The organism is Syntrophomonas sp. DTU019 (assembly GCA_913757435.1).
GTDB lineage: Bacteria > Bacillota > Syntrophomonadia > Syntrophomonadales > Syntrophomonadaceae > DTU019.
This window is the reverse complement of sequence record CAJYDM010000004.1, coordinates 115,343-173,013: the sequence shown is the minus strand read 5'-3', so window position 1 is coordinate 173,013 and position 57,671 is coordinate 115,343. Positions and strand designations below refer to the sequence as shown.

The window sequence follows — 57,671 nt, the reverse complement described above, 5'->3', positions numbered from 1 at the left end:
GCAGCGGGCTTGTCACCGATAAATTCCTGGTAGCGGTGTCTGACATCCGGAGCCGGGCAATGAATAGATCCTGCAATATGCATTTCATCATATTCGCTCTTGAGGCGGGTATCAATCAGTAAAACTTTTTTATTGTCCCAGAGTTCTTTTAATTCCATGATGGAAATGCTTTTCAAGTAGCTGGCCCGCATCCCCGACCAAAAGGGTGTCGCCACTGAACAGCAGCGCCGGAATTTTACCTCTTTCCAGATCGGAGACGATGAAGACCGAGCCTTCGGGCGTATGACCTGGAGTATCCAGCATCTTGAATAATAGCGTATCAATGCGAAATTCTTCTTCATCGCCTACCGGGTAATGCTCAAACTCCGCCCTGGCTTGCGCTGAAATATAGATTTTGGCTCCAGTCCTTCTGGCGAGTTCCACATGGCCGGAAATGAAATCGGCATGCAGATGGGTTTCGATGATAGCGGTAATAGGCAGCTTGAGGCTTTCGGCGATTTGGATATAACGGTCAACGGAACGGGAAGGGTCGACTACGACGCATTCATTCTTACCGCCAATAACGTAAGAACAATGTGCAAGTCCCGGCGTGTAAACCTGTCTGAATTCCATGGTTACCACTCCTTTCCATTCTGGTAAGGGAACTGCCCGGTAAACTCGCATAAGCGATTTTAGACCGTTGAGAGCAGGCTCCAGGCAACGGGGAATAGTCATTACATCACCCTACTTTTCAGCAGAGGGTGATGAATGTATTGAAATGCTATTCAACTCATTACGAACGATCTCCTGCAGGAAAGCAAAGGGACAGTATTTCTCTGTGCTTCATGCTCAGAAAATAAACGACCGCCTTTTGAGTAAGGCGGCCTAAGACGGTCTAAGGACCTACCGCCGTGTCAAAAGCGGCAACTCCTTTTATGAGTATATGATAGCAATAAGAAATATATTAGTCAAAGCCCCGCTTTGGCGGGGTTTTTGTATGATCATTTTAATAAAGGCGGGATATGATACTCAAAAACCAAAAAAGCTAGGCGATTATAGAATCAGCATATCAATCATTATCCTATTTTGTTCTGCTTCGGTCTTATAGGTTCTACGTACTGGGGAGCGGCAAGTTTCCTGACCCAAGAAATTGCCCATGAGACAGCCAGGAAATACACAGTCACAGAAAACAAAGAAAGGGCCGAAGAGTTCGGTGAAACAAGCAATAAAAGAAAAGGTATGTGTTCCTGACCCAAAGGGTACAACATCTGCATTCATGTATTATACTAAAATGTATAAGAGTGGAAAACCGTATACTTTAGAAGTTCTTTACGATGAAGCAAGCAACACGATATTGCACTTTATGTATTACTAAATGGAAAACAGTTCTGAGGAGGTATCTTCTATTACTCCAAAACAAAAAATATACTACCTACTTACAGAGTACCTAGCAGGACAATATAAAACTGACACTTTTTGTGATGAATTTAATCAAATGTATACATTTGAATTGCGTTGTGATAATTCTTTAAGTAGCAAGGAACATGAATTATTTTGGGAACTCTTAGTAATAACGTCCAGATTTTCCCCGTTCGCGGATGATTTAACAAAGTCAAGAGTGTATTACAGTGAAGAGGAAGTACAATCAAAGGCATATGAAGTATACAATAAATTAGGGTGAACGGGGGGACGGGTCTCTCGTTCACTTTTGCCCGGCGGCGGAAGCAGCGTGACCGAGCTGAGCTACAGCGATGCCTCGGGCACCAAAGCCTATCCTACCGCGATTACTCAGCACTATACTGAAAACGGCGAAGCAAAGACCGCGGTATCCCACAAAAGCTATGATTACCTGTGGGGAACGGTGGCCAGCGAAACCGACGCGGCTAATAACACGGTTACCTACAGCTATGACAGTATGGGAAGAGTGGAATCCATCGTCTATCCCCCTTCCACCGGTATAAACGGCAGCTATATGACAGAAGACCATTTCAGCTACAGTTATCCACTGCTTGATGGCATACGAGTCTTGCAGGTGCACCAGGAAAAATGGCGGGACGAAACCCCGATTGCCATAAAAGACAGCTACTACGACAGCCACGGTAATCTAATTAAAGATGCGGTTTGGGACAACGACAAGAGTCAATGGCTGGAAAGCAGCTATCAATACAACGCTTACGGCCAGCTCTTAAGCTACACAGATCCCGGCAGCAACCAGACCGATTATCAATACGACGAAATGAACCGCATCAAAGAGGTTCAAGACGCTTTAGGCAATCAGCAGCATTTTGAATACGATATAGTTGGCCGAAGCAAAACCACTTACCTGATACCGGATGGCGGCACTCGTCAAAACGACTATACCGAGACCAGCGACCAATGGGGCCAGATCATATCCAGGATGGCCTATCCGGAAGGATATGAAGATCCCGATGTGGTAGAAGAAACCTATGAGTATGATTTGGCCGGCAATATGATCAGCCGCATTGATCCGGAAGAGCATAGCACCCATTACGAATATGACCCGTTAAACCGCTTGATCAGCGTCACCAACGCATTAAATGAAACCACTGACTATGAATATGACCGCCTGGGCGGCTTAAACAGCCAGACTCAATATGAAGGCGGCACAGAATTCGTTACCAGCAAAGGCTATGACGAAAGAGGGATTCTAACCTCCAAAAGCGATCCTCTGGGATTTACCTATAGCTATCAATACAACCCTCGGGGATTAATGTCCCAGCAAGAAGACCCCGAAGAACAGCTCTTTGCCTACCAGTACTATGACGACAGCCAGCTCAGTCAAGCCAGCGTCAATAACAAGAGCATCAATTACTACTACCACCCCTTGGGCGGCATCGAAAGATACACCGTAACCGGCGGCGGAAACGGCATAGACTACAGCTACTCCAGCATTGGACTTACTGTGCAAAGAACCGTTAATGCTCTGCCGGTAAGCTTCGAGTATGATCTCAACGGCAACTGCATCAATATGACCGGCCCCTTTGGTTTGAGCCTGGATTATGAGATCGACAGCTTAAACCGGCCCGAGAGCATAACCGCCGGTACTAAAACCTTTGCCTACGAATACAACGGCGACGGCACCATCAAAAAGCTCACCTACGCCAACGGGATTACCACCGACTACAGCTATGACAATATGAAACGGCTCATAAGCCTGGTAAATATAAAAGGCAGCACTACGCTATCATCCTTCAGCTATGAGTATGATAAGAATGGGAATATAACCAGCGTTACCGATGAGGTAACTAGCACCACCACCAGCTACGAATATGATGACATCAACCGCCTGGTAAGAACCACCAGGCCGGACGCCAGCCAGATCAATTACAGCTACGACAGCCGGGGCAACCGCACCGAGATGACCGGCAGCACAATTACTCGTGAAGACTTCAGCCCCGGAACATTCACCTACAACGAGTGGGGAGAGGCAGAAAGTTATACTACCCCTGAAGGAGTAACAACCAGCTATGAATACGACGCCGAAGGTTTAAGGACCAAGAAGATAACCAACAATGGAACTACCCGATATTATTGTGACAACGCCGGACGAGTCATAGCCGAAGCCGACGGCAGTAACCAGGTCACCGCGGAGATCATCTGGGGCAACAAACCATTAGCCAGAAAGGTAGGCAGCAATTATTACTACTACCTCTACAACGGCCACGGAGATGTGATTGCCTTAACCGATGAATCCGGTAACATAGTAAACAGCTACGGTTACGACGAGTGGGGCAATGTCACCAGCGAAAGCGAGCAAATATCAAACCCCATCCGCTATTCGGGAGAATACTACGACAATGAGAGCGGACTGTATTATCTCAGAGCCAGATACTACGACCCACTTTTAGGCAGATTCATTTCCAAAGACAGTGTGGAAGGGGATATTACCAACCCGCTGAGTTTGAATTTGTATACGTATGTGGAGAATAATCCATTAATATATATTGACCCAAGCGGACTGTCTGCAGCTACTGCTGAATGGAGCGCTAATCAATATGACTATTTAACTAGATTGCTATCTAGTTCCGATCCTGGAGTTGTAGCCTGGGCAGATGCGCAACTCAAAGCTAATAACTGTTATGAAGATGAATATGGTGTTATTTTTACAAATGATCAAGTGCTCAGGGCAAGGCATCCGGAATGGTACTCAGGAACGTTACAAATTGGAATAGGAGGTTCTCTTGGCATGGGTATAGGAGGCCAAGCGGAAGTTGGATTGAATTTTAGTCATGAGGGCGTTTCAGCATATTCCTCCGTAAGTGGATTAGCAACAACCCCTGCTGGTGGATTAGGAGGGTCAATAATGTGGACTGATGCTGATAATTACCAGGATATTAATGGGCCAAGTACCATAGCCGGAGGAGGATATGGCCCATTTAGCGCTGGAAGGGTATTTGGAGACAATTATTCTGGCGGCAATATTCAAATACTAAAATATACTGATCTAAGCCCAGTTAGTCCATCTGTATACACTGGTAAGAGTTACACTATTCAAACACAAGCTTGGAACCCAATCAAAACGATAAAGAATATATTAAGTAAGTTTTAATATTTGATAGATTGGAGGAGGTAAATCTGAAAGACTTGGAAGTAATAGTGTCCATAAATCCAGATGAATGTCTTAAGGCCATAAAGTCAAATTTACCTGATTATTATGAAATATCTGAATCTTTTATGCCCCCGAAATACAGTTATAAAGCAACTAATGGTGGTGCATTAATTATTGGCAGAGGTTTTGGGTATCCAGAGATTTCGTTAAAGGTTGTATTTGATACATATGGGGTAAATAAAACTAAGATCGACGCCAAATTTTCAAAGAACATTGTTTTGAGAGCCTTTATTTGGATATTAAGTATGGTATTATTTTTTTTCTCTTTGCTTTATATTCTCGGAATAATCTTGGGCGACATACCCTTGGATCAATCACCGATACTAACCTGGATTTTACCAACTTTAGTATTATTGGTTTCAATATCTTATATCTCGTATACAGAAATAATTAGGAGACAAGAAATAAAGAAAATTAAGGATTTATTCCTAAATATCTTTTTGAAATGGACAGAATCTGAGGTTGATTCCACTGCAAAAACAGGTTGTTTAACCCCTATGGGGGTTTTCAATAGTAAAAATTGTCTTGAGCAGATAGCTCAAAAAGTTCTTTTTCAACTGAAGATCGCTAATTTAGACCTCCATTACTATGGTTTTGTGTTCGTTAACCTAAATTTGGGCATAATATCCCTGCTTTTGGCCTTTTCGGCTTCCTTAGCTTGCCCAGAGCCATCCGGGAAAACTGCTTAATATTTCGGGCTATAATTTTGTAAGCAGTGACCAAGTAAGTTTTTAGCACGCCACGTGTGTAAAGGTTATTCAGATCTTCCCCTCTTTTTAGAGCGGAGTTGGTTGCTTCGATTCCAGCACGATAACTGGTGTTTTCACGTCTGACCGCAATATTGTGTATTTGATCTCTAACCCGGTCAGCCTGGATGGTTTTTAAACTAACCCGTAATATCCGGTCTTTCTTCTGGGTCTTTACTGGACATATATCAAAATTCGGGCATCCTTGGCAATCCTCGTGTTTGAAGTGGCAACTGCTAGTCTTGGAACCGGGATTGAAATCGCTTCTAAATGGGATCTTGCCCTGGGGACAACTGATTATTTTCATATCATCATCAAACTTAAAACTGGTTGTGGAAAGTTTATCTGATGGAGCCTTACGTCCGGTCATATCTGTATAGTGTAGGTTAACCTCTAGCTCATCTGCCATTTCTATGACCTCTTGGCCGTAGTAACCTCCATCTAAGTAGATGTCCTTTACATCCGTCCTTTGTTTGATGATGGGTATGCGCTCCTTAGCCATCTCTACATCGCTGATGTTATTGGGTTGTACTGAAAAGTCGGTAATCACCTGAATCGGGTTTTCTTTGCTACTGGTTTCGCTCACGTTTAAAACGTAGCCGCTATGGTTCTTACCCGCTTTGTTACGGAAGGTAGCGTCACTATCATAAGCTGATTGCAGGGAACCGCTTTCAATTTCACTACTGGGCTTGGCGAGCCATATTCCCTTAGATTCATCGAAGGCAGCCTGTTCGCCTAGAAAACGCTTAAGCAGAACCATTTCTCGTTTTGAAGCAAGGTTACGATCCTTATTTGCCAAGTTATCTACCTCTTGCATGAGGTTAAGGACTTTCTGGAACCTGCTTTCCAGTTCCTGATTTCTAGTTCTGTATAGTAAATCAGTTCTGAAGCTATCTCTTAACACTTGTTTGAGATTATCGGAAAGCATGTTAGAAGCAATGCCTCTTACCGCTTGAACCAATACATCCAGGGCTAACGAGAGTCTACCGGCTTTCTTGATATTGGGAGAAATCAAGGTAGAATCCATACGCTGGTCATCGGTTTTTATCCCGGCTTGTTCGATAAAATTCTTGGTTAGGATTTCAAACTGTTGGAAAATCACTTCATCTTGCTCGGGATACTCTAATATGTGCCTATAAACTCTTTCTCTGAATTCGTAAAGGGTACGTTCAGCCAGGTAAACCTCACCCAGGTTTCTTATACCTAGGGCATAATTGACCTGGAAGTTAAAGTAGAACTGCTCGATTAATTCTTGATCAGTATAACCAAACATGTTTTTGATAATCTCTAATGACATCAGTATATTAACTGGAACATTGGGTCTGCCGGTATCAAGACAATACATGGGGGCAAACAGATCTTCGTTGATTTTACAAAAAACATGTTCATAGAAAACTGGTGCCCAGGTTTTGTTTAGTAGTTTGGCTACACTTGGTCTCATGGACTGGTAATGGCTAAAAAGTTCATCTTGATAGTGACTATCGTTTTTACGGAACATACTGCAAAACCACCCTAAAGTTAGTTTATCTTTTATTTGCTTTAAATTTCTAACTATTACTTCGATATTCACAGTGGTTTATCCTGCTGTTTTACAATATTTTTGGGGTTTTTGCAGTGGAATCGAGGTTTAATATTTCTAAGAATTGATAGGCATTACTTATGATGGGTCTAATAAGAATGTGATGGCTTTGATGCATTGTCCACTATCCGGGGTTCAGTTCACCTAAAGGGGGGTATGCTTTTGCGCAGGAGCCAACAGTCTGATGTTCTTTTCGTTGGCTCTTTTTATTACAACCCCCAGGGCCTCATGTCCCAGCAGGAAGACCCCGAAGAACAGCTCTTTGCCTACCAGTACTATGACGACAGCCAGCTCAGTCAAGCCAGCGTCAATAACAAGAGCATCAATTACTACTACCACCCCTTGGGTGGCATCGAAAGATGCACCGTAACCGGAGGCGGAAACGGCATAGACTACAGCTACTCCAGCATCGGACTTACTGTAGAAAGAACCGTTAATGCCCTCCCGGTAACTTTTGACTATGATCTCAACGGCAACTGCATCAATATGACCGGCCCCTTCGGCTTGAGCCTGGATTATGAGATCGACAGCTTAAACCGGCCCGAGAGCATAACCGCCGGTACTAAAACCTTTGCCTACGAATACAACGGCGACGGCACCATCAAAAAGCTTACCTACGCCAACGGCATCATCACCGACTACAGCTATGACAATGCAAGAAGGCTGATAAGACTGGTAAATAAAAAAGGCAGCACTACGCTATCATCCTTCAGCTATGAGTATGACAAGAATGGGAATATAACCAGGGTTACCGATCAAGTCAGCAGCACCACCACCAGCTACGAATATGATGACATCAACCGCCTGGTAAGAACCATCAGGCCGGACACCAGCCAGATCAATTACAGCTACGACAGCCGAGGTAACCGCACCAGTATGACCGGCAGCACCATGACCAGTGAAGACTTCAACCCTGGAAGCTTCACCTACAACGAGTGGGGAGAAGCAGAAAGCTATACTACCCCCAACGGTCCTACTTATACATATGAATACGACGCTGAAGGCTTAAGGACAAGAAGATAACCCTCGATGGCGCCACCCGTTATTATTGCGACAATGCCGGCAGGGTTATTGCTGAAGCTGACGGCAACAACCAGGTCACCGCAGAGATCATGTGGGGCAACAAACCATTAGCCAGGAAAATAGGCAGCAATTATTACTACTACCTCTACAACGGCCACGGAGATGTGATTGCCTTAAGCGATGAATCCGGTAACATAGTAAACAGCTACGATTATGACGAGTGGGGCAACCTCACCAGCGAAAGCGAACAGATAGCCAACCCCATCCGCTATGCCGGAGAATACTACGACAATGAGAGCGGGCTGTATTATCTCAGAGCCAGATACTACGACCCGGTCTTGGGCAGGTTTACTTCCAAAGACAGTGTGGAAGGGGATATTACCAACCCGCTGAGTTTGAATTTGTATACGTATGTGGAGAATAACCCGATAATTTATCTTGATCCGAGCGGACTGTCAGCAGCTACTGCTGAATGGAGCGTTAATCAATATATTTATCTTAATAATCTATTAAACAGTTCCGACCCTGGAGTTGTAGCTTGGGCAGATGCCCAGCTTAAGGCTAATAACTGTTATCAAGATGAATATGGTGTTGTTTTTACAAATGATCAAGTGCTGAGGGCCAGGCATCCGGAATGGTATCAGGGAACTAAAGGTTATGGGATTAATGCACAAATTGCTGCAGGCCCAGCCGTGGGAGTGCAAGTTCAATATGTTAACGATAAAAACGGGGATAATGGTGTTGCATTCAGTGTTATTACCCCGTTTACAGGCGGCGGGACTCCAAGTGCTGGGGTAAGTGTGGTACGTTCAACAACAAATACTAATTCTATTGAAAGCCTAGAAGGATGGACCACAAATTTTGGCGGTTCGGGAACTATAAGTGTCTTTAGTGTTGGAGAAGAGGTGAATATCGGTGATGATTACATCGGTCAAACCACTTCTATTGGGGGGAAAATATCGCCACCTCTTGAAGTTCATGGTAATAGAAGTCACACTTGGATGCCAATCAAATGGAGATGGCCGAGATGGCCATGGCAAAGATGATATGGGAAATAATATTAATATGCAACAACATTATGGCGACATAGAAAAGCACCTGGTCAGGAATGAAACTATCCAATGGGAAGGATTCCCGAATCCTAGTATTCTTTTTAATGTTTGGGACTGTATTTATATCCCTATAGGTTTATTATGCTTATTTCCTCTATTGTTGGAGTTATGGTTAGGAGACATTGATTTAGGTGGATTTATTTTTCTACTGCCTATCATTTACTTTGCATTCGGCAGGTTTATTGTCAAATATTTTAACAAGAAGAACACTAGATATTATATTACCAATAAGCGAATAATCATATTCAACGAAAACGCTGGGGCAATTAAAAATGAATTAGATATTAATAATATATCTAAATTGAAAAAGAGAGTTAGTAGAAATGGCATAGGTAGCATAGAATTCGGCAATATACCATTTTCTCAAGCAACTGGTGGTAATAGTGGAATGGATTTTGTTGCTCACATGAAGATACAAAAGATTTTTGGACGGGATCCATTGCTACATGGCCAAGCGTATGAATGGATACCTGTTTTCTATGATATTGACGATGTGGACTCCGTTTTTGAACTAGTTAATCAAATAAGGAATAAAGCTGCAAATATTGAGAACAGACAAGGCAGGCAGGGGGACGATTATTCAAATAAATAGGCGAATACAGGGCCAACAGAGGGATGTTCTTTTTGTTGGCCCTTTTTATTGGTCTTGATAAAAGTAAGCGTCAAACAGTGAACACCTATAAATCAAGAATCACTTGTAGTATCCTTATGATCTGGCATTCTGCAATCAACTGGCAGTGAATCTGACCAGGGTAGCAAGCCATCTATGGTTGCAGAATCTTGCGTATTTACATTGGGTAAGTGTTCAAACAGATAAACAAGGTAATTGTAGGGCTTCAGATTATTCTCCTTAGCCGTTTCGATTATGCTGTATATGATTGCACTCCCCTTGGCACCTCGGGGGGTGTTAGAGAACAAGAAGTTCTTCCGGTTATGTTCTCACGCACATAACCGGAATTATGTTTTGAGTATATTTATGTGCTCAGCGTAAACGCAGCGGAGGCACAGTCCTGGATATTGTAGAATAACAGTGCAAAATTTTTGAAAGGAGCACTGTTATTATGCCAACATTCAAAATTGGCGAAGACACACGCCGCGAGCTTGAAAGATTCAAAGGGTATATGCGAAAGCAGGAGTACACTGATGCAACGGTCACCGGTTACTGCACCTATCTTTCGCGGTTCTTGCGGCAAAGCAAATTACTGCAGACAGACACATTAAAAGAAGCTATCAAAGCCTTTCTTGAAAGCGAAAGAATGAATAACCCACGAACCTTCAAGTATTGCCGTGCCGCATTGAGCTTGTATTACATGATGATTAGCGGCGGAAGACTAAAAACCAAATCCGAAACAACTTCAACACCTGAGCTAGCAGGCTTGCTTCAATGCTTCCGCGAGTATTCCCTGGAGGTCAAACACATTAAAGAAGACACTGTCAATTCGGAAGTCAACCATGTGCGCTGGTTCCTGGAACACGCTTTCTTACACAACCCGCAGGGCTTCCCCGAGGGGTTGACGGCAGGGGATATCCGCAAATATGTGGTGGAACGGCTTGCTGCGCTCTCAGATTCTTCAAAGGGCCGCATGGTCACATCGATACGCAACTTTTTTCGATGCCAGGCATTTTACGGACAACCGGTACATCCATCCATCTTTCGTCTGCCTCTTTCTCCTGCTGTATGGAAGAAATCCGCTTTCCCGACGACCATTGACATAAATATTTTCAACACTCTGCATATGATCCCGGATGGGAACACAGCTACCGGGAAGCGAAATCGCTGTATCATTCTATTTTTTACCGAACTTGCGCTAAGATGTTCCGAGGTAGCTGCGCTATCGCTGGACGATTTTAATTGGTATGACGGCTGTGTGACGGTGCGTAACACGAAAAACGGCTCTGACCGTATATTGCCGTTGTCGGCAATGATGGGAAACGCCTTGGTTGAATATCTGGTGCAGGCCCGCCCGCAAACTTCATGTAGGACGCTTTTTGTCCAGTTTAGTCATCAGCGTGGTGAACCGATGGGATGCAGTCAAGTCCGCGGTGTTATACGCAGGAACTGCGCGAAAGCCGGTCTTGAGGATAATGCCTGTGGTACGCATATACTAAGGCGTACAGCGGCGACTAAGCTGTACAATTCTGGGAATTCGCTGAAACTAACCGCCGACATACTTGGACATGAATCCCTCAACTCAACAACTCATTACACGAAAACTGACCTAGTCGGGCTTTTGTCGGTGGCGTCATCTTGGCCGGGAGGTGAGCGCAGTGTTGAATAGCAACCGCATTACCCGGCAAATCGAAGAATATATCGAATACAAACGTAGTTTGGGCTATGTGATAAAAATCGAATCGCAGGAACTTAGGCGATTTGCGAAATATACCAGGGATATCGGGCATGATGGATCGCTCACAGCGGAGCTGGCCATACAATGGGCCTCTTTGGACAAGAATTTTACCCGCAAATATATGGCACGCCGCCTTGAAACGCTCCACACCTTTGCTGTATATATCTCTGCTTTTGATGAACAAACACAGATACTGCCAAACGGCATCTTCGGCAAAGCGCACCTGCGTACGACTCCATATATCTATACAGATGGTGAAGTTCTGTCGCTGATGCACCATGCGGGCAGCCTTTATTCGCCGGATGGGATCCGTGCTTACACTGTAGCATCGGCCATTGGACTCATGTATGCCACGGGAATCCGTGTTTCCGAGCTCACGTCCCTGAAAATCGCCGATGTACGGATTAAAGAAGGGTATCTATTCATAAATAGCTCAAAATTCAAAAAAACCCGCCTTGTGCCGCTGCATCATACCGTGATTGCCAGACTATCAGAGTATCGGGCTTTCATTGAAAGTAAAATCGGCGTAAAGAATGATGACGGTTACTTTTTTGTCACCTCATATGGCCGCCGGTTCAACACGCGTGCGTTTGAGTACGCATTTAAGTTAATCCGGCCGCTGGTATTCTGTGACACAGAAAAACCGCCAAGGCTTTACGATCTCCGCCATACCTTTGCCTGCAACACGATCAAACGCTGGTATGAAGCTGGGGAGGACGTAAACTGGAAGTTCTACCTGCTGTCAGCGTATATGGGTCATGTGAAGCCGGAAGACACCTATTGGTATCTGTCCGGCACTCCTGAACTTCTCGAAATTGCCGCCCGGAAATTCGAGAATCGCATTGGGGGTGATGGCGTATGAAAAACAATGATATCCAGACGTTGATTCAAAAATACTTCTTGCAATGGTTGATGGCTCAGCGGAATGTGTCGCCGGAAACAATCAAATCCTATAGGGACACGTTCGCATTTATTTCAGATATAATGAAACGTGTTGTGGCGTAACCCCATCCGAAATGTCTATCGCCCAATTTGACGTGGATCACATTTTGGGGTTCTTATCTTACCTGGACAAGGAACGGGGTAACAGCCCCAAGACTGTCAACAGCCGACTCGCAGCTCTGCATAGTTTCGTCAAGTACATGATCTTCCAATTGCCTGAGTACAGCGGACTGCTCAACAGGAGCCTGATGGTGCCGTTCCGAAAGACCGTGAAGCGGCAGATGGAGTTTCTGACGGAGGACGAATTTGCCGCCATGCAAAACGCCTGCAAAACGGATACGGCACTTGGACGCAGGGATATGCTAATGCTCCTTCTACTTTACAACACCGGCGTCAGGGTATCCGAGCTGGTCGGACTTAAGCTGGACGACATCCACATCGACAGCCGAAACACTGCGACCTACATCCGGATAAACGGAAAAGGCCGCAAAGAGCGTCATGTCCCCTTGTGGAAAAGCACCGCGAAATATCTTGCCGATTACATGCGTGATTACGCCCGCAATGAAACCGGCAATTTGTTTGCGAATTGTTTGGATGGTAACTTAACGCGTTCTGGTGTCCGTTACCGCTTGGATTGCCTGAAGCAGAAGGCTTCTGAAGAGATTCCCTCGCTTTCAAAGAAGAACATAACGCCCCATACCTTCCGGCACACGACGGCTCTGCGGATGTTGCAATCCGGCGTCGACATCTCGACAATCGCTATCTGGCTTGGGCACGAGAGTATCATCACGACACATAAATATATGGAGGCGGATCTGGAAATGAAGCGCCAGGCTCTAGAAAAAATGGGCGATTCCGGTCATTCATCCTACCACTTCACACCCGATGCGTCTATCATGACGTTTTTGGATTCGTTATGACGATTCATTTATGAGCCGACTTTTCCATGGGAAACGACGCGTTACAATACGCTTCGTTTCCCTATGGCACATAAATATATTCAAAACATAATTCCGGCCAATAACGAACGGCTTAATCGAGCGCTCCGCCCGATTGTTATCTATCTCCAACCTTCCATCCAGCAAGAAGTGGTTTAAATCATCCCATTGGTTCAAACAGTAAGTGATGGCCTTACCAAAGGCGCTCTTAGGCAGAGTTTGTTGCCGCTGCTTTTTGAGCCAGATATAAAAGTCATCAAGCACCGGTTTGCTTAACTCCAGCCGTCTTTCGTAACGTTCCTGGCTGGATAGCTCTTTCAATTGCCGCTCAATAGCAAATAATCGATTGCAGTAATCTAAACCCACACTAGCTGCCACCGGCTTGTCTTTTTGCTCAGTCGGCAATGCCTTTAGTGCTTCGGTAAATTTCCTGCGTGCATGCGCCCAGCAGCCGACCAGTGTCACACCAGCCAGTTTTCCATAGCCACTGTAGCCATCGGTTTGCAGATAGCCCGTAAATCCAGACAAGAAACTGTTCGGATGTTTGCTGGCTCTAGTTGTCTGGTAATCATACAGAACAATAGCTGGCCCATCCCTTCCAGTTCGGTAGAGCCACATGTAGGACTTTGATTCGGCTAAACGGCCCGGTTCTTTCAATACTTGCAGGGTTGTCTCGTCAGCATGCAGGATATCCCGCTGAAGCAGCTGCTCATGCATTCGGTCATAGATTATCTTAAGCCAGGGATCGGCGGCATTTAGCAGCCAATTTGCCATGGTCTGGCGTGACAGATCAATACCCAGACGCGAAAACTGCTGTTCCTGACGGTACAAAGGCAGACTGCTGGTGTACTTTTGATCCATTATGTAAGCCAATATGGAGGGGGAAGCCAGGCTGCCCGGTAATATTGGCTTGGGCATTTCAGCCTTGATTATCGGTGTCGTAATGTTATCTGTTTCGCACTGACGGCAAGCATATATGTATTGGACATGTTTGACGACTGAAACCTGGGCCGGTATGATCTTAAGTTCCTGCCTGACCTGAGTGCTCATCTCATGCAGGGCACCCTTACAGCATGGACAGACTTGCTCGTGTTCTTCAAGACGGTATTCGATAACTTCAACCGGCAGGTCCTTAAGCTTGTCTTCTCTCTGACCGGCCTGCTTTTTCTTGCGCTGATATGTGATCGTTTCCACGGTCGGCTCTTCAAGCTCGGGGTTCGCACTATCTTCAGCTTCATTAAACAGGCTGATCTGTTCTGGAGTAGTCTTCTCACTAGAAGCACTGAACTGCTTTGCACGGCTCAACCGGAACTGTTCCTCATACCATTTTAATTTGGCATTAAGCTCAGCAATTTGTTGGTTCTGTTTAAGTATCTCAGCATTGAGTTGTTCAATTATCAAGTCCGAATTTTCTTGCATATCCATAGCTATATTATACCGTAAAATCGGCCTTTTCGCACTATTAAAATGCCTAAATATCCGGGTTTAGAGCCGTTTTCTGTTAAAGAATAATTCTTTGTTTAACTGCTTTATGAGCCTGAGTTTGTTTTATAGATAAGCCATCCAGTAGCCAGCGGAATTCGCGGTAGCTGATGCTAACCACCTCGGTTTTATCTGTCGGCCAGTTAAACTTGCCGCGCTCCAAACGCCGGTAATGCAACCAGAAGCCATTATGCTCCCACTGCAATATCTTGAGTTTGTCACGCTTGCGATTGCAGAACACAAATAGACTCGGGCTAAACGGATCCAGATCAAACGATTCTTTGACTAACACTGCCAATCCGTCAATCGATTTTCTAAGATCAGTACTACCGCAGGCCAGATAAACCTGCCTGCTTGATATTTCACTGATCATATTGTCTGCAGGACCTGCATGATCTCGCGCAACAGCTGCTGATCAAATCCTTTTTTGACCTCAATTGTTGCTTGTCCGATATGCACTGCTATGGTATCTGGGTCAAGACTTACCCGGTCGAATCCCAGGGAAACCCATTTCACAGGCTGATTGTTGTCCACCTGGCCGAAGCGCAGCTTCTTACGCCAATAGTAAAATTGATGTACTTTGATTGAATGATCATTGCACCAGGCAGCTATGCTTTTACCGCTGGCTTGATATTCTGCCAGACGCTGTTCCCACAGGCTGCGCAGATCATTGCCTATCATTCCTGAACACCTCCTTGTTTTTGTGTTCAGGTTATTTTCTCACCTTTTGTTGCTGCGCTCATATGTGTGAAGTTTTTGACGCTTACCTTGATTTATAGGTGTTCGCTGTTTGACGCTTACTTTTAAAAGGATGTTTTCTTTTTTATCAGGAATTGGTTTGTCAGAATATATTCGAAGAAGGAGATTAACGCTGGCTGCCCTTGATTTGAAAGATACAAATTTGAGAATAATTGATGTTGCTGTCAAATATGGTTATGATTCAGCTGATTCATTCTCCCGTGCTTTTCATTCTATGCATGGTATTCTTCCTTCTGAAGCAAGAAGTGAGAATACACAGTTAAAAGCCTATCCTAGAATGACCTTTCAATTTTGAACTACTCGCGACTAAAGTCGCAAGATTCCTGATTCATCGCTTTCTGCTTCTGTTAAAGGGAAGTCTTACAAAAGCTCCACAGGCTAACCCCGTAGTTCCTACGGTTCTAAGGCTAGACTGACAACAGCCTTAATCCTTCGCTTAAGATATTTCGGGCGGCATTGGTATCCCGATTATGTACGGCTTTGCAATGTGGGCACTGCCACTCCCTCACACTAAGGGTAAGCATCGGATTGGTTTCGCCGCAGATGCTACAAAGTTTGCTGGATGGATAAAACTTGTCGATGGTTACTACGGTATGGCCATACCATTCAGCCTTGTAGCTTATCATCTGGCGAAACATGCCCCAGCCTGCATCAGAGATTGATTTGGCTAAACGTCTGTTTTTGGCCAGGTTCTTTACCCGCAAATCCTCAAGACAGATCACTTGGTTTTCGCGTACTATCCTGGTGGATTGCTGGTGAAGAAAGTCCCGGCGCATATTGGCAATTCGTTCATGCTGCCTGGCTACTTTTGCTCGTTGCTTTAGGTAGTTGTTGCTTCCCTTGGTTTTACGGGAAAACTGTCTCTGGAGTCGAGCCAGTTTCCTTTCCTCTTTCCTGAAATAGCGTGGATTTTCAATTACGTCTCCGTTTGAGCCAATGGCAAAGGTCATTAAGCCAAGGTCGTATCCTGCGAAGCTATATACTTCGGGCAGTTCATCTACCTTTGCCTGACATAAGACCGATACCAGATATTTACCGCTGGATGTTCTATTGATGGTGGCACTGATAATTCTTCCGGGCAGGTCGGCCCACTTTTTGCTCTTGCGAAACCTTACCCAGCCCAGTTTAGGCAGCTTGATCTGGTAGGCTTCCATATCTACGCAGATGTTGTCATTGGTAAAATTCGTCCTATACTTCTGTTTGGACTTATGCTTACTTTTAAACCTGGGAAAGCCCGGCTTATTTCCCTTACGCAGTTCGCGGAAGAAGTTGTTGTAGGCAGTATTCAAATCCCGAAGGCTGTTTTGAAGGGCGAATTTGTCTACTTCGGGGATGCGGACGAAAACCTGGACTTAACATGGGAGAAAGTCAATGTATTCGTACGCAGAACGGATGAGAGCAGTAAAGCTGTACATCAAATATGATTTGAATGTGGCAGCCACCTTGCGCGAGTTAGGGTATCCATCGAAAAATGCATTGAAGCAATGGTATGTCGAATATATGGAAGACGGCGGGCTTCACAAACATTTTGCTAAGAAGTCTAAATATTCACCCTCACAGAAAAAAGCGGCGGTAGCTTACTATATGGAGCATGGCCGCAGTATTTCCCGAACGATAAGAGCAATCGGCTACCCGTGCCGTGATGTTCTGACTCGAGTTTGACAGTGACAAATCATAGAACCTCACAACAACGGGCATTAAGGGGTATGCGAAATACGTGTGCCACTACATTTCTGTAGTGACATGATTATGTGCGTAGCACTCTGGAAGGGACTTGCATGTGAACCGCTTTAAATGCAAGATGAGCGGTTCCCTCTAGTTCGGTGCGGATGATAGACGAGGTTGTGCCCCGTTTAACGAATACTGCCTTAAGATATGATAGATCCCTTTTTACCTGACTGTAAGAAGCCTCCGGTGCTATCTGGTTTAGCTGTTGCCGAAAGCTCATCTCAAGATAAAAGGCCAGAAAACACATCATGATATGCCCCCGGATGCGCTTCTCTGTCCAGTGATACATGGGCCGCAGTTCCAGATTGGCTTTGATATCACGGAAAGCCCGTTCTACCATCCATAGCTGTTTGTAGGCCAGAGCCACTTCTTCGGCAGACACTACTCGGGACAAATAGGAGTCTTGTTATTCGATAAGCAGATAGACATCGGACAAGCCTATATGTTCCAAGGCAAAGCCAAGCTCGAAGAAGACAGCTTTAAATTATTTGCTTATCAAATCACGGCCGTAAAACCCCTAGCTTCAGCTATGGGGATATAAGGCGCATTAAGACCCGATATGTAGGTGAAAGGAGGTAGTGCCCTGCACAAGGCGTTTAAATTTCGGTTGTACCCTACAAAAGAACAGGCACAGCTCATAAATAAAACAATAGGGTGTACCCGATATGTCTACAACCATTTTCTCAATGCGCGAATTGAACTCTATGAGGAAAAGCAGGAGTCCTTAAATATCAACACTTGCTGCCTTAAACTCACCCAACTGAAAAAGAGCATCCCGTGGCTTAAAGAAGTAGATTCTATGGCCTTGCAGCAGACGCTTAGGGACTTAGAAAATGCTTATAAACGATTTTTTAAGGAAAAGAAAGGTTTCCCCAAGTTTAAGAGCAAGAAGAATCCAAAGCAAAGCTATCGCACTAATGCCAACAAAACCAGCATTGTTGTGTTAGGGGATAAGGTCAGGCTACCCAAGTTAGGGTGGGTAGCCTTTGCCTTGGAACAACACCATCGGTTGGGTGGATACGACAGAACTAGCTTCTAGGTACACCCATACCGCACACGACCTGCCTGTTGGCAAATGTGCCTGGATCGACACAACCAGGCAAGCAGTCATCTTTGTCGAGAAAGAATACGCACAAGAACTGCAAAGGCTTCTTGATGGAGAAACAATCGACTCTTGGGACGAAGGCATCATACCGACTGACACAATACTTCAGATTTTTACGGCCCGTTTTGACGACGGCTACGAAGCTGAAATCATAGTCTGTTCTGGGCAAAACAACTATTTCATAGACGCGGTATTGCTCGACCGAAGAAGCTGCGAGGTTTGCACCTTAGACCCCGCACACGACTTGCTGGACTGTATAATTTCGGAACCCATCAAGTCGAACTACGGTCACTATAGGGAGGAAATTATGCAAATCAGCGATTCAGTAATGGTCCCCAGGACTGGGGGAGGGTTTTCTTCTGGAAAAATCCTCTTGATTAAAGAGGATCACGCACTTGTGGAATTTGTTACCGGGAACACCATCAGGGGGCAGCTAAACCCAACCCCCAACGAGGTTGGGACAAAAATAGTCCCCATGAACAAACTGGTTCTGATACCGGACAGCTGCGCCAAAATAACTATCGGCCAATACCTGAGACAGGGCGGCCTGTGGGAAATCGGTGAAACTCGGCTGGCCTGGCATAGTGGCAATCAAGTGATCGCCACGCGATCCAACAAGAGGTGGTTCAACCTGCACTATGTAAGAAGCGGAACATTGAATTCTGCCAATATTGCCAACATAGACTGGTTGGAAATCGCTGTTTAAAACGGGTTCCGAAGATTGTCACTTAGATACTTGAATTTAATTTTATCCAAGGAGATTACACTTTTGGTGGCGTTCCAATAATGAGAGCGGATGCCGAGAGGATTTTTGGAAAAACGATTGCACCATTTGGAAATACGAGAAAACAGTTTGTAGAAGAATTTCCAAATGAAGTACAAGCGGTTGTGTGGGAGCCGGGGATTATGGATACCGTTAGCTACTATCATGCGTTGGGACTCGACGAATAGAATGAGCATAATCTTTAGAGTCGCATAACAAATGTGCAGCTTACAGAACTCAAACACGACACCTCCAATTTTGGTTTATTCTTGGTAATGGAATGGCAAAATGCGTCCATAATTAAAGTTTAAATATCTTTATGACAATTAATAAACCGATAGCTCCTCCTACTAGCCAGATAATAAAGAATGATATCAAATGTTCAATATCGATGTAGCCAGTAATTAAATATTTACCAGTTCCATACAACACCATTCCCAATAAACCACCTAAGGCCATAAATATAAATCTTTTGAGGTTATTAGAATTTGCTGATGTCTTCATAGAGAGATTTGTTTCCTCCAACAATTATTATTGATGATTATATTATACATACCAAGTTGATGGAGAAGAATTGCATGACGCATTAGATGTGTAGAATTGAGTTAAAAACGGCTAAGTAGCCCAAAAAACCATCTCCCTACATTTGGCTGCGTTGGGGATCAAAACACACCATAGCCGGCTAGAAGGAGAAAAATATTGGTATTACTACAAGTTGTTTGCAAGAGCCCGGCTTAATGCCGGGTTTTTTTATACCAATTTTTCTGGGAGGTTTTGAATTATGACTAACTCTATAAGAATGTTTGATCAAAATGAACTTATCAGTGAACCGAGTAAAGCAACTGTTCTTAAATGGGAGGATGCTCCAGATTTTTTGAAACCCCAAGAGGCAGCAAAACTCATGAGAATTGGAAGAAACAGAATCTATGAGTATGCTGCAATGCAACTGGGTCACAAGGATATCAGCACAACACTAAACACATATGCCCATGTGACTCAAAAGATAAAGCAGCAAGCGCAGCAACGATGGAAGGCATAATAGCTGGGGCTTTACCAAAATCTCCAGGACAAGATTCCCAAGAATCAGCCGCCAAAGAGCATATATTAATGGAACCATCAGAAGAGAAACCCAAATTGACGCTGGTGGTTAATAATGGCAAAGTTATTCCTCAAGGCAAGCCGCAAGAAATACGAATCATGTGATCTAGATAAAAAAACTTCTGTCAAACTTCTGTCAAAACTTCTGTCAAATCAAAAAAATAGCACTTTCAGTTAGGATGAAAGTGCCGATTTTTCCTATGGTACGCCTGAGAGGAATCGAACCTCCGCACCCGGCTCCGGAGGCCGGTGCTCTATCCACTGAGCTACAGGCGCATAATGCATTACTGATTATAGCAGAATTCAATGGGCAGGTCAAAGCCCGCCGGGTATAATCGCAGCAAAGATGAGCCCAGGCTAGGGCTCTTCAACAACAGCCTTGTCAGGGGATGACCTTAGGGCTCCGGTGAGCAGAGAGATGAGCAGCCCGGTCAGACTGAATCCCATGGCTACGAGGTATACCCGGTGTGAGGCCAAAACATAGGCCTGTTCATAGCTCAGCATAGACTGCTGGGTGGTAAAGAACCAGGTGAAAAGGCTGGCCGATAAAGCTATACCCAGGGCAAAGCCGAAATTGCGGATGGTGGCAATGAATCCTCCGGTGTAACCAGCTTTGGATTTGGGCACTGCCCCCAGGATGGAGCTGTTGTTGGGGGAACCGAAACAGCCCATGCCGATGCCGAAAACAACCAGCCCCAATATTATGTGCCAGGGCCCGGTTTCAGCATTCATCAGGCTGAATACCAGGAAAGCCAGGCTAGCCAAGAGAAACGACACTGAGGTCAGGCGAGCCGGGCCGATGCGGTCTGACAGGCTTCCGGCTAAGGGCGCGGTCACAGCCAGGCAGATTGGAGGTATGGTCATAAGCAGACCGGATTGTGCCGGAGTATAGCCCAAGAGTCTTTCCATATAAAAGGGCAGGAGAAAGAACATGAAGGTCTGCATGAAATAGATCATGAAGCCTAATATATTGCCAAAAAGAAAGGCCTTTATTTTGAACAACCCCAGGTCCAGCAGCGATTGGGGGGTTCTCATTTCATAGTAATAGAAAGCCAGCAAGAGAAGCGATCCCAAAAGCAGCAGACGCCAGTCCATACCCGCATGGGTCGACAGGGAAAAGACCAGTATGATAGCGGATAGGCCGAAGAGGATTATTCCCACCAGGTCAAAGCCATGGTCGTTCTCCACCTGATCCTGCCGGGGCAGAAGGCGCCAGGCTAAAAGGAAGGCTATTACTCCGATGGGAACATTGATCCAGAAGATGGTCGGCCAGGCGAAGCGGGCCACCAGAAATCCGCCCAGAGCCGGTCCGGTCATATTGCCGATACCGACCACGCTGCCGGTAAAGCCCAGGGCTTTGCCGCGTTCTTCCCGGGGGAAACTGTTGGAGACGATCCCGATGCCGGTGGCCATAAGCATACTGGCGCCCAAGGCCTGGAACACCCGGGCGGCGATCAGGCCGGAAAGAGTACTGGAAAGGGCGCATAGTACCGATCCCAAAGTGAAACCCAGAAATCCGGCGGTATAGATCCGGTTGCTGCCGATTTTATCGCCCAGCTTGCCGAGAAATAAAAGGGTGGAGGTAATGGCTAGCATATAAGCGGTCACCACCCATTGAATCTGCTGCAGATCTACCTCTAGGCTTTGTGCAATGGTGGGATTGGCGATATTCAGGATGCTGCCATCCAAAGTGGACATAAAAATGCCCAGGCACACGATGAAAAGTACCTGCCATTTCGGTGCGATCTTCAAAAACTCACCCTTCCCCGGATCATCAGGTTGTTCATTTAGCAACCTGCAACCTCTATTATTATATAAATAACTGTTCCGGGAAAGAAGCAACCTTGGTCAGAAGACGAGCCAGTTCACCATTTGCCGGGTAAAAATGCTGGCTAATGGCAACACCAGTTAAATGGCCAAGCATCTCGGATAGCAGAGCCGGTTGCCGGGTCGCTGTTTTCTATTGTTTGGTTATAATGGCTATCTGTTGCGCAGGACTGCGATTAGGGTGTCTCCCATGGCTGTTGCCGCTCGTTCTGCGGACAACCGGTAGTTTCCAGTAGTACCTATTTCTAAAAGCAAAGCAGTTGGATATAAGTCCTGATTGTAATTCCCGCGACCGATAAAGATTCCTCTTAAAAGGCCAGGATACATAGAATCAGCTGTTGCCTTGACCTGCCGGGCGTAATTCAGGTTGGTTTTGAAATTGGGGTTGGTTCGCCCCATAACTATCATTACCCTGGCGGTGGGGATGCCGTTAATGGTGGTTTGATAAGCTCTGGCCGGGGCCGCATCTCGGTGTATATCAAAGGCCGCGTCTGGACCCTCGCTTAAGAGGCTGTTGGCGGTGCGGCGAGAGCGGTGATAAGCGTTGATATCATGGGGATCATGTTTATTGAGGCTGTGGGTCACGCTGATGCCATTGAGTCTGAAGGTTTCTGCCAGTTTTTTCCCAACCGCATAGACATCGCCATCTCCGGGACGGGACGTTGTCCCCGAAGTCGGCTTAAAGCATTCATCGGTATGGGTATGGTAAATCACCACATGGATATCCTGTGCTGGGGTCTGGGCCGGAATGCTGGGTCCCCTGGGTCGCAAGGCGGGTTGGGCGGTGTCATCCAGGTCCAACATGGATTTCAAAGGCGAATTATCGGGGGTTGTCAGGGTAGCCCAGGCCTGATCCTTTTCCACCCTGGTTATCTGGTAATGCTGGTCTTGGTCGCTGATCCATATATCATCGACATGAATGGGGATTCCGGTCTCCAGAACTATATTGCCTGCTTCATCCCTGACAGTGTAGTAAGAAGAGTTGCCCTGATTGTCGCCTAATGGCTTAGCTTGCGGAGCGTTCATCAGGTTCATCAAATAAGCCCCCACCATAACTGCCAGCAGTATGCCAAAGAATATCCACAAATACCTTTTAGCCTTAGTTTCCATAACAAAACCGCCTTTCCTCAATAGCATTAACTATTATGGCTGAAAGGCGGTCTGGATATTCAAAAACCAGTGCCCGCAGAGCTGCGGTAAACCGGCTCAGAACGACCTCATAGATTGGTGTCCCAATCGGCCAGATAGGATTTTTGTTCAACAGTCAGATCGTCAATAGCAACACCGGCGGTTTGCAATTTGAGCCTGGCTACCTTTTGATCGATAACGGCAGGCACATTATATACATGGCATCCCAGCTCAGGGCGATTTTGCAGCAGGTAAACCAGAGACATGGCCTGCAGGGAAAAGCTCAAGTCCATCACCTCGGCGGGGTGTCCATCCCCGGCTGCCAGATTGACCAGGCGGCCTTCTGCCAGGAGATACAGGCGACGGCCATCATGGAGGGTGATTTCTTCAATGTTATTCTTCAAGAGCCGCTGCGATTTGGCCAGTGATGTGAGGTCCGGTTTGGAAATTTCTACATCGAAATGGCCGGCGTTGGCCATGATGGCTCCATCCCTCATCCGCTCCATGTGCTCGCCCCGAATCACATTGATATTACCGGTGACGGTGATGAAGATGTCTCCTAATTGGGCGGCTTCACTCATAGGCATGACCTGAAATCCGTCCATGATGGCTTCATTGGCCTTGATAGGGTCGATTTCGGTAATGATCACTTTGGCTCCCATGCCCAGAGCGCGCATCGAGACTCCTTTGCCGCACCAGCCATAACCGGCTACTACCACGTTTTTACCAGCTACCACCAGGTTGGTGGTGCGGTTGATGCCATCCCAGACCGATTGCCCGGTGCCGTAGCGGTTGTCGAAGAGGTATTTCATGTAAGCGTCATTCACCGCTATGACCGGGAAAAGCAGGGCGCTGTCACGGTCCATAGAGCGCAGCCGGACGATCCCGGTGGTGGTCTCCTCACAGGCCCCGATAATGGTTTGAGCCTGCTGGCGCCTTTCCTTATGCAGCAAGGTGACCAGGTCGGCACCGTCATCGATGATGGCATGCGGTTCAGCATCCAGAGCCAGGTTGAGGAAACGCTCATATTCTGCCATAGACTCGCCATGAATAGCGTAAACGGTGATGCCGCTATCCACCAGGGCGGCGACTACATCATCCTGGGTTGAAAGCGGATTGCTGGCACACGCCACTACGCTGGCTCCGGCAGCCTGCAGGGTCTGCAGCAGATAGCCAGTCTTAGCCTCCAGGTGCAGGCAGCAGGTGACAGTCACGTCTTGCAGCGGACGGGAGTCAGCATACTCCTGGCGGAGATGGTTCATCACCGGCATGCGGCCCTGCACCCATTCCAGTTTGCGGTAGCCGTCAGCTGCCATATTGATATCCTTGATTATCGATTGCTGCGGGGTAACAATTGCCATAGTATTTCCTCCTGCGTAATTATACCATCAGCCCGGAACGAGTGATTCATTATCTCATGAGTGAGCTGAGCCGGGCCATTTTTGGTCACGGTATATGTACAACCTATTCATAGCATACCCGCCCTGGAGCTTATTTGGAATATAAAATCTGGCGCTTCGCCCTGTAGTTGATAAAATCTTTTTCCATACTATTGACAGAACATATGTTTGTGTTTAAGATAATAGAACAAATGTTCTTATGGGGAGGTAATGGACATGTTTCAGGGACTGAGCAAAGGTGATTTCTTTCAAGCTATGGTGGGAGCAGTAGGTCTGGTTGTGGTCACCTATCTCTTCTCAGTGGTATTTTTGTCCATCATATGATCGTTGCGGTCAATGATGCATTTCAGATTAAGGTAAACAACCGCCGGGCTATATAATATAATATAACCATGAACTGCCGCTATTGATGAGACATGGAGGTATGTGAATGGTGTCAAACGACCCCACTGAACGCAATTGGGCTATGGCCTGCCATCTGAGTGCTTTTCTGGCTTTTACCGGACTGCCTCTGGGGAATGTACTGGGACCGCTGATCGTGTGGCTGATGAAACGCGATCAATATCCGCTGGTGGATGAGCAGGGTAAGGAATCGCTCAATTTTCAGATTTCTATGAGTATTTACGCGGTTGCTGGGCTGATGCTGGCAGGGATTCTTCTGGTGACCATACTCTTGATGCCTTTGAGTGTGTTGACGTTAATACTGCTGGGGGCAATCGGGGTGGTGGACCTGATTCTGGTGGTGGTGGCCTCGATCAATGTTAGCAACGGGCAGCCCTATCAATACCCGTTTAGCATTCGCTTTTTGAAATGAATCATATATCTAACATCAGTTAGAGTATATATCAGAAATTATAACAGCAGGCCTGGCCTGCTGTTCTGCTTGGGAAGGTTCTATTGGCCAACAGTCTGAAGTTCTTTGGCCCCTCCTCTGTTGGCCTCGGCTGGCCCAAGTTATGCAAAAGACCCCTCATAATTGAAAAGCGCCGTGGTCAGAGGTAAGCTAAAGATGGGACGAGTTTGACAGCGGTGTGGATAAGGAGGAAAGTGGTTAATAAAATAAGCCAACAAAAAGAACGTCCCTCTGTTGGGACTCTGTTGGGAGGAAAGTATGAAAAGTAAAGTGATAGAGATAGCCCCATACGTATATCAGGTGGGCGGGGGAAGGCTCTCTGACTCCGAGGATTGCATGGTTTACCTGGTGGCTGCAGAGGGCGCTTCCTGTTTGATTGATACCGGCGCTGGGGGAAGCGTGGCCAGGATCATCGAGAACATCTCCTACAGCGGTTTGAAGCTGGATGATATCAAGACCATCATCGCCACTCACGGACACATAGACCATATCGGCGGGCTGCCGGCCTTCAAAGACATTTTGGGCGCCAAGCTCATCGCTCACAAATTGGAATTGCCGGCGATCGAAGAAGGCCGTCCTGAACTGACTGCCGCCGCCTGGTATGGGATCCGCTATAAGGGAGTAATAGTAGACCGGGTCCTGTCGGGGGACGAAACCGTGATGGTAGGGGAGTTGGCTCTGCATTGCGTACACACCCCGGGGCACACCCCGGGCAGCATCGCGGTCTATGTTGATATTGACGGACAGCGCATTCTCTTCGGGCAGGACATCCACGGACCCTTCACCAAAGAATGGGGTTCTGACAAAGCGCAGTGGCAGGATTCCATGCAAAAACTGCTGGCATTAGAAGCCGATGTCCTCTGCGAAGGCCATTTTGGCATCTATTCACCGGCCAGTGCGGTGCGCGATTACATTCAAGGTTATATCCGCCGTCTGGGGCGTTGAGACTTTCTAGCGCCAGGCTTCGTACCAGTAGTAATCTACGGTTCTGATACCGTATTCAATAGCGCTTTTGTCGGCGTAGTAATTGCCGCGGCCGAGAAAAACATCGAACCAGTATGGTGTGGCCCCATAACGGCCATAGTATATGTCACCGGTATCGAAGACCTTAAAAGCGGACATCTGGCGGCCGTTTACGGTAATGGGTTGCTCTAGATAGATCATGGTTCCATACGGAATGATAGGTTGGCGCGGGTCTGCACCGGGGTAGATGGGGTGCACTGCGACTCCTCCGATGTAGTAATTACCGCCGCTGGAGGGTCGCACTCCGCCGTATTCCAGATAAGCGGTGGATTTTTGGTCTTGCACCGAGAATTTGACATACCACTCGGTTTCAGCCTGTTGTTCTTCCGGTATCATCAGCGGCTTCTGCGGTACTTCCGTGGGAGGCCTTCTGTCCGAAGTCAGCCAAAGTGTCAACAGTACGATTAATGCAGATACCGCGTATGCCAGCATTCTGGTCCAATCTCCTGGAAAACCTTGCTTTCGCAAATCACCACACCTCCTGTCTGCTTAATTTACGCAGCAAGAGCCCCGATTATTTAAGCCTGTCTTTAAAGCTCCTTATCAGCAATTCTCCGCCTTATGCTATAATTAATTTTATTAATCCGCCACTAATCATTAAATATAAGGAGGCACCCATTGTGAATGCAATAAATTCTGGCATCGAAGCAAGATTATTCGATTATCTGCTGCATTCCCTGCAGGATACCCCTTATTATCAACTCCTCGGTTTTAAACTGGTACAGCTGGGCCCGGGCCTAAGTGAATTTGAAGTGCTGACTGAAGAGAAGCACTGCAATCCTCTGGGTCTGATCCATGGCGGCCTAGTAATGTCTATTGCCGATGCGGTGATGGGCAACGCCATCCGTTCGATAGGAGTCAATGGGGTGACGGTTGATGTTTCGGTTTCGGTTATAGCGGCGGTTCCTCATGGGTCCGTACTTCGCGCTACCGGCAAGGTGAGGCGTGCGGGACAAAAAATGATCTTTGCTGAAGCCGAGGTGTGGTGCAAAGATCGGCTAATGGGGCAGGCTAAAGGCACCTTTTATAATCAAGGACCTATACAGTATTAATTATTAATAGATTAGGTCGGTGTTATGAGCAAAGAACCTTTAAGTCCAGAGCATAGGGGTATTAATAGATTGGGTCGGTGTTATGAGTAAAGAACTGATCAAGTTAAATGATTTCGGGCTCCTCACCTTTGGCACTACCACGCAAGCCTTGAAGGCGGAGCAAGTGCTGCAAAAGGCCGGAGCTGATTTTCTGGTTATTCCCATCCCCCGGGAAGTTTCAGCCAGTTGCGGCCTGGCGGTGAAAACCCGGCTGGAGGATCTGCCCCCCCAGCGCCAACTGCTGCGGGAACAGAAGGTTACGGTGGAGGGGGCTTTTCATTTCAAACCAAATGGCAAAGGCCGTGTAGCTGTACCCCTAGAGTAAAGCAGGGGGCTGACGGTTCTGGTGTTTGAAACTGAAGCAGAGCCATTGAATAGGAGAGATCCAACCCATGAGCTTTGACGGTAAGGTCGTGGCTGCTTATTTTCAGCCCGGCGGACCTATGGAAAAGCATATCGCAGGATACCGCCACCGTGATGAACAGGTCAAAATGGCAGCCGCGGTAGCCGATGCCCTGACAAACAGCGAATTCCTGGTGGCCGAGGTGGGGACCGGGGTAGGCAAGTCTTTCGCTTATCTCCTGCCTGCCATCCTGTGGGCCAAAGAGACTGGAGAAAAAGTGGTAGTCTCCACCCGCACCCGGGCTCTGCAGGAACAGCTCACCGAACACGACCTGCCTGATCTCAAGGCGGTGCTAGGGGAGGGGTTTAACGCGGTTGAGGCCAAAGGGCGTGAGAATTACCTGTGCTGGAATCAGTACATGAGCATTCTGGCTGGTCGCCAGGTGTTGGACAACCGCCAGCAGGATTTTATCACCAGGGTGCTGTCTTGGGCTGAAAATACTGAGATTGGAGACCGTAAAGAATTGGCTCTGCCTGGGGAGATGATGCGCCACTGGGGGCTTTTGGCCGCCAGTCGCCGCACCTGTGCCAACAATTTATGCCGGTACCGGGACAAGTGCTTCCGTTTGAAGATGTTGAAACGGCTAGAAAAGGCGGATTTGATCGTGGTCAATCATTCGCTGTTATTGAGTGATCTCATGGTCGACAACAGCATTCTGCCTGAATATCATTACCTGATAATCGACGAAGCCCATACCTTTGAACGGGAATCCTTCGATAAACTGTCCGCGGTCTTCTCCCGAGAGGAATGCCGCGAGGTCTTAAAGGTCTTGTACAGCAGAGAACGCACCCATGAGCGCGGCTACGTGCAGTACTTGAAAGGCCGCTATCCCAACCTGATGCCAGGCTTAAATGAGCTGTCCACTATGGTGTATCGCTGCACAGAACTACTGGAAGCGTGTTTTGCTGCCATAAAACCTGGACAGGCTCAGGAAGAACACGCCCGGGTCCTGACTCACCAGGATTTCCATAGTGAGTGGTTTAACCAACTGGTGGAAAACTACAGCAGCTGGCAGCAGGCGACGAATTTGATCATTCACCGTCTCAGCGAACTTAAATCAGAACTTGCCGGCATGGATGAGGAAATGGAGATAAACGCCGTGGTACAATCGCTGCGCGAGGTGTCAGAAGGCGCATTCATGGTTATGGAAGAATCGGTCGACCATCCGGATCAGATCTTCTGGATAGATTATCACATGGGCCAGCCTTCGGCTCTATCGGCATCCAGCATACGTATCGGAGAACTCCTGCACCGGCGCCTGTTCAGCAAATTGGAGTCGCTGGTGATGGTTTCGGCCACTTTGACCATTGAGGATTCTTTCAGCTATTTCATCGAAAAGAACGGGCTCAACTGCCTGGATGACCATGATCGGGTGCAGACCCTTTTGCAGTACTCGCCCTTTGATTATGATCGCCAAGCCTTGCTGTTGTCTGTGGCCGACATGCCTGACCCTGCCTCACCTGGATTCAGCTCCGCTGTGGCCGGTACGTTAAAAGACATTTTGACAGTGACACAAGGACGCACCATGGTACTGTTTACCTCCCGGCGCGAACTGCGCGAAGCTTCACGAGCCTTGCGCGAATGGGCTGAAAAAGAGCATCTGTGTCTGCTGGTGCAGGGTGAGGATGGGGAATTCAAGCGCCTCATGGAGCTGTTTGTTCAAGCCCCCAACACAGTGTTGATGGGTTTGGAAACCTTCTGGGAAGGGGTCGATCTGAAAGGGGATGTGCTCAAGACCTTGGTGATGGTGCGTCTGCCCTTTCGTGCTCCGGGAGATCCCTTCTGCAGCGCCGGGGATCGTTACTTCAAACTGCAGCGGCGCAGCAGTTTTGAGGGCTTTATGCTGCCAGACGCTGCAGTGCGCTTTAAGCAGGGCGCGGGTCGCCTGATCCGCAGTGAGAGTGACCGCGGCCTTTTGATCGTCCTGGATGCCAGGCTGCAAAAACGCTCTTATGGCCGTGTGTTCAAAAATAGCATCCCTATCAAAAAAGTAGTCCACCTCAAAAAAGCCGATCTGCCCGTTTTCCTGGCGGGCGCCGGGACTTCCTATCTGACCACTTCCTAAAAACCTGTCACCTTTTTTGACACTTACTCATACACTAGCACAAAGGCAGTGTTAGTTAAGGAGGAAAATCAAGTGCGGGTATACTACTTTAAGCTTCCGGCCTTCCTGCGCAACCTACTCATGAAGATTTGGGGTTAATCGGGGATAAATGCGGGTCAGACCACAAGCCAGGCCACCTGGCCTGTATAGGGCGGGCAGCATGGCGTTTATTTAACCATAACCAAAGATGACCAGCAGAGCCGGTTTGCCGGCTTTGCTGGCTTTTGGTGACTCGATTGCCGATGCCCGCTAAACCTGATTGCTCAAGCCGATCCCCAAAACCCCGCCTAGGGCTCCTGAGGCCAAGCACAGCAAGAGGTTGTACAACGAACTCTTCAGGCTCAGCAGGCTGGGATTGATGGCCACTGTTGCAACCAGCATAAGGATGAATACCATTACTCCGAAATTGAGGCCTCTAAGCAGCCCCCTGGTGGCCCGTATTTTGGCCACATAAGCCGCTCCGGCAAAAACGCCTCCAGCTAATATCAGTTGGGCCAGGAGTCCGAAAACCTGCTCGGATATGTCAGTATAGTACACCACCACCGCCGAGGCCACCGCCAGGAGCAAAGAAATCACAATTGCCCGGGCCAGTCCATTTAATTCGATGCTAAAATTTTTCCACATTACCAGTCACCTCCTTGCTGCACCTTATGAGATTCTTGTGCTGAATATTACTGCAATTTATCCCGGTTAATTACTGCCGCTTTCAAACTGCTACTCCAACCCCCAATCGTATTCAAAAAGGAGCATACTCATACCCACCTGTGGCTTTTTACGGTTAGTTTGGTCCTATCTATTGATTCACTCATAGAGATAAGCACGCCCCCGGCTCTATACCCATAACCTTCAGCCCAGCGGTATTCCCGCATAATTTTCAGCCTCCGGCCTGCCAGGGGCGCCGAGGTAAAAAAATCCTAACTCACTCATTTCAAACATAACAATTATTATTATTCATTCTAGTGAGGTGGGCCTGATGTTGGACTCGTTGATGGTCATAAGCGTGGCTGCTGGTTTTTGCACCACCGTCGGGGCGGCGGTGCTTTTCATGAAGCGTGATTGGAGCAATCGCAGTCTGTCAGTTTTCCTGGGGCTGGCATCTGGAGTCATGGTGGCGGTGGTGGTGCTGGATATGCTGCCCTCGGCCTTGCTCAGCAATTATAGGTCGGCTCTGTGGGGAACCGTTTTGGGCGGAGCCGTTATTTGGTTCTGTGATGCATGGCTGGGGCAGCGCATGAAGGGACCCGAGACCCTTCTGGGGTTGGGCTACTTGATTATGCTGGGAATTGCCATGCACGACCTGCCTGAAGGTATGGCTATCGCCATGGGCGGCGAGTTGAAGGTTCGCACCGGTATGGTCATCGCCCTGGCCATTGCTGTACATAACGTACCCGAAGGCATGGCTATCGCTGCCCCGTTGTTGATGGGAGGGCAGCGCCGCTTGCGTATATTAATGGAAACGGCTGCTATAGGTTTGATCACTCCTCTGGGGACTGGGATCGGCAAATTGAGCCTGGCGGTGGTGCCACAACTCTTGCCCTGGCTCTTAGGTTTCGCTTCCGGCATCATGCTTTACCTGGTGATATTTCAGCTGTGGCCGCAGGCGGCTACCAAAGGCCCGCGCAGCCGCTGGTCCGGATTTATAGCCGGGCTGGTCATCATCGCCTTGGCAACATTCATTTAGTTAGTTTATTGGCGCAATATTCCAACCTTCCATCTGGCACCGAACTGAGAATACTCCGTAAACTAATAGTGGGTAAATATCTTAGACGGGGTGGTAAAAAGTGCAAAATGGTTGGGTAGGTAAGACCCTGCATGACTTGCAGGACGATATTGAACGTTTGAAAGAGCAGTTGGTTACTTGTCCCAATACCGAGCAAAGCGATCAATTACGCGATAAGCTCAACAAGCTGCGCCGAGCCAAGGCTTGCTATCTGCGTTGGATATACCGGGCCTGCGACCGGTTCTAGAAAGTGACTGCTCTATGCTCCCTGCATAAAAGCCCGGACGGTTATAAACAATAAAGCAAACGGAGGCGAAGGGAGCATATATTGTGAACTGGCTTTATTTGGGTTTGGCTGCTATGTCTGGAGCGGCCATGGCTTTACAGGGGACTTTTAACGCCGCCCTGGGCAAAGTGATCGGGATTTGGGAATCCACCCTAGTGGTGCATGTTATCGGATTGCTGACCGTAGCGGTGATCATCCTCGCTCTGGGGACTAACTGGCAAGCTGCAAAACTTGCCGAAGCCCCCTGGTATGCCTATGTAGGCGGAATCATGAATGTCATTATCATCTATGCAGTGGTGCGTACTATGCCGCAAATCGGCGTGGGCAACGCTACCACTGCAATTATTGTGGCACAGATTTTAACCGCATTATTGATCGACAACTCCGGGGCTTTCGGCATGAAACAGTGTGATCTGCATATGCGCGACCTCTTGGGAGTATTGTTATTGGGTGTAGGGGCACGCATTTTGTTGATGGATTAAGCAGACGGAAATTACAACGGCTGGCCGTTGAAATCAAGTAGAAATGCTGTTGTTCCGGTGATCAAGGATAATATTATTAGAATCAGGCCTGCCACCGCACTCCAGAAGGGGTAGGGCAGCAGACGGTAGAAGAGGTCCAGGTAATAAGCCACCAGGTCCTCTTCTTTTAGTTCCCGCAACTCCTGGCTGATCTTCAGGTAGCACCAGGCCCCGTAAACAAAAAATATTAGACCCAACCCCATCAGGATCACTGCGGTCTTAGTCAACATCTCCCCATCTCCCCATGTCCGCATTAATGATTATTATATTGAATTCAGGCGTTAAATTAAAGAACCAATGCGGAATGGTTGGAGTAACCCGCCATTGTTCAAGTGTTTCACCATAGAGCATTCAAATCAATAGATAAGCCTCTAAAACCGGGATACTCTATTACGTCATGGTCCATTCCGGCCGCAACCAGAAAATATCGGCCGTTTTGCAGAGCAAAACATTCCAGGGTATGTTCCTGGGGATCGACTATCCAATAATGCTGCACCCCGGCTTCCTGATATATTTGCAGTTTTTGCAGACGGTCTTTGCGACTATTGGAAGGAGACAGAATTTCCACCACTAGAGTGGGCGGGCCATCGATACGGGTGTCTTTGACTATAGCTTTTTGAGGGCCGGAAACATAGAATATATCCGGCTGGACTACGGATATGTCCTGAAAGGTTACATCTAATGGGGCATCAAAAACCTCTCCTTGGGGATCAGCCTCGGAAAAATAGTCTTCCAGGATCCTTTGCAGGCGTCGGGAAACTCGCTGGTGCATGACATTGGGTGAGGGTTCTTTGACCAAGATGCCGTTGAGAATCTCAAAACGATAGCCCGGTTCATCGGGGATTTCCAGGTAATCCTGATATGTAAGTTTCTTGATGGGTTTGGCTTCATACCGAGCAGGTTGTTCGTGAACCTCACCGCCGTTTAGAACTCTGACTACCTCCTCAAGTTGATAACGATATTGCCGGTGCCCCAGTTCAATAAACGGAATCCTCTTTTCACGCGTATATCTCCAGATCGTTTCTACAGACAGGTTCAAGGCTTCAGCCAGTTTGTGGGCGGTGATCAGTTCTTTATTCGCATCCATACGCTCACCTCCAACTCCATTTTATATTAACTTACAATAAATATAAACAATAAACAATTAATATCAACTATAAACAACCCATGAAACAATCTGAGACAAGGAGGAGAATCGTCCCCTCTTGTTGCAGGTAAGAGAAACCAGTAAGATTAATTAAGCTAGACAGTGTTTATGGGGGTGAGGGTTTGGGCATCCGTTACATAATGGGGCGCTGCGGTCAGGGCAAAACCAGGCAGGTACTAGCTGAGATTGCTGAGGAACTGAAGTCAACGCGGGATGGCCCGATCATTCTGCTGGTACCGGAGCAGTACACCCTTCAGGCCGAGCGGGAAGTCATCAACCGCCTGGGCCTTCCCGGTATGATGCGCTTGGAGGTACTTTCCCCCAGCCGGCTGGGCGAAAGGATATTAGCCGAAGTTGGTGGACGCACCCGGGTGATGCTCAGCCAGCAAGGGCGCTACATGGTGTTGAAGAAGGTAATTGCCTCCTGTGAGGAGCAGCTTACCGTCTACCGTCAGGCCTGCCGGCAGACCGGCTTCATACAGCAGTGCAGCGACGTCCTGGCGGAATTGAAGGGCTTCGCTATAGATGCCGGTGCTCTCCGCGACTGTGCAGAAGGCCTGGCCGGGGATGCACTTCTAAAAGACAAGCTGCACGATATAGCTTTGATATACAGCAGTTTCAACTCCTTTTTGGAGGACCGTTACGTGGATAGCGAAGACCACATCCGGCTGGTCTTGGAACGCTTACCGCATTCTCGCTATTTGAAGCAGGCCAGGATATGGATCGATAATTTCACCACATTATCTCCCAGTACTTTGAAACTCATCAACCAGCTGGTGTTGTACTCGGCATCGGTCACCATCAGCTTGACGCTGCCGCTGGGCGGTGATGACCGCGACCGGGAAATCTTTGCGCTCTCGCGCTACTACTACAACCGTCTCCATGACCAGGCCATTAAGAATGGGGCAGAGGAGAGCATCGTGGCTGTCAGCAAAGAACCCGATACTCATCCAGAATTATCCCATTTGGAAAGAGAACTCTACGCTTATCCCCACAGACCGTATTCAGAGAAACCCAAGCACATAGCCATAACAGCTGTACCTACGGTGCAGGATGAGGTGGAAGCCTTGGCCATGAAGATCCTGTCACTGGTGCGGCAACATGAAATGCGCTACCGCGACATCTCGGTAATATGTTCTGACACCTCCGTCTACGCTGCACTGATCAAGCGGGTTTTCGATGAATATCACATCCCTTATTTCCTGGATGATAAAAAGAGCATCTTGCACCACCCGTTAGTCGAGCTGCTGCTCTCGGCCTTGGACATGGTGATCCGTCATTACCGCCTGGAAGACGTCTTGCGTTTCATCAAGACTGGTCTCACCCCCTTGGATATGCAGGATTGCGACCGCCTGGAGAACTACGCCCTGCGCTACAACGTCCGCGGCCAGGGCTGGCTGCAGCCCTTTAGTTTAGGTGAGGAGGATCTGCGCAGTGAGATGGAGGCTTTACGCCAGGTCATTATAGGGCCATTACAGAGTCTCACCGAGAGGCTCAGAACAGGCAGCAGTTGGGCAGAGATGGCCCAGGCCTGGTTTATATGGTTGGAAGAAATGCATATCCCGGAGAGGTTGGAGTCCTGGGTGGAGGAATTGCTGGTCGCAGAGCGCTTTGAGCTGGCCAGTGAAAACCGCCAAATCTGGAATGTGTGTGTAGAGATATTTGAACAGATGGCAGAGATATTGAGGGATGAAGACACCGAACTGAAGGAATTCCGCCAGGTGTTGGAAGCCGGGCTGACCTTTTCGGAGTTGGGATTCATTCCTTCCACAGTTGACCAGGTTATGGTGGGCACGGCCACCCGCTCGATTAGTCAGCAGTGCCCGGTTCTATTGATAGTCGGGGTGAATGACGGACTGCTGCCCCGGGGCAGTTTGGGTGAAGGCATCTTCTCGCTGGATGAGAAGGACACCTTGCTTTCAGCCGGGGTGGAGGTAGGGCTTGATAATGAACTGCTGGCTATAGAGGAAGACTTCCTCATCTATGCCGCGCTTGCTAAGGCCAGGCATTCGGTATGGTTTTCATACAGCCTGGCTGATTATGAAGGTAAGCCCTTAAGGCCTTCCTTATTGATCGACCGCCTTAAACAACTGTATCCCCACTTGACCGTTAGGCTGCAGACTATGGACTCTGCTCCAGCTGATGACGACTACTTCTTTGTTCCGGAGGTCACCTTCAAATACCTGGTCCAAAATCTGCGCCAGGCCCTGGACGGTAAAAAGTTCTCGCCCCGCTGGGCAGCGGCTTACGAATGGTTCAAGGCCCGTCCGGAATGGGAATTCCAGGTAACACGGCTCACTGAGGCTTTGATGTTTGCCAACATGCCCGGCAAGGTGGAACAGGCTCAATGGAATCGGCTCTATGCGGCTTTGCCGCAGACCAGCGTATCCCGGCTGGAGCTGTATGCGGCCTGTCCGTTCGCTCACTTCGTACGCTACGGCTTGAGGCCGCTGGAACGGAAAAACTATGAAGTCGAGGCCCCGGATGTGGGCGATTTATTTCATCAGGCCATACTGGATTTCACGGTAAAGATGCGAGAAAAGAGCATCGACTGGCAGCAGCTGGAGGCCCGGCAATGCTATCAGCTGATGGATACGGTGATGGAAGACCTTTTGCCCCGCCACGGTGAAGGAGTTTTCATGAGCACCTACCGATACCGTTATCTGGGTCAGCGCTTGAAAAGGATGGGTCAGCGCGCGGTGTGGACACTGGCTCGTCATCTTCAGAGCGGGGATTTCAACCCCCTGGGCTATGAGATGCGCTTCGGGTCGGGAGGGGTATTTCCAGCGGTAGTGGTGGAACTGGCCAATGGTGAGACCCTTTCACTGGAAGGGCGCATCGACCGGGTCGATGTTTACAGACAGGGAGGCGAGCAGTATGTGCGCATTATCGATTATAAATCCGGTCCCCGCGATGTGGATATGAGCGATATTTACTACGGACTCAGCCTGCAGTTATTGATATACCTAATGGCGGTACTGCAGGGACTGCAAGCCCCTGGTATAACAAACCGTCCCGGAGGGATTTTCTATTTTCATATTGACGACCCCTTGATCGAATCCGATGAGGAGGTGGTTGAGGAGATCGAGAAAAAACTGGCCGCCAGATTAAGGCTGCGCGGCCTGGCCTTGGAAGATGCCGAAGTGATCCGTGCTATGGACAGGAATATAAGCGGACACTCTCAAGTGGTGCCGGTGGGCTTGAGCGGAGAGGGCAGCTTTTATAAACACTCTGCAGTCATCACTTTAGAGGAGTTCGAGATTGTCTTGCAGCATGTACAGGAGTTGGTCAAAGAGATGAGCCAGGGAATAATGAGGGGGAACATAGAGATCGCTCCTTATAAAAAAGGCAACAATAAGGCCTGCAGCTACTGCCATTATCACCCGATCTGCCACTTCGACAGCCTGTTTGCGGCCAATCGCTACCGCCATCTGGCTTCTTTGGACCGTGACCAACTCATGGAGCGGATATATGGTGATACTGAGAGGAGGGGGCTGTCATGAGAAAATGGACCCCTGAGCAGCAGGAAGCCATCAGCCTGCGTGATCTCAATCTCTTGGTGGCCGCAGCCGCCGGGTCGGGAAAGACTGCGGTCCTGGTGGAAAGGGTCATACAACTCTTGCTGCATGACAAAGTTGATATCGATCAAATGCTGGTGGTCACTTTCACCAAGGCGGCTGCCAGTGAGATGAGGGAGCGGATCAGCCATGCTCTGCTAAAGGCCTTGCACCAGCCGGGGCCTCATATTTCCCATATCCGCCGCCAACTGACCCGCTTAAACCGGGCTTCCATAAGCACTCTGCATTCGTTCTGTACCGAGGTGATACGGCGTTACTACCATTTGACCGCGGTCGATCCGGTGTTCAAAGTAGCCGACCAGAACGATTCCGATCTGATGCGCTTGGAAGCCCTGGATGCTGTCCTGGAGGCTGCCTATGAAGAAGCTCACCCTGACTTCTTGGGGCTTATCGAGATGTTTGCCCCTGGCAAAAGCGATCAGGGCTTCCGCGACCTGCTCTTGCAGATGTATGAATTCTTGCAGAGCCAACCCCAGCCCTGGCAGTGGCTGCAGGAACACCTTCACAGTTATACCTGGGGTGCTGCCGCCTTATCTGACAGCCCCTGGGTAAAAAGCCTCATGGAGAGCGCTCTGGTGCAGGTAGAAGCCGCTGGAGAGCGTTTCCGCGAAGCTCTGGCGGTATGCCGGCAGCCCGGCGGGCCGGTGCAATACATTAAAGCCCTGGAAGAGGACGTGCAGATCACCTGTGCTTTGGCAGAGGCCTTATCAAGAGGCTTGGAGGAATTTTATGAGTCCGCAGCAGCCTTCACGCACCCCCGGTTGCGCTCGGTTCGCGGAGGTGATGAGGCCTTAAAAGAAGCTGCTAAAGCCCTGCGGGAGGAGGGGAAAAACCTGCTCAAGGCTTTGCACCGAGGCATTGCCCGCCACAGCCTGGCGCAATGGAGCCAGGAACTGAACCAGCTCCATCCTTGTTTATACCAGCTTAATAAGCTTCTGCAAGCGTTTGCTGGAGAGTACCTGCAGCGAAAAATGGATAAAGGGGTCTTGGATTTCAATGATTTGGAGCACTTCGCTTTGCAGATACTGCAGGACCCTCAGGTTGCTGCAGAGTACCGACAGCGTTTCCAATTCATATTTGTGGATGAATACCAGGACAGCAACTTGGTGCAGGAGACCCTGTTAAACCGCATTGCCCGGGGTGACAACCTCTTTATGGTAGGGGATGTCAAACAGAGCATATACCGTTTTCGCCTCGCCGACCCGGGGCTTTTTCTGGAGAAATATGCGCTATACCATGACCAGCAACAGAACGGCTGCCGTCGGGTTGACCTGATGATGAATTTCCGTAGCCAACCCGGCATCATCGCCGCAGTCAATCATGTCTTTGCCCATATCATGAACCGCCATGTGGGTGAATTGGAATACGACCAGGACGCTTTCCTGCACAATGGCTTGACCGTGCCCGACGAAGCCTGTCTTCCGGTGAGAGTGACCTTGATCGATAAGGATGGCCAGCCGGCTGCAGAGGGTGAAGAAGACCGCGGTGACGTGGCGCGGGAAGCCGGGGTAGTGGCAGCCGCCATTAGAGAAATGGTCGGTCAGCCGGTGTATGATGTTGCTGTGGAGGGATACCGCCCTTTGCAATACCGCGATGTGGTCATCCTGTTGCGGGCTACCCGTAATTGGAGCCAGGAGTTTATGGAGGTTTTCGCTGAACAGGGCATCCCCGCCTATGCCGATGTCAGCAGCGGCTATTTCGGAGCGGTTGAGGTGGAAGTGATGCTCAACCTGCTTAAGCTGATAGATAATCATTACCAGGACATACCCTTGTTGAGCGTTTTGCGTTCGCCTTTGTTCGGCTTGAGCAGTGCGGATTTGATTGCCATTCGGCTGGAAAAACCAGAAGGAACCTTCTATGAAGCCTTTGAACAATACAGCCACAAGACTGATGATCCCCTGGCACAGAGAGTAGCGGAGATCCGCGGACTGCTGTCCGCCTGGCGTCAGGAAGCCCGCTATCTTCCGGTCGATCAACTCATCTGGCAGCTTTATGGGCAGACCGGATACTATCATTATGCCGCTGCCCTGCCGGGCGGGCAGCAGCGCCAGGCTAATCTGCGCATTTTGGCAGAACGGGCTCGGCAGTTTGAAAACAGCAGCCTGCGCGGCTTGTACAATTTCATTCGCTTTGTGGAAAACCTCCTGGCCGGGAGCCGCGATCTGGAAACGGCTCGCATACTGGGTGAAAACGATAATGTGGTCAGAGTGATGAGTGTTCATAAGAGCAAAGGCCTGGAGTTCCCGGTAGTGATCGTGGCCGGGCTGGGGCGTTCATTCAACCTTGCCGACAGTAAGGCGGCACTGGTTTTGCACAAACAATTAGGCCTGGGCAGCCGGTACGTAAATCTGTCCTCCCGCCGCCGCAGTGAAACCATAGCCAGCCTGGCGATAAAAGAACGCCTGCGCCTGGAAAGCCTGGCCGAAGAGATGCGCATACTATATGTGGCCATGACCCGGGCCAAATCCCGGTTGTTGATGGTGGGAACGGTCAAAAACCTGGGCAAAAAGGCCATGGCCTGGTGTCGAATGCCGGGCGCTTATGAGCTATCTCAGGCAAAAGGGCTTATGGACTGGTTGGGCCCGCTGTGGTTGAGGCATCCGGATGGCCAGGCCTTGAGAGCCTGCCTGGAAGAACCTTTTCCTCCAGAGGATTGTACTGAGGAGGTGCGCTGGCAGATAGAGGTGCATAAAAGCAGTGAATTGATCCTTAGGGAAAAACAGCGTCAAAGTCAGCACGAAGAGGTTCTGGCCGCTGTGGCAGCGGCCCGTGATTGCGGGGAAGAACCTCTGCTCATGGATATAGAAGAACGACTTAGCTGGCGTTATCCTCATGAGGGGGCGGCCAGATTGCCCTCCAAACTGACCGTGACCCAACTCAAAAAGGCTGTCCGGACAGGTCAGGAAGGTTTTTTCAGCACTATTCCCAGCCTCAATCAACGGCCACAGTTCATAAGTCAGCCGGAAAAAGGGGGTACCGCTGCCCTGAGCGGTGCCCAGCGCGGCAGCGTATTGCATTATGTGATGCAGCATTTGGATCTGAATGATACCAGCAGGGCGGGTCTGCAATCGCAGCTGGAGACCATGGTAGGAAAGGATATGCTTACCGCCCTGGAGGCAGATACGGTTGACCTGGAAAGTATTGAAGCCTTTTTTGCCTCCTCGCTTGGAAAACGGATTTTAGGGGCCCGGAAGGTATTCCGCGAGGCAGGTTTCAACCAACTGGTAGAGGCCGGGCAGGTCTTGGCAGGTACTTACGCCCTGGAGGAAAAGCTCCTTTTGCAGGGGGTCATCGACCTCTATTTTGAGGAAGCCGACGGTTTGGTTGTAGTTGATTACAAGACCGACCACATAACCCCACAGAATCGGCAGGATTTGATCACACAATATCAGATTCAGGTCAAGGCCTACTGCAGCGCCCTGGCAGAGATTAGCGGGCAGCTAGTAAAACAGGGTTTTGTCTACTTTTTCTCCAGCGCTGAAGCGGTCCAGGTGGTGTAAATTCTGGTGATAGAAAAGGATAATCCTTACGTATTTGTGATGAGGAGGGAGATGAGTTTTGCATAAAACGCGTGAAGTCGAACATTCCTGGGACTGGATATTGATGGGTTTTATGATCGTGGTTTCCGTGGGGGTGTGCTGGGCCACCTACAAAGTGCCTCAACGGGCCCTGTTTGCCATGACGGTAGTGATGATGACAGGTTTGACAGCATATATTTTCTATGCCATCAAGGCCACCCGCGGACTCACTTATGAAGCGGGCCGAGAGGGGATAACTATAAACTATGGCTACAAAAAGCTCTTCATCCCCTATAAAGATATCAGTTCCATCGAAATCAAGGAGCGGCCCGGCCTGACCAGGCTGGCAGGTAATGAATGGCCCGGGTCTTACAGCGGCTACTTCAGTGTCCGGGGGGAGAAGAAACTGGCCTTGGTATATGCTACCGCAATGAAGAGTATCATTAGGATCGACACCCCAAGACTCAGTTATTTCATTTCCCCGCAGGACAACCGACGTTTTATTGAAAAGGTAAGCCAATACTGGACCTCGTCGCAGAGCAGCTCCGAACTGGTGGAGATGAAGCCGGGGCCTCACATTTGGCAGACCGGGAGCGGGATATTATTGCTGGCCTTAAACCTGATGGCGGTTGGGGTGGTGGTAGCTTATATCTATCATCTCTCTCAAACTATGGTGCAGATACCGCTGCATTACAACCTGCACGGAGAAATAGACCGGTATGGCTCGCCCTCGGAGTTGTATTTGGTGCTTATCGGCACCGCCATCATACTGCCAGTGATCATTGTGATCGGTGATATGCTGTCCCGACGCGGGGTCCCGATCCGGGATGCTACCCGACTGTTGTGGATACCTCTTTTGACCACGGTTTTTATGGGAGTGGTCGTCCTGGGAATGGTTTAATAGTTTATTCCCGCCCTCTTTTGCGGTAAAATTATTTTGTATGTTTTCGCCACAGCCAGATTTTGCGGTATGTGGTGTATTTGGTGTATTTATAGAAAGGAGCAGCCATGCCTGAAGCACCCGTGAGCGGCGAAGAACAGCGCGGCCCCGGTAAATTGGAACTCATCGCCCACAAGTCTTTTGCCTCCAGTCCGGAACTGGTGTATGTGATCGATTTTCTCAATAAGAGCCTGAAAAACAAAAAGGTCATGTTCGGCCTGAGCAAAGACAAGCAAAATGCTGACCAAATGGTCATAAAGATTTATGAGTTTTAAGGGGTAGGGTATAAATGAACAAGGAATTTATCAGCTTCATTAAAGAAACCGTCAGTATTGTAGTAATCGCTTTTATTCTGGCCATGGTTTTAAGAGCCTTTGTTATTGAAGGGCGCATAATCCCTTCTGGGTCGATGCTGCCCACAATTCAGCTTCAGGACCGGGTAATGGTCAATAAATTCATTTACCACTTTAAAGAACCTCAGCGCGGCGATATAGTGGTATTTGATCCCCCGGAAGAGCTGCATAGCAAATGGGATTATATCAAAAGAGTCATCGCTCTCCCTGGTGAAAAAGTAGAGGTAAAAAAGGGCAAGGTATATATAAACGACCAGCCCTTAAAGGAACCATACCTGCAGGAGGTTATTGATTATGAGTTCGGTCCAGTGGTAGTGCCTGACGGTGCTTTGTTTGTGATGGGGGATAATCGCAATGAGAGTTATGACAGCCACCGCTGGAATTCCTGGCTGACCCGTGACCGCCTTAAAGGTAAGGCCATATTCACCTACTGGCCTCTGAATCATTTGGGTATTTTAGAGCGAGGGGTGGAGTTTGATCCACAGTAAACCCCGGGACAAGGAGAAAAGCATGCGAATCTTATTGACAAATGATGACGGCATCCACGCCCGCGGGATGCATGCCCTGATAAAAGAGCTGCAGAACATCGCCGAACTATATGTGTCCTCTCCTGATCGCGAGCGCAGTGGGACCGGCCATTCCATCACGGTGTTTGATCCCATCAAAGTCATGCCCGCTAAAATAGAGGGTGCTAAAGGGGCCTGGATAGTGGGGGGAACTCCGGTGGACTGCGTAAAGTTGGCCTTGAGCAGGTTGGTGGAGGGCAAGGTCGATTTGGTAGTCTCAGGGATCAATCACGGCCCCAACCTGGGCACAGATGTGCTCTATTCAGGGACTGTATCGGCTGCTGCTGAAGGGGTCATCATGGGGGTGCCAGCCATAGCGGTCTCACTAAATGACTATACCGCCGAGATGAACAGCGATTTCGCAGCCCTTTTCACCCGCAATCTGATTCGCACCGTCACCCGGCAGGGGATAAAGAGCACCACCCTGGTAAATGTCAACATACCGGCATTAAGCCCTGAAAACATCAAGGGCATCCGCATTACCCGTTTGGGAGTGCGCAATTATGATAATCTATTTGAGGAACGGAAAGACCCGCGCGGCAACAGTTATTATTGGATGGGCGGGGGCGTGGTTCAGGATGTGCAACCGTCCGACAGCGATGTGGCGGCTATTGAAGAGGGCTACATCAGCATTACCCCCATTAACCTGGACCTTACTGATTACCGGCTGATGGAGGAGTACCGTGTCACCTTCGCGCGTTATCTGGATTTCTTCTCCAGGATTGAGCGGACATGATCGCCTTCAGCCTGATCCTCAATACGACGATATTCTTCCTGATATTTAATATGGGCTACCTGCGCCGCCGCCGTCAGGACCCGACTTGTGCGCAGAAGCCATTCCATCAGATGTACCTGTTCCCGCTGGCATTAGGGATAGTGTTCACCCTCATCGTGGACTCTTTTCGGGGTATTGTAATGTACCAGATGATAATATTTCTAGCGGCGGCACTGCTCCTGTACTGGATATTTTTCGTGATGTCAGCCCGTAAGGGCTAAAAATAAAAAATTTTTGCCTATAAGGTAAAATTATTGTACCATTTTGGATGTATAGAAAAAGCGAGGAGGTCATTGTTGAATGAAGGTTTACCCCACCAGTAAGATCCGTAACATAGCTCTGGTCGGCCACGGAGGTACTGGAAAAACCTCCCTGGCTGAAGCCATGATTTTTAATACAGGGGCAACCAAGCGGATGGGACGAGTTGACGATGGCAACACTGTTTCCGATTACCTGCCGGAAGAGGTCAAACGGAAAATCACCATCAGCACCACTCTGGTGCCCTGTGAATACCGGGATCACAAGATAAACGTACTTGATACTCCGGGTTTTGCCGATTTCTATTTCGAGGTGGTTGGCGCCGCCCGGGTGGTTGACAGCATGGTGATGATGTTTGCCGCTAACGCTGGTGTTGAAGTGCAAACCGAGGTTGCCTGGGAGGATTTCGCCAAAATTCCCAAGCTGGCCTTCATCAACAAAATGGACCGTGAAAACGCAGATTTTTATAAAGTTATCGAGCAGATGAAGAGCACCTTCTCAGACCATATCATTCCGGTGCAACTGCCTATCGGGGCTGAGGATAAGTTTAAAGGGGTCGTAGACCTTATTAAGATGAAAGCCTTGATTTTTGAGTCCGGCAGCGGCAAATACACCGAGGAAGATATCCCCGCCGACATGATGGGTGACGTGGAAACCTATAAAGAAGCCCTCAAAGAAGCCGCGGCTGAGGCTGATGATGATCTTCTGATGAAGTATCTGGAAGGTGAAGAACTGACCGATGCTGAGATCATGGATGGCATAAAAAAGGCTGCCGCCACCGGTTCAGCAGTCTTCGTATTCTGCGGATCGGCTGCCAAGAATATCGGGGTCCTGCCTCTGATGGATTTTATAACTGACTGCGGCACCCATCCTCAGGACAATCCCCTGGTGGAAGGCAAGGACATAGAAAATGAGGCTTTCATGGCCCAGGTCTTCAAGACTATCGCTGATCCCTATATAGGCCGAATGACCTTCTTCCGCATATTTACTGGCAAGCTCAAAGCCGATAGCGTGATATACAATGCCACCAAAGAGCGTGATGAAAAGATAACCCAGATCCTGGTGATGACCGGTAAGGAGCAGGCCACTGTGTCTGAGGCCAATGCCGGCGATATAGTGGCGGTAGCCAAACTGGCCACCACCGCCACCAGCGACACTTTGACCACCAAAGCCAATGCGGTGGTTCTAGATCCCATCCAATTCCCTCAACCCACCTTGAACATGGCAATTGAACCGAAGAGCAAGGGGGATGAGGATAAATTGAGCGGCGCTATAGCCAGAATAATTGAAGAAGACCCCACCATCCGGGTGGAGAAGAATACTGAGACCAAGCAGACCATACTTAAAGCCATGGGTGACAGCCACGTGGATATCATTTTAGACAAACTGTCCCGCAAGTACGGGGTGGATGTGGTCAGCCGGGAGATGCGCATACCTTACCGTGAAACCATCCGCGGAACTGTGGAAGCCGAAGGCAAACACAAAAAACAGAGCGGCGGCCACGGGCAGTATGGACATGTTTGGATAAAGTTTGAACCTACTGATGAGCACTTCGTGTTTGAAGAAAACGTTTTCGGCGGGTCAGTGCCCCGCAACTACTTCCCCGCAGTTGAAAAAGGCCTGATCGAGGCTATGGAAGAAGGGGTCCTGGCCGGTTACCCAGTTACTAACATCAAGGCTACCCTTTATGATGGATCTTACCATTCAGTGGACTCTTCAGAAATGGCCTTTAAACTGGCGGCCCGCCTAGCTTATAAGAAGGGTTTGGAATTAGCCAAGCCGGTGCTATTGGAACCGATCGTCAATGTGGAAGTAGAGATTCCTGAAGCCAACATGGGCGACATCATCGGCGACCTCAACAGCAAACGCGGCCGGGTGATGGGCATGGAACCGGTAGGCAAAAAGCAGCTAATCAAAGCTCAGGTGCCGTTAGGCGAGATGGCCAAATACACCATCGATCTCAAATCCATGACACAGGGGCGCGGCAAATTCCGTATGGAGTTCTCTCATTACGAAGAAGTCCCGGCCCAGAACGCTGAGAAGATCATCGAGAAGGCCAAACGCGAAAGAGAAGAGATGGATAAATAATCTACGAACAAAGAAATGCCGCAGGGTTAACCCTGCGGCATTTCCAACAGAGCACCCAACAGAGGGACGTGCTGTTGGGTGCATCAATCGTCTATCCGGGTGAAGCCCCAGTCCTGCCACTGCCAGGTGGTGCGGGTGGCAGAATAGGGGAATCGTGAACCTTCTATAATTTCCAGAATTTCCAGGGATACCTGCTGAGTGCTGTCGGTTATGACCGAGATTTCTGTAATGGGAGGATCAATGGCGGAAGAACACCATACCGCCCTCATCTGTCCTGACTGGAGGCGATAGAGGAATAGATGGCAACTATAGATTTGATCTTCTTGCTCCTGCCAGAAAGGCTTAACATCCCCATAGCTGCCGTATTTCCATAAAACCATCAGCAACTCCTCAAAGCCATCATTATTGGCGTCAGCCAGGAGTATTTGTTCGATTTTCCATTCTGGCGGTGATTCCCAAATCATTTGCTGGTCTTCCCAGACTTTAACCTGATTATTTGTCAGTTGATAATTCTCTACCCTCCCGTTACCGTCAGTATCTCTTGATATGATCACATTAACCGAGCCTGCAGCCGCCATTTGCCCCCCAATAAAACCCAATGCGAAACATATCAAAAACACGACGATCAGTCTGATTAGGCTACTGCTCATTTTCCCAGGGCATGACGATGCGGCAGCTGCCATCTACGGCAAAGGCTCGGGTCCATTCCGAGGCTGGCGGGGCCTCTTTATTGTCCAGCATCTGTCTCCATTTCTCATCTGTTAGGCGATCCGCAGCTGGCCAGGGGAACTCATAATGGCTGTAAACTCCGCCTTTCACGATGCGCAGCTTGCCATCCAGCGGGACCACCGCATATATGGAGTGCACATAGCCATTGCCTTCTTCCAGGACCAGATCCGGCGGGGCGGTAGCTACATCAGCGACTAACATAGCGGGATTGTCGTTTAAAAGCTTGGAGCGGCCTCCTTCTTGATCTTGCAGGGTCTCCATCCAGAAGTGTTCCAGCTGCCCGCCAAAGCTGCGGATAAGTTCATATTCTTCTTCGGTCAGAGCCTGATTTTGCAGTTCTTTTTCTGATATAGTCTTAAGGTTTAGAGCCAAGGTCTCCATTAATTGCAGGCTTTGCGCATCCCGCTCTGTAATCAGCCCTTTGGCCTCTAGCCCTTCCCGGGTCATGGCCGCTAGTGAAGCCAGATTGGCGTAGCAATGCAGATCAGGTTCAACATAGCCGCGGTCATCGATTTTATCGTCGTAGCCGCCGCCCATTTCAGCGTAAACCTGTTTGGCATAGAGAATGGTGTCATGTTTCAGTTCGGTCCAGCTGCCCAGGAAAGTATTCAAGCTTTTGCGAGCCCAGGCCTGGTTCAGCATAAAACTGGGATAGCCTTGTGGCTTTTCCACCGTTAACGGTTTTAAAGCTTTCATCCAGCTCCAGTACAGATTGTGGTGCCAAACCGAAGCATCCAGTCCAGCTATATGCTCCTGCAAAAGGGTCATATTCTGGGGGTAGTTTTGAAACTGCGTCTGGCCTTCGGCCTCCAGGATACGATAGGCCTCCTTTGAACCCATGGCAGCAGGTATATCCAGCCCCTTGGGCAAAAGGCGGCGTTCCCCCTGCTGGTTTTCCCCCACTTCCCGGTATATTAAGCGTTGAAATATATCGGCATCTATGGTATAGCGCTGGCCCATAAAGCGAAAACCTTTTACTTCCTGCTCACGGTCGGGCTGTATGTTGGCATCAAAGATGGGAATAGAGTTGATTTTAGGCCCCTCTAGCTTTTTGGCGGCCGATAATAATTGCTGCCACTTGTCATTATCATTGATCAAGGTGTTCAGGCTGTTGTCCGGACCATAAACCTCTTCCAGCAATTTTGAGTAAGCTATGCAGCCGGGATCATCGCTCTCACCCACGAAAAAGCTGGTGGTCTGATAGATTTTTTGCCAGGACTCAAATTTAGGACTATCTTTTACTGCCAGGGTCATTAAGAACGCCGAACGGGTTTCATCCTCATTCTTCAGCCTGAAACTCATGCGTCCATACCACATAGAGTTCTGAAAGTAGGATTTCAGGTTATCATTGCGGGTATAATGGCCTCGGGGTATGTATTGCGTATAATCTTCTTTTAAAGATTCGAGCGCATCGGGGTTTGACCCCATAGCCATCAGTGGAGATACAGTTGTCTGATTATGATTTCTGATAAGTTGCAATTCTGCTTCTACTACATCTTTGACCTCCTGCGGGATCTTCACAGCAGGATCTAAAAGACGACTGCCTACCGCGAAAAAGGCTACATTGCGCCGGGCGGCGTTTTCCCAGGGACTGTTCTTTAAGGCCTTATACTGCTCTTGCGACGCCTGCAGCATACCCTGGTTGAGGTTCTGCAATTCAGCCCGAAGCTGATTCTCCTCGGCATTCTTCAGCAAATGCTGGAAAAACAAGTGGTAGTTGTGCAACATGGCATCAGTAGTGATCAGGTTGGGTATGCCGTCATAACGGTTGAATTCATAAAGCATGAAAAATTCCTGATGCATTTGCGGCAACACCGCAAAACCGTTTTTGGTCAGCATAGTCTGGGCTTCAGGTGAGAATAAAAAACGTCCCTGATTCTCTACATTGCTCAGGTCAGCCTTGACTTGATACGGTTTTATCTGGGGATGGGCATTCACCTCGTACTCGCGATAGGTGGCAAACTCCGCAGCCTCAGCGTTTTTGGCAGGGCCGAAATTCTCTTCTAGCAACTTTTTACTGCTGGTGCTGCAGCCACTCAAGGCTGCTGACAACATTAAAATGATCAGCAATATGCTGATGGTTTTGAGTTGACTGGCTTTCAAAGCATCCCCTCCCTTTAAACTAGGCTTACCAATGCTACGATTTAAAAACGATTTCCTGACACAGTGATTCCCGAAATCCAGTATGCCCTGCAGAAGACGCATTTTACGGATCTCTCGGGACGGGGTTAGGCTCTGTGTGCCAGCCAGGTGGAAAGATTAATCAGCATACAACAAATCGGTGAGCATCTTTTCGCGGTGGTTTAAAAAATATTTGGTAATCTGGTAATGATCGGTCATTTCATAAGCGATCGGTTGAATTTTGCCATTGTCAAAACTCAGGATCTCAGCATGCGGATAACCGAGCAGTATGGGGGAGTGTGTGGCGATGATGAACTGCGCCTCGCCGCTACTGGTCAGGTCATGCAATATTTTGATAAAGGCCAATTGTCTTGACGGAGACAAGGCCGCTTCGGGTTCATCCAGGAGGTAGAGGGCTTTGCCTTTGAAACGGTGTAGAAACAGCGATAGAAAGGACTCCCCGTGTGATTGGTGATGCAGGGACCGGCCGCCATAGGACCGAAAACCGGTGTCATCAACCTCCTCGAGGTGGGACGCAAAGTGGTAAAACGATTCCGCTCTGAGAAAAAAACCTTGCGCGATCTTTGGAAGCCAGGAAAGCCTTATGAATTCGCCCAGCGCGGCTTCTGAAGCCTGCACCTCATAACAATTGTTTCTGCCGCCGCCAGCGGTGTTGAAAGTGCACTGATGAGCCACGGCTTCCAGCAAGGTCGATTTCCCGGAACCGTTTTCGCCCACGAAAAAAGTGATGCCACTGTTAAGTTCAAATTCACGCAGACTCTTGATGCTGGGGATGGAGAAGGGGTAGCGATCGAAGTCAGTTATATTTTCCCTTAGAAGGGCGATCTTTTTAAGGAACAGCTCAATCACCTGCCTGCTTCAAGTCTATAGGTGAATTATACACGATTATAATACAGCCCTCTGTCTTTTACTTGAGACTTTTGCATAATAGCAAAAATCACGTTCTTTGAAACTACAATATGGTATTAGAGCATAAAAACCAGTTGAATTTTGGTTAATTATGCCTTTAGTATCAACAAGGTTACTGGATTTATCTTAAAATGAACAGATTGACCCCTTTCCTTTAAAAACCTTAATATCTGCTTACTTTATGCAGCTATATCTTCAGATGATTTGGCTTTGTTTACCGCAACAACCGAAGCAATCATGGTAATAACACTCAGGTATGCATGGGTTTTAACCTTTTTAATACCTCGTACATTAAGTCCGGTTTCAAGTCCCAGATGCTCCTTTAAGCGCCCAAAACATCGCTCTACACTGGTTCTTTTGTTGTATAGCAGCTTCCAGTTTGAAGTTCCTCGATGGGGCACTGTGAATAACCTGGAATCTTGTCTGGCTCTGGTTTTAACAACCATCCCATAGTTGCTGTCTGAGCACCAGGAGGAACCAAAAGGACAATCACATTTGCCCATAACATGAGGGCAGCGGAATTTGTTAACCCCGTTGCTGCCACCCCAATAAATCATGCGATAGCCCGCTGAACATATAGGGGTCGCATCCCAATCCAGACCTTCCGGGGGTTCTTTGGCTCCGCGATGGTTTAACGGTATGATTGCCTGTGCCATGTAATCCTTACGGATTAGTTCGTATATTGACTTTTGATCATAACCGGCATCCATGAGATAATACTGGGGTTTACTGTTCAAGTTATTACTGCATTCTTCAAGGATATTTTCGGCCATTATACCATCGTTGGTACTGGCTGGGGTTATGCTCAATGCTACTGGCAATTCGGATTTAACGTCAGTAGCGATATGCAGTTTGTAGCCAAACCAGGTTATCTGGTTACCATTAGTATCCAGCTTGCTGCCCCAGTTAGCTGACTGTCCATCGTCTTTAATATTTTTACGTGGAACTGACTTCTCATTGGCATCTACTTTAGAAGCATCTATGGCAATAGAACTGGTATCAAGAAGCCCCATTGATTCTGCTGTTTTTACCTGTTTCCTAAACAGTTCACGAAGTACTTCTGACTGAGTCAATCGCTCATAGAAACGGCTAAAGGTAGCAATGCTGGGCACTTTACCAAAAACATCAAAGCCACAGTTATATCTGAGCACCGGATCATGGGTAAGACGTTCCACTAATTCAGTAAAAGTGGCAATATTATAAACTCTCATGGCAATTAATGCGTTAAGTTTGTATTCAATCCGGTAGCCATTTGGCCCCCTGTGTTGTTTTTCATTTTTACAAAGAGCTTTTATCACGTTATCAAAATCGAGGGTGGCTAAAATTATCTCTAAACGTGACCGGGGCTGCAAATTTATTGCATCCTCAAAGGAAAATACGTATCCTTGCCGAATATTCATAGGTGACTTCCCCTTTCGTGTTTGTTTGGGTTTTGGTTTTGTCACCTTATAAATTCGGCAAATACGGGGGTGAAGTCCTTTTATTGTCCTCAAAAAATCCCAATATATCTGGGCTAATTAATATGCAAAATCCTCATATATCAAATTAATTAAAATACTAGGATTTAAAATAAGCAATGATAGGAAAGAGTAGGCTAAAGAGGGCTTGCAGAGAGAGGTTGTCGTAGCGCTGTAAACAACCTTAAGCAGTATTTAGCTGAAGTGCGTCCTGGAGCTGCGAGCCGAAATTATTTAAAGTAGGTCTCGCCGGGTGTACCCGTTACAGTGCTAGGGTATATACTGACCCCCATTTTGTCAAACACAGTTAGGCGGCATTTTGTAGAATACTTTGCAGGTTATATTCAGCCGGAGTTACATATCCCAGATATAGAAATCCATGTAAGCCTCTATAGACGCAATCGCTTCACCATAAGTTTCGTACAGGTCAACCGTGAGCCTGGCACTCCTAGTATTTCGGCAGCATCTATAGGAGGAGAACGAAATAATATGTTGAAATTGGGAATAGGGATCTTTTAATTGCATTATTTACCTGAAGAGGGAGGTTGGAACAAGTGAAAAAGTTTTGGGGGAAAAGGCATCAAAAGATATCAGCACGAGTAACAGCACTGATTTGGGCATTAGCATTGCTAGTGATATTTCTTCCTTTGGCCCCAGCTGCTGCTGCCGAAACATCGCAAAAACAAACAACAATGGTTTTTGTCATTGACAACAGCTCATACACAGTAAATGGAGAGCTCATTGTAATGGATGTAAGCCCTGTAGTTGTAGAGGGCCGTACCATGCTGCCTATTAGATATGCTGCTACTCCTCTGGGAGCAGATGTCGGCTGGAATGATGCTGATAGGAAGGTAACGGTCTCCCTGGAGAATACTAAACTGGAATTATGGATTGGGCAAAGCAAGGCCTTGATAAATGGAAATACTATTTCGATCGACCCAGAGAATCCTAATGTGATGCCGCTGATTATCAACGGCAGGACTATGCTGCCTATTAGATTTGTGACTGAGAATTTAGGTTGTGATGTTCAGTGGGATCCGGTAACCAAAAAAGTAACCATAACTAAAACAGGTACGTCAACACCATCGGGTACATCAACACCATCGATATCTATAAAACCGGGACTTCAAATAATAAAGCCATCGGTGGAAATAAAACAACCTGGAATTATAATTTCAGGAACAGCTCAGTCTGAAGAACAAGCAGACTTTCAGTTTAATGACTCATTAACCGCAAATGACTTACAAGCCTTATTTGCACCACCGCCGGATTTTCAAAAAATAGCCCCAAGTATGGTGCCCGGTGAGGAGTGGGGATCACAACCAAAGGGGAAGCCTTTCAAAATAGATTCGACTGAAAAGGACATTCCCATAGTGATGCGCGTAGGCAGGGGATATAATGTCTTTGGCAAATATGCAGATGTGAATTCATTGAAGCAATCAGTTTTAGATGTTGAAAAGCTGATTCAAGATGGAAAAATGGAAGGCATACGTATTGATAAAGCTGATGAAGAGCATATCGTTGCCGAATCCATAAGGGAATACAGCAGTCAAATGTCCTCTGCATTAGGAGGTTCGGGAAGATTCCTTTGTTTTGGCGGATCAGTCCAGGCGAATTTCGATTCAAGCCGGACCGAGAAATTGGAAAACTATTTTTCAACCTATTACTGGATAGTTAAGAAGTATGGTGTATATATTGATGGAACTACCAATTTAAAGAATTATCTTTTGCCGAATGCCAAGCAGATGATAAATGACAAGAATGTCCCTGCCCAAACCGTCTTTGCTACCTTCGGGCATTATGTACTGGTAGATGCAATTACGGGCGGAAGAATTGATTACAGCATTACTGCCAGTTCAAAATCATCCACCTGTTTTGAAAACTTTAAGGTGGCAACCAAAGCTGATTTTAACGCTTTAATAGTAAAAGCATCCGCAAGCGGGTCATATCAAAATGTCCAGAATAGATCTGAGTATGAAGGCAGCAGGCTCGATCATTTTTCCAGCTCTGGCGGAGCGTTCATGCTAGAAAAAGGTTTATTAGAAAATGACCCCAGTCTATTAAGTAAATGGGAAGCTACCCTGAATGATGATGGAAATCTGGTCGAATTCGGCACCACCACCACCCGGCCTCTGGTACCCATCTGGGAGCTTTGCAGCGATCCATCCAGAGCTGCTTACCTTAAAGCAGAGTTTGAAAAAATGAATGAGGCCATGGCTGAACAGAATAAGTGGCCGGCTGAGAAATATGTAGTAGATGTGGGTTTTGTTTATGGCCCTGATGAGTGGTCGACCAGGGCTGCATGCCCTCCAGGATATCAACTTTATAATGCTGACTTAAATGCCGGTGCTGGCGGATCTTACATCTATTTGTGCTACAAGCTGGGTGAAAACGCCGATGATGCTATAACTGATCTGTTTATGGAACGTACTGGTGGCAGCGTTCCAGCTACTACAGCAACTGTTAACCACAATGCTAATAATGTTCCTTATACCAGACTTGGAGTAGATTTAAATATAAATGCTGGAGGAGACTTTATATACATGTGGTACACAAAGGCCAAGACCAGGCCGCCTGTAAAAGATATGGGTGTAGCTTTCGGTAATGTAGGCTGGCCTGACTACGACACGGTCTGCTGGCAAAACACTCAAGAACCAGCGGATGTCAACAGGGGTGCCGGCGGAGAATATATTTACATTAAATTTAAAAGGTAAAACTAGATCTCCCCTAGGGTAATTACCTTAGGGGAGATTTGTTGCCTTTAGTTTTTTCTTTGCCAGCCAATAAACAGAAGTTATCTGCGTTGATAATTACGTCTATTGTACTGCCCCCCATTTTGTCAACACGGTTAGGCAACATTTTGTAGAATACTCTGCTGGTAATATTCAGCCGGGGCTAAATATCCTAGAGCTGAATGAATACGGTGGTTGTTATAGAAATCTATGTAAGCCTCTATTGAGGTAATCGCTTCACTGTACGTCTCGTACAGGTTATAGTAGAGTTCTTCTTCCTTGAGAGTACGGAAAAACCGTTCAATATGAGCATTATGTTCTGGTGTGGCATAGGCCGAATACAAAAGAGTTACGTCACAGGTGGATAATTCCTTAACAAATTTACGGCTGGTTGGCTGGCAGCCATTATCTACTTGCAGTATTAGTCCTTGATCCCTGGTTCCTTCAGGAAAACGATTTTTGACCGCTTTGTCAAAGGCAGCTAACCACTCATCGGTTCGGGATCGGGTGCTGATTTCATAGCCAACGATAGAACGATCATACCGGTCAATTATGGCCATAATATAGAGCCAGCCGTAACCAGTAAGATAGGTCTTGGTCATGTCCATTTCCCAAATTTGATTGGGTTTAGTGGGCTGACCAGGTCGCTCTTTCATCTGAACTATACGCCGGTTTTTTAACCGCTGCTGGCTCAGACCTAATTTATTCATAACCCGGTTAACCCGCTTCTGACTGACATTTATGTTAAATTCGCGTCTGAGTATTACGCGAATACGGCGATAGCCATAAAGAGGATAGCGATTACAGGCCATTTTAATTGTTGCGGACAGTTCTTTATCAGATACATAGCTCTGCTTAGGTTTAGGGGTTTGATTACTCTTACGATGACGAGGATAAAACCGTGAGCGAGGTACTCCCAGTATTGCAGCAGCATCTTTGATACTGATTCCGTCTTTTCTTAGTTGAGTGGCCAATACAGCATAGTGATCCGGATTTACTTGCGTAACTTGCGGCTGAAGAAATCTTCCGTTTTTTTTAGTACTTCTACCTCCAGGGTTTTACGACCCAGGGCTTGTTCGAGTTCCTTTATTCTTAGTTCCAAAGCTTTAACTTGATCGGTTTTGCCGTTGTTTTGGAGTCCCTGAACTCCACCGGCAATGAACTGGTCTCTCAGTTTGTAGTAAGTAGCGGTGGATACACCATATTTGCGGCATAGGTCTGAAATAGGTATTTCACCTTTTAGACCACTTAAAACCAGGGCTAGGGCATCATCATCGCTAAGCTTTTTCTTCGGCATGGTAGTTCTCCTCCCTTATTTGGATTCTACCATAACCGTGTTGTCACTCTGTGGGTATCAGTATACAGGCGCTTTATCTTCTATTGATATTATTTTATAGTCAATTAACTTTTTTCCTCGAAAAATACTTCTTATTTCTCCGGCAAGTTTTTTTATTGAATCATTTGAGGAAAAAAGTTTTGTAGTTAATAGCGCCATTTTACCATAATTGCCTTTAAGAAGATATTCAATGTACTCTACTAATGCTCTCTCCGGACTTCCTTCTTGGTAATCAGAGATATGTCCTTTTGGCTTGAAATCAATATTAGCATTAAGTATTCGTGGTTTCCATTGCTCGATTAGTTTTTTCTCGTTTTGTATTAGCTCATACTGTTCTAGTGAATCTTTGATTGATTTAATTGATTCTTTAATAGTAGGGGTTTTGAATTCTTTTGTTTCTTCTTTTTTGCCAGCTTTAACAGCTCTTGCCCAATCACCAAGTGCAAATAAAGTAGCCCAAGTTTTAATAGCAGTTATTTTGTTATCATAACCTAAATCACGTCCGTGCAAAATGCCATGTCTGTACGGGAGAGATATTTCATCAGTTCTTGTCTTTTTTCTTGATTCTCCCAAAACTTTTGCTAATACATTTAAACCACTATCATGAGCTGCTATAGAATCCCAAACACTTAAATCAGTCTCAGTTGCAAAAAATCCTTTTTGCTCAATGTCATTGACAAAGCCATCAATCATCATTAAGACAACCGGTATACACGCATGATATCTACCCTGAATATAATCATCTAATGCTTTATGAATAAGTTTTATTCTCGGTCGAAATTCTTCTATACCTTTTAGTCTAGAAATCATAAACAGAAGATTATCTTTATTATCGTAATAGTTAATTAAGACTTCTTCTGCTTCTTCCATTTTACCTTCTTCAGCTAATCTCACTGCTTCAACCATTTTATCGAAATTCATAGATTCATATGCAATCCATCCGAGTTTAGAAAAATACTGGTTGAACTTGTCTGGTGTTTCTTGAAGATATTTGAATTTTTCGTCAATATCTTGTAATCCTTCAAAACTTTTCTGGATACTTTCGTTCTTTATTCCAAATAGAGATAGAAATTCGTATGCTTTTTTAAAGCTTTTAAATCCTTGTAAATTATACTCCATTTCTTTAAAAGAATAATTATCCTTAATTTTTTTGTCTGGCATAAATATCACCAACTCTTTTAATTTACAAATTGAGACTTTTGCATAATAGCAAAAATCAAGTTCTTTGAAACTACAATATGGTATTAGAGCATAGTAACCGGTTAAATTTTGGTTAATATTGCCTTTATCATCAACAAGGTTAATGGATTTGTCTAAAAATGAGCAGATTAACCCCTTTCCTTTAAAACCTTGATTTCTACTTGCTTTATGCAGCTATATCTGTAGACGATTTGTCTTTGTTTATGGCAATAACCGAAGCAATCATGGTAATAACACTCAGGTAAGCATGGGTTTTGACCTTTTTAATGCCTCGTACATTAAGTCCGGTTTCAAGTCCCAGATGCTCCTTTAAACGCCCAAAACATCGCTCTACGCTGGTTCTCTTGTTGTATAGCAGCTTCCAGTTTGAAGTGCCTCGATGAGGCACTATGAATAACCTGGAATCTTGTCTAGCTCTGGTTTTAACAACCATCCCATAATTGCTATCTGAGCACCAGGAGGAACCAAAAGGACAGTCACATTTGCCCATAACATGAGGGCATCGGAATTTGTTAACCCCATTGCTGCCGCCCCAATAAGCCATGCGGTATCCCGCTGAACATATGGGGGTTGCATCCCAATCCAGACCTTCTGGGGGCTCCTTTGCTCCTCGGTGATTTAGTGGTATTATTGCCTGTGCCTTGTAATCCTTGCGGATTAGTTCGTATATTGACTTTTGATCATAACCGGCATCCATGAGATAATACTGGGGTTTACTGTTCAAGTTATTACTGCATTCTTCAAGGATATTTTCGGCCATTATACCATCGTTGGTACTGGCTGGGGTTATGCTCAATGCTACTGGCAATTCGGATTTAACGTCAGTAGCGATATGCAGTTTGTAGCCAAACCAGGTTATCTGGTTACCATTAGTATCCAGCTTGCTGCCCCAGTTAGCTGACTGTCCATCGTCTTTAATATTTTTACGTGGAACTGACTTCTCATTGGCATCTACTTTAGAAGCATCTATGGCAATAGAACTGGTATCAAGAAGCCCCATTGATTCTGCTGTTTTTACCTGTTTCCTAAACAGTTCACGAAGTACTTCTGACTGAGTCAATCGCTCATAGAAACGGCTAAAGGTAGCAATGCTGGGCACTTTACCAAAAACATCAAAGCCACAGTTATATCTGAGCACCGGATCATGGGTAAGACGTTCCACTAATTCAGTAAAAGTGGCAATATTATAAACTCTCATGGCAATTAATGCGTTAAGTTTGTATTCAATCCGGTAGCCATTTGGCCCCCTGTGTTGTTTTTCATTTTTACAAAGAGCTTTTATCACGTTATCAAAATCGAGGGTGGCTAAAATTATCTCTAAACGTGACCGGGGCTGCAAATTTATTGCATCCTCA

Annotated in this window: 55 protein-coding genes, 1 tRNA gene and 3 pseudogenes (2 of these 59 running past the window's edge); 33 read left to right on the top strand and 26 right to left on the bottom strand. The window is 47.4% G+C overall.

The features are described 5' to 3' along the window. Both AC15IQ_RS11450 and AC15IQ_RS11445 read right to left on the bottom strand, forming a co-directional pair. Nucleotides 1–158: the 5' portion of a rhodanese-like domain-containing protein gene (locus AC15IQ_RS11450; RefSeq protein WP_483179284.1), read on the bottom strand. The gene continues 133 nt to the left of window position 1, outside the view; 158 of the gene's 291 nt are visible here — the first part of the coding sequence; the start codon lies at nt 156–158; its stop codon lies off the left edge, out of view. Further along, on the bottom strand, nt 130–714 hold the full coding sequence (locus AC15IQ_RS11445; protein WP_483179283.1) for an MBL fold metallo-hydrolase: 585 nt from the start codon (nt 712–714) through the stop codon (nt 130–132). Before AC15IQ_RS11445 ends, AC15IQ_RS11450 begins: the two co-directional genes overlap by 29 nt. Nucleotides 715–1,687: 973 nt before the next feature. Between AC15IQ_RS11445 and AC15IQ_RS11440 the strand changes: the two genes are divergently transcribed. Both AC15IQ_RS11440 and AC15IQ_RS11435 read left to right on the top strand, forming a co-directional pair. Next, entirely contained in the window at nt 1,688–4,549 is a 2,862-nt protein-coding gene (locus AC15IQ_RS11440; protein ID WP_483179281.1) for an RHS repeat-associated core domain-containing protein, read from the top strand. A gap of 35 nt (nt 4,550–4,584) precedes the next feature. Further along, nucleotides 4,585–5,298 carry a hypothetical protein gene (locus AC15IQ_RS11435; RefSeq protein WP_483179279.1) on the top strand — a complete coding sequence of 238 codons (714 nt, stop codon included), beginning with the start codon at nt 4,585–4,587 and terminating at the stop codon, nt 5,296–5,298. On the opposite strand, the gene AC15IQ_RS11430 is transcribed toward AC15IQ_RS11435, so the two are convergent. Continuing rightward, a complete protein-coding gene (locus tag AC15IQ_RS11430; protein ID WP_483179010.1) occupies nt 5,213–6,853 on the bottom strand; it encodes a transposase in 1,641 nt (546 codons plus the stop codon). The two genes, AC15IQ_RS11435 and AC15IQ_RS11430, sit on opposite strands and share 86 nt — an antisense overlap. 243 nt (nt 6,854–7,096) lie before the next feature. Between AC15IQ_RS11430 and AC15IQ_RS11425 the strand changes: the two genes are divergently transcribed. From AC15IQ_RS11425 to AC15IQ_RS11415, 3 genes are all read left to right on the top strand, one after another. Further along, nucleotides 7,097–7,957 carry an RHS repeat domain-containing protein gene (locus tag AC15IQ_RS11425; RefSeq protein WP_483179278.1) on the top strand — a complete coding sequence of 287 codons (861 nt, stop codon included), beginning with the start codon at nt 7,097–7,099 and terminating at the stop codon, nt 7,955–7,957. An 89-nt stretch (nt 7,958–8,046) separates the two neighbouring features. Further along, the gene (locus tag AC15IQ_RS11420) at nt 8,047–9,003 is read left to right on the top strand and encodes an RHS repeat-associated core domain-containing protein (protein WP_483179276.1); all 957 of its coding nucleotides are present in this window, start codon (nt 8,047–8,049) and stop codon (nt 9,001–9,003) included. Then, a complete protein-coding gene (locus tag AC15IQ_RS11415) occupies nt 8,936–9,661 on the top strand; it encodes a hypothetical protein (RefSeq protein WP_483179274.1) in 726 nt (241 codons plus the stop codon). The genes AC15IQ_RS11420 and AC15IQ_RS11415 overlap by 68 nt, the downstream gene beginning before the upstream one ends. A 92-nt stretch (nt 9,662–9,753) precedes the next feature. On the opposite strand, the pseudogene AC15IQ_RS11410 reads toward AC15IQ_RS11415, so the two are convergent. Continuing rightward, nucleotides 9,754–9,999 (bottom strand): annotated as a pseudogene (locus tag AC15IQ_RS11410) (transposase domain-containing protein); the annotation flags it as partial. Nucleotides 10,000–10,130: 131 nt separating this feature from the next. Between AC15IQ_RS11410 and AC15IQ_RS11405 the strand changes: the two are divergent. Genes AC15IQ_RS11405 through AC15IQ_RS11390 form a run of 4 tightly spaced genes read left to right on the top strand, consistent with a single transcriptional unit; the run spans nt 10,131 to nt 13,279 of the window. Then, nucleotides 10,131–11,348 (top strand): tyrosine-type recombinase/integrase, encoded by a 1,218-nt coding sequence (locus AC15IQ_RS11405; protein ID WP_483179273.1) that lies wholly within the window; start codon nt 10,131–10,133, stop codon nt 11,346–11,348. Continuing rightward, entirely contained in the window at nt 11,338–12,279 is a 942-nt protein-coding gene (locus AC15IQ_RS11400) for a tyrosine-type recombinase/integrase (RefSeq protein WP_483179271.1), read from the top strand. Before AC15IQ_RS11405 ends, AC15IQ_RS11400 begins: the two co-directional genes overlap by 11 nt. After that, a complete protein-coding gene (locus AC15IQ_RS11395) occupies nt 12,276–12,422 on the top strand; it encodes a hypothetical protein (protein ID WP_483179269.1) in 147 nt (48 codons plus the stop codon). The genes AC15IQ_RS11400 and AC15IQ_RS11395 overlap by 4 nt, the downstream gene beginning before the upstream one ends. Nucleotides 12,423–12,433: 11 nt before the next feature. Further along, nucleotides 12,434–13,279, top strand: a complete 846-nt coding sequence (locus tag AC15IQ_RS11390) for a tyrosine-type recombinase/integrase (protein WP_483179267.1) — start codon at nt 12,434–12,436, stop codon at nt 13,277–13,279. 93 nt (nt 13,280–13,372) lie between these two features. Here AC15IQ_RS11390 and tnpC read toward each other — a convergent pair. From tnpC to tnpA, 3 genes and pseudogenes are all read right to left on the bottom strand, one after another. Further along, nucleotides 13,373–14,722, bottom strand: a pseudogene (tnpC, locus tag AC15IQ_RS11385) (IS66 family transposase); the annotation flags it as partial. Nucleotides 14,723–14,798: 76 nt separating this feature from the next. Beyond that, nucleotides 14,799–15,152 carry an IS66 family insertion sequence element accessory protein TnpB gene (gene tnpB, locus AC15IQ_RS11380; RefSeq protein WP_483179017.1) on the bottom strand — a complete coding sequence of 118 codons (354 nt, stop codon included), beginning with the start codon at nt 15,150–15,152 and terminating at the stop codon, nt 14,799–14,801. Then, nucleotides 15,149–15,460, bottom strand: coding sequence for an IS66 family insertion sequence element accessory protein TnpA (gene tnpA / locus AC15IQ_RS11375; protein ID WP_483179266.1), 312 nt, complete (start codon nt 15,458–15,460; stop codon nt 15,149–15,151). The genes tnpB and tnpA overlap by 4 nt, the downstream gene beginning before the upstream one ends. Before the next feature lie 121 nt (nt 15,461–15,581). Here tnpA and AC15IQ_RS11370 point away from each other — a divergent pair. After that, nucleotides 15,582–15,827, top strand: a pseudogene (locus AC15IQ_RS11370) (helix-turn-helix transcriptional regulator); the annotation flags it as partial. A gap of 118 nt (nt 15,828–15,945) precedes the next feature. On the opposite strand, the gene AC15IQ_RS11365 reads toward AC15IQ_RS11370, so the two are convergent. After that, nucleotides 15,946–16,872 (bottom strand): RNA-guided endonuclease TnpB family protein, encoded by a 927-nt coding sequence (locus tag AC15IQ_RS11365; RefSeq protein WP_483179384.1) that lies wholly within the window; start codon nt 16,870–16,872, stop codon nt 15,946–15,948. Nucleotides 16,873–16,909: 37 nt separating this feature from the next. Between AC15IQ_RS11365 and AC15IQ_RS11360 the strand changes: the two genes are divergently transcribed. Next, a complete protein-coding gene (locus AC15IQ_RS11360) occupies nt 16,910–17,200 on the top strand; it encodes a hypothetical protein (RefSeq protein WP_483179264.1) in 291 nt (96 codons plus the stop codon). 85 nt (nt 17,201–17,285) lie between these two features. On the opposite strand, the gene AC15IQ_RS11355 is transcribed toward AC15IQ_RS11360, so the two are convergent. Beyond that, nucleotides 17,286–17,660 carry a hypothetical protein gene (locus tag AC15IQ_RS11355; RefSeq protein WP_483179262.1) on the bottom strand — a complete coding sequence of 125 codons (375 nt, stop codon included), beginning with the start codon at nt 17,658–17,660 and terminating at the stop codon, nt 17,286–17,288. Nucleotides 17,661–17,831: 171 nt separating this feature from the next. Between AC15IQ_RS11355 and AC15IQ_RS11350 the strand changes: the two genes are divergently transcribed. The 3 genes from AC15IQ_RS11350 (at nt 17,832) to AC15IQ_RS11340 (ending at nt 19,322) form a co-directional block, all read left to right on the top strand. Further along, nucleotides 17,832–18,305 carry an RNA-guided endonuclease TnpB family protein gene (locus AC15IQ_RS11350; protein WP_483179260.1) on the top strand — a complete coding sequence of 158 codons (474 nt, stop codon included), beginning with the start codon at nt 17,832–17,834 and terminating at the stop codon, nt 18,303–18,305. Next, complete coding sequence (locus AC15IQ_RS11345; protein WP_483179258.1) at nt 18,253–19,077, top strand: hypothetical protein; 825 nt, start codon at nt 18,253–18,255, stop codon at nt 19,075–19,077. The genes AC15IQ_RS11350 and AC15IQ_RS11345 overlap by 53 nt, the downstream gene beginning before the upstream one ends. Before the next feature lie 80 nt (nt 19,078–19,157). Continuing rightward, a complete protein-coding gene (locus AC15IQ_RS11340) occupies nt 19,158–19,322 on the top strand; it encodes a hypothetical protein (protein ID WP_483179256.1) in 165 nt (54 codons plus the stop codon). A gap of 112 nt (nt 19,323–19,434) precedes the next feature. On the opposite strand, the gene AC15IQ_RS11335 is transcribed toward AC15IQ_RS11340, so the two are convergent. Continuing rightward, nucleotides 19,435–19,638 carry a hypothetical protein gene (locus AC15IQ_RS11335; protein ID WP_483179255.1) on the bottom strand — a complete coding sequence of 68 codons (204 nt, stop codon included), beginning with the start codon at nt 19,636–19,638 and terminating at the stop codon, nt 19,435–19,437. A gap of 277 nt (nt 19,639–19,915) precedes the next feature. On the opposite strand from AC15IQ_RS11335, the gene AC15IQ_RS11330 reads away from it, so the two are divergent. Together AC15IQ_RS11330 and AC15IQ_RS11325 are read left to right on the top strand one after the other, a co-directional pair. Beyond that, a complete protein-coding gene (locus tag AC15IQ_RS11330) occupies nt 19,916–20,173 on the top strand; it encodes a hypothetical protein (protein ID WP_483179253.1) in 258 nt (85 codons plus the stop codon). Further along, nucleotides 20,161–20,337 carry a hypothetical protein gene (locus AC15IQ_RS11325; RefSeq protein ID WP_483179251.1) on the top strand — a complete coding sequence of 59 codons (177 nt, stop codon included), beginning with the start codon at nt 20,161–20,163 and terminating at the stop codon, nt 20,335–20,337. The genes AC15IQ_RS11330 and AC15IQ_RS11325 overlap by 13 nt, the downstream gene beginning before the upstream one ends. Before the next feature lie 96 nt (nt 20,338–20,433). Here the strand turns inward: AC15IQ_RS11325 and AC15IQ_RS11320 are convergent. The 4 genes from AC15IQ_RS11320 to AC15IQ_RS11305 all read right to left on the bottom strand — a co-directional run bounded on the left by AC15IQ_RS11320 (nt 20,434) and on the right by AC15IQ_RS11305 (nt 24,548). After that, nucleotides 20,434–20,508: transfer RNA gene (locus tag AC15IQ_RS11320), tRNA-Arg, on the bottom strand. An 81-nt stretch (nt 20,509–20,589) separates the two neighbouring features. After that, nucleotides 20,590–22,026 carry an MFS transporter gene (locus tag AC15IQ_RS11315; RefSeq protein WP_483179250.1) on the bottom strand — a complete coding sequence of 479 codons (1,437 nt, stop codon included), beginning with the start codon at nt 22,024–22,026 and terminating at the stop codon, nt 20,590–20,592. A 186-nt stretch (nt 22,027–22,212) separates the two neighbouring features. After that, nucleotides 22,213–23,169, bottom strand: coding sequence for a stage II sporulation protein P (gene spoIIP, locus AC15IQ_RS11310; protein ID WP_483179248.1), 957 nt, complete (start codon nt 23,167–23,169; stop codon nt 22,213–22,215). Nucleotides 23,170–23,276: 107 nt separating this feature from the next. Continuing rightward, nucleotides 23,277–24,548: an adenosylhomocysteinase gene (locus AC15IQ_RS11305; RefSeq protein ID WP_483179247.1), complete on the bottom strand. Its 1,272-nt coding sequence runs from the start codon at nt 24,546–24,548 to the stop codon at nt 23,277–23,279. 469 nt (nt 24,549–25,017) lie between these two features. Between AC15IQ_RS11305 and AC15IQ_RS11300 the strand changes: the two genes are divergently transcribed. After that, complete coding sequence (locus tag AC15IQ_RS11300; protein ID WP_483179246.1) at nt 25,018–25,401, top strand: DUF4870 domain-containing protein; 384 nt, start codon at nt 25,018–25,020, stop codon at nt 25,399–25,401. 297 nt (nt 25,402–25,698) lie between these two features. Then, entirely contained in the window at nt 25,699–26,385 is a 687-nt protein-coding gene (locus tag AC15IQ_RS11295; protein ID WP_483179244.1) for an MBL fold metallo-hydrolase, read from the top strand. Between the two features lie 6 nt (nt 26,386–26,391). Here the strand turns inward: AC15IQ_RS11295 and AC15IQ_RS11290 are convergent, their stop codons facing one another. Continuing rightward, complete coding sequence (locus tag AC15IQ_RS11290) at nt 26,392–26,931, bottom strand: hypothetical protein (protein ID WP_483179242.1); 540 nt, start codon at nt 26,929–26,931, stop codon at nt 26,392–26,394. A 152-nt stretch (nt 26,932–27,083) separates the two neighbouring features. Here AC15IQ_RS11290 and AC15IQ_RS11285 point away from each other — a divergent pair, with 152 nt between their 5' ends. The 3 genes from AC15IQ_RS11285 to AC15IQ_RS11275 all read left to right on the top strand — a co-directional run bounded on the left by AC15IQ_RS11285 (nt 27,084) and on the right by AC15IQ_RS11275 (nt 30,022). Next, complete coding sequence (locus AC15IQ_RS11285; protein WP_483179241.1) at nt 27,084–27,515, top strand: PaaI family thioesterase; 432 nt, start codon at nt 27,084–27,086, stop codon at nt 27,513–27,515. 82 nt (nt 27,516–27,597) lie between these two features. Continuing rightward, a complete protein-coding gene (locus AC15IQ_RS11280) occupies nt 27,598–27,879 on the top strand; it encodes a putative Se/S carrier protein (RefSeq protein ID WP_483179239.1) in 282 nt (93 codons plus the stop codon). Between the two features lie 67 nt (nt 27,880–27,946). Beyond that, nucleotides 27,947–30,022 (top strand): ATP-dependent DNA helicase, encoded by a 2,076-nt coding sequence (locus AC15IQ_RS11275; protein ID WP_483179237.1) that lies wholly within the window; start codon nt 27,947–27,949, stop codon nt 30,020–30,022. Between the two features lie 288 nt (nt 30,023–30,310). Here the strand turns inward: AC15IQ_RS11275 and AC15IQ_RS11270 are convergent, their stop codons facing one another. After that, a complete protein-coding gene (locus tag AC15IQ_RS11270; protein WP_483179235.1) occupies nt 30,311–30,685 on the bottom strand; it encodes a TIGR04086 family membrane protein in 375 nt (124 codons plus the stop codon). Between the two features lie 349 nt (nt 30,686–31,034). Here AC15IQ_RS11270 and AC15IQ_RS11265 point away from each other — a divergent pair, with 349 nt between their 5' ends. The 3 genes from AC15IQ_RS11265 (at nt 31,035) to AC15IQ_RS11255 (ending at nt 32,549) form a co-directional block, all read left to right on the top strand. Next, entirely contained in the window at nt 31,035–31,742 is a 708-nt protein-coding gene (locus tag AC15IQ_RS11265) for a ZIP family metal transporter (RefSeq protein ID WP_483179233.1), read from the top strand. A gap of 100 nt (nt 31,743–31,842) precedes the next feature. Next, nucleotides 31,843–32,028, top strand: coding sequence for a hypothetical protein (locus AC15IQ_RS11260; RefSeq protein WP_483179231.1), 186 nt, complete (start codon nt 31,843–31,845; stop codon nt 32,026–32,028). Between the two features lie 83 nt (nt 32,029–32,111). Beyond that, the gene (locus AC15IQ_RS11255) at nt 32,112–32,549 is read left to right on the top strand and encodes a DMT family transporter (RefSeq protein WP_483179230.1); all 438 of its coding nucleotides are present in this window, start codon (nt 32,112–32,114) and stop codon (nt 32,547–32,549) included. Between the two features lie 11 nt (nt 32,550–32,560). Here AC15IQ_RS11255 and AC15IQ_RS11250 read toward each other — a convergent pair whose 3' ends face one another. Beyond that, nucleotides 32,561–32,818, bottom strand: a complete 258-nt coding sequence (locus tag AC15IQ_RS11250; RefSeq protein WP_483179228.1) for a hypothetical protein — start codon at nt 32,816–32,818, stop codon at nt 32,561–32,563. Between the two features lie 107 nt (nt 32,819–32,925). Next, nucleotides 32,926–33,675, bottom strand: coding sequence for a Uma2 family endonuclease (locus tag AC15IQ_RS11245; protein WP_483179227.1), 750 nt, complete (start codon nt 33,673–33,675; stop codon nt 32,926–32,928). 182 nt (nt 33,676–33,857) lie between these two features. Here AC15IQ_RS11245 and addB point away from each other — a divergent pair, with 182 nt between their 5' ends. From addB to fusA, 8 genes are all read left to right on the top strand, one after another. Continuing rightward, nucleotides 33,858–37,238: a helicase-exonuclease AddAB subunit AddB gene (gene addB / locus AC15IQ_RS11240; RefSeq protein ID WP_483179225.1), complete on the top strand. Its 3,381-nt coding sequence runs from the start codon at nt 33,858–33,860 to the stop codon at nt 37,236–37,238. Beyond that, nucleotides 37,235–40,813 (top strand): helicase-exonuclease AddAB subunit AddA, encoded by a 3,579-nt coding sequence (gene addA / locus AC15IQ_RS11235; protein ID WP_483179223.1) that lies wholly within the window; start codon nt 37,235–37,237, stop codon nt 40,811–40,813. The genes addB and addA overlap by 4 nt, the downstream gene beginning before the upstream one ends. Nucleotides 40,814–40,871: 58 nt before the next feature. Beyond that, nucleotides 40,872–41,732 (top strand): PH domain-containing protein, encoded by an 861-nt coding sequence (locus AC15IQ_RS11230; RefSeq protein ID WP_483179221.1) that lies wholly within the window; start codon nt 40,872–40,874, stop codon nt 41,730–41,732. 107 nt (nt 41,733–41,839) lie between these two features. Next, the gene (locus AC15IQ_RS11225) at nt 41,840–42,046 is read left to right on the top strand and encodes a YpmA family protein (protein WP_483179220.1); all 207 of its coding nucleotides are present in this window, start codon (nt 41,840–41,842) and stop codon (nt 42,044–42,046) included. A 14-nt stretch (nt 42,047–42,060) separates the two neighbouring features. Then, nucleotides 42,061–42,612 (top strand): signal peptidase I, encoded by a 552-nt coding sequence (gene lepB / locus AC15IQ_RS11220; protein WP_483179219.1) that lies wholly within the window; start codon nt 42,061–42,063, stop codon nt 42,610–42,612. Nucleotides 42,613–42,634: 22 nt separating this feature from the next. After that, on the top strand, nt 42,635–43,426 hold the full coding sequence (gene surE / locus AC15IQ_RS11215) for a 5'/3'-nucleotidase SurE (RefSeq protein WP_483179218.1): 792 nt from the start codon (nt 42,635–42,637) through the stop codon (nt 43,424–43,426). Continuing rightward, nucleotides 43,423–43,686 (top strand): hypothetical protein, encoded by a 264-nt coding sequence (locus tag AC15IQ_RS11210; protein WP_483179217.1) that lies wholly within the window; start codon nt 43,423–43,425, stop codon nt 43,684–43,686. Before surE ends, AC15IQ_RS11210 begins: the two co-directional genes overlap by 4 nt. 79 nt (nt 43,687–43,765) lie before the next feature. Continuing rightward, nucleotides 43,766–45,811: an elongation factor G gene (gene fusA / locus AC15IQ_RS11205; protein WP_483179216.1), complete on the top strand. Its 2,046-nt coding sequence runs from the start codon at nt 43,766–43,768 to the stop codon at nt 45,809–45,811. A gap of 83 nt (nt 45,812–45,894) precedes the next feature. Here fusA and AC15IQ_RS11200 read toward each other — a convergent pair whose 3' ends face one another. From AC15IQ_RS11200 to AC15IQ_RS11185, 4 genes are all read right to left on the bottom strand, one after another. Beyond that, nucleotides 45,895–46,461, bottom strand: coding sequence for a hypothetical protein (locus AC15IQ_RS11200; protein WP_483179214.1), 567 nt, complete (start codon nt 46,459–46,461; stop codon nt 45,895–45,897). Further along, nucleotides 46,451–48,643, bottom strand: a complete 2,193-nt coding sequence (locus AC15IQ_RS11195; RefSeq protein ID WP_483179212.1) for a DUF3160 domain-containing protein — start codon at nt 48,641–48,643, stop codon at nt 46,451–46,453. The genes AC15IQ_RS11200 and AC15IQ_RS11195 overlap by 11 nt, the downstream gene beginning before the upstream one ends. A gap of 156 nt (nt 48,644–48,799) precedes the next feature. Next, a complete protein-coding gene (locus AC15IQ_RS11190; protein WP_483179210.1) occupies nt 48,800–49,531 on the bottom strand; it encodes an AAA family ATPase in 732 nt (243 codons plus the stop codon). Between the two features lie 239 nt (nt 49,532–49,770). Further along, nucleotides 49,771–50,991 carry a transposase gene (locus tag AC15IQ_RS11185; RefSeq protein WP_483179025.1) on the bottom strand — a complete coding sequence of 407 codons (1,221 nt, stop codon included), beginning with the start codon at nt 50,989–50,991 and terminating at the stop codon, nt 49,771–49,773. 611 nt (nt 50,992–51,602) lie between these two features. Here AC15IQ_RS11185 and AC15IQ_RS11180 point away from each other — a divergent pair. Next, nucleotides 51,603–53,762 carry a copper amine oxidase N-terminal domain-containing protein gene (locus AC15IQ_RS11180; RefSeq protein WP_483179209.1) on the top strand — a complete coding sequence of 720 codons (2,160 nt, stop codon included), beginning with the start codon at nt 51,603–51,605 and terminating at the stop codon, nt 53,760–53,762. 134 nt (nt 53,763–53,896) lie between these two features. Here the strand turns inward: AC15IQ_RS11180 and AC15IQ_RS11175 are convergent, their stop codons facing one another. From AC15IQ_RS11175 to AC15IQ_RS11160, 4 genes are all read right to left on the bottom strand, one after another. Further along, complete coding sequence (locus AC15IQ_RS11175; protein ID WP_483179208.1) at nt 53,897–54,754, bottom strand: IS3 family transposase; 858 nt, start codon at nt 54,752–54,754, stop codon at nt 53,897–53,899. A 20-nt stretch (nt 54,755–54,774) separates the two neighbouring features. Further along, a complete protein-coding gene (locus tag AC15IQ_RS11170) occupies nt 54,775–55,077 on the bottom strand; it encodes a transposase (protein WP_483179206.1) in 303 nt (100 codons plus the stop codon). 57 nt (nt 55,078–55,134) lie between these two features. Then, nucleotides 55,135–56,277, bottom strand: coding sequence for a hypothetical protein (locus AC15IQ_RS11165; RefSeq protein WP_483179204.1), 1,143 nt, complete (start codon nt 56,275–56,277; stop codon nt 55,135–55,137). A 205-nt stretch (nt 56,278–56,482) separates the two neighbouring features. Continuing rightward, nucleotides 56,483–57,671, bottom strand: partial view of a transposase gene (locus AC15IQ_RS11160; RefSeq protein WP_483179202.1) — the 3' portion only. It continues 32 nt past the right edge of the window; 1,189 of the gene's 1,221 nt are visible here — the last part of the coding sequence; its start codon lies beyond the right edge, outside the window; its stop codon occupies nt 56,483–56,485.

Excerpts from the sequence above, each read along its gene's own strand:
- addA (WP_483179223.1), top strand. The coding sequence starts at position 37,235 with ATGAGAAAATGGACCCCTGAGCAGCAGGAAGCCATCAGCCTGCGTGAT.
- AC15IQ_RS11445 (WP_483179283.1), bottom strand. The coding sequence starts at position 714 with ATGACTATTCCCCGTTGCCTGGAGCCTGCTCTCAACGGTCTAAAATCG.
- AC15IQ_RS11270 (WP_483179235.1), bottom strand. The coding sequence starts at position 30,685 with ATGTGGAAAAATTTTAGCATCGAATTAAATGGACTGGCCCGGGCAATT.
- AC15IQ_RS11390 (WP_483179267.1), top strand. The coding sequence starts at position 12,434 with ATGTCTATCGCCCAATTTGACGTGGATCACATTTTGGGGTTCTTATCT.
- AC15IQ_RS11250 (WP_483179228.1), bottom strand. The coding sequence starts at position 32,818 with ATGTTGACTAAGACCGCAGTGATCCTGATGGGGTTGGGTCTAATATTT.
- AC15IQ_RS11275 (WP_483179237.1), top strand. The coding sequence starts at position 27,947 with ATGAGCTTTGACGGTAAGGTCGTGGCTGCTTATTTTCAGCCCGGCGGA.
- surE (WP_483179218.1), top strand. The coding sequence starts at position 42,635 with ATGCGAATCTTATTGACAAATGATGACGGCATCCACGCCCGCGGGATG.
- lepB (WP_483179219.1), top strand. The coding sequence starts at position 42,061 with ATGAACAAGGAATTTATCAGCTTCATTAAAGAAACCGTCAGTATTGTA.
- AC15IQ_RS11305 (WP_483179247.1), bottom strand. The coding sequence starts at position 24,548 with ATGGCAATTGTTACCCCGCAGCAATCGATAATCAAGGATATCAATATG.
- AC15IQ_RS11360 (WP_483179264.1), top strand. The coding sequence starts at position 16,910 with ATGTATTCGTACGCAGAACGGATGAGAGCAGTAAAGCTGTACATCAAA.
- AC15IQ_RS11245 (WP_483179227.1), bottom strand. The coding sequence starts at position 33,675 with ATGGATGCGAATAAAGAACTGATCACCGCCCACAAACTGGCTGAAGCC.
- AC15IQ_RS11325 (WP_483179251.1), top strand. The coding sequence starts at position 20,161 with ATGGAAGGCATAATAGCTGGGGCTTTACCAAAATCTCCAGGACAAGAT.
- AC15IQ_RS11265 (WP_483179233.1), top strand. The coding sequence starts at position 31,035 with ATGTTGGACTCGTTGATGGTCATAAGCGTGGCTGCTGGTTTTTGCACC.
- spoIIP (WP_483179248.1), bottom strand. The coding sequence starts at position 23,169 with ATGGAAACTAAGGCTAAAAGGTATTTGTGGATATTCTTTGGCATACTG.
- tnpB (WP_483179017.1), bottom strand. The coding sequence starts at position 15,152 with ATGATCAGTGAAATATCAAGCAGGCAGGTTTATCTGGCCTGCGGTAGT.
- AC15IQ_RS11405 (WP_483179273.1), top strand. The coding sequence starts at position 10,131 with ATGCCAACATTCAAAATTGGCGAAGACACACGCCGCGAGCTTGAAAGA.
- AC15IQ_RS11165 (WP_483179204.1), bottom strand. The coding sequence starts at position 56,277 with ATGCCAGACAAAAAAATTAAGGATAATTATTCTTTTAAAGAAATGGAG.
- AC15IQ_RS11200 (WP_483179214.1), bottom strand. The coding sequence starts at position 46,461 with ATGAGCAGTAGCCTAATCAGACTGATCGTCGTGTTTTTGATATGTTTC.
- AC15IQ_RS11430 (WP_483179010.1), bottom strand. The coding sequence starts at position 6,853 with ATGTTCCGTAAAAACGATAGTCACTATCAAGATGAACTTTTTAGCCAT.
- tnpA (WP_483179266.1), bottom strand. The coding sequence starts at position 15,460 with ATGATAGGCAATGATCTGCGCAGCCTGTGGGAACAGCGTCTGGCAGAA.
- AC15IQ_RS11185 (WP_483179025.1), bottom strand. The coding sequence starts at position 50,991 with ATGAATATTCGGCAAGGATACGTATTTTCCTTTGAGGATGCAATAAAT.
- AC15IQ_RS11300 (WP_483179246.1), top strand. The coding sequence starts at position 25,018 with ATGGTGTCAAACGACCCCACTGAACGCAATTGGGCTATGGCCTGCCAT.
- AC15IQ_RS11415 (WP_483179274.1), top strand. The coding sequence starts at position 8,936 with ATGGTAATAGAAGTCACACTTGGATGCCAATCAAATGGAGATGGCCGA.
- AC15IQ_RS11295 (WP_483179244.1), top strand. The coding sequence starts at position 25,699 with ATGAAAAGTAAAGTGATAGAGATAGCCCCATACGTATATCAGGTGGGC.
- AC15IQ_RS11420 (WP_483179276.1), top strand. The coding sequence starts at position 8,047 with ATGTGGGGCAACAAACCATTAGCCAGGAAAATAGGCAGCAATTATTAC.
- fusA (WP_483179216.1), top strand. The coding sequence starts at position 43,766 with ATGAAGGTTTACCCCACCAGTAAGATCCGTAACATAGCTCTGGTCGGC.
- AC15IQ_RS11395 (WP_483179269.1), top strand. The coding sequence starts at position 12,276 with ATGAAAAACAATGATATCCAGACGTTGATTCAAAAATACTTCTTGCAA.
- AC15IQ_RS11330 (WP_483179253.1), top strand. The coding sequence starts at position 19,916 with ATGACTAACTCTATAAGAATGTTTGATCAAAATGAACTTATCAGTGAA.
- AC15IQ_RS11335 (WP_483179255.1), bottom strand. The coding sequence starts at position 19,638 with ATGAAGACATCAGCAAATTCTAATAACCTCAAAAGATTTATATTTATG.
- AC15IQ_RS11225 (WP_483179220.1), top strand. The coding sequence starts at position 41,840 with ATGCCTGAAGCACCCGTGAGCGGCGAAGAACAGCGCGGCCCCGGTAAA.
- AC15IQ_RS11340 (WP_483179256.1), top strand. The coding sequence starts at position 19,158 with ATGAGAGCGGATGCCGAGAGGATTTTTGGAAAAACGATTGCACCATTT.
- AC15IQ_RS11170 (WP_483179206.1), bottom strand. The coding sequence starts at position 55,077 with ATGCCGAAGAAAAAGCTTAGCGATGATGATGCCCTAGCCCTGGTTTTA.
- AC15IQ_RS11210 (WP_483179217.1), top strand. The coding sequence starts at position 43,423 with ATGATCGCCTTCAGCCTGATCCTCAATACGACGATATTCTTCCTGATA.
- AC15IQ_RS11280 (WP_483179239.1), top strand. The coding sequence starts at position 27,598 with ATGAGTAAAGAACTGATCAAGTTAAATGATTTCGGGCTCCTCACCTTT.